The sequence below is a fragment of the Catenulispora sp. GP43 genome (genome assembly GCF_041260665.1).
Lineage (GTDB): Bacteria > Actinomycetota > Actinomycetes > Streptomycetales > Catenulisporaceae > Catenulispora.
On record NZ_JBGCCT010000028.1, the window covers coordinates 113,981 to 158,708 of the forward strand.

Here is a 44,728-nt window from a genome sequence, read left to right on the forward strand (position 1 = left end):
CCCGGCGATGAACAGCAGCGAGTCGCCGGGCAGGACGAATCCGATCATCAGACCGGTTTCAGCGAAGATGATCGCGCAGACGCCGAGCACGGCGAAGTTGCCGAGCGCGTTGATCCAGTCCGTCGCGGAGATCGGATTGAAGGCCAGGAAGTGGGCCATGGAGGAGGTCACAGGACTGAGGCTACCTTGTCATTACTACAGCGTGTGGCAGTTGGCGGGGTCCAAACGGCTCCCGGCCTGGTCAGAGTCTGGTCCGACCGGGAGCTGAGCGACGCTATGAGCCGTGACGACCGGTTTGCGGGGCAGCCTGTAGGCGCCGGTCAGCTCGTCTGGTGCAGCGAGCCCACCATACCGAGCAGGGCCGAGTCGTACTCCGGGTCCGAGGAGACCACGGCGGCCACGCCGAACGTGGTCGGCGCCGTGGCGCCGGGAGCGGCGTTGAGCTTCCACAGCATCGGCTGCACGCCCGGCCCGTTGTCGCAGGTCACCGCCCATTCATGGTATTCGGCGGTGGCCTGTCCCGCGAGTGCGTACTTGGCGGAGGAGCGCAGGACCATCGACGCCTTCACCATGCCGGAGCCCCCCGGCTTCACCGCCGGGCAGGTGATGGCCGAGGCGGAGGCCGCCTGGCCCGGCCACCAGCCGATGTCCTTGGTCGCGGCGCTCAGCGGCCAGGCGGTCGGCGCGGCGTCCGCCTTGATGTACAGGCCGTCCACGCCGCAGGGCAGGGAGTCCGTGCCGGCGGCCGCCGGGTTCGGAGCCGGGCGAGTCTTGGGCGTCACGCAGCCGGCGGTGTCGGAGATCGCGGTGACCTGCCAGCCGTCGGCGAGGGTGAAGCCGAGCGTGCCGATGTTCGACGCGGTGCCCGACGCCGCGCTCAGACCCGGCGTCGGGGCTGAGCCGGTCGGTGCGCCCGAGCCCTGGCCGCTGATGTCGCTGCCCGGGTTGGAGCCCGCGCTGACCGAGCCCTTGCCGGAGTCCGACGGCAGCTGCGCCCCCACGAAAACGCCGCCGGCCAGCGCGGCGGCGACGGTGACGGGCGCCCATATCCGGCGCCACGACCACCAGGCGTCCCGCTTGGCCCGCACCCCCGCCGTGTGCTCGTTCGGCGGGATCCCGGGCCGGAGCGTGGAATGCGTGACGAGTTCACTGCGGGCCTGCAACGCAGCACGCAGCCTCGTCTCGATCTCTAGCTCGTCCCGCTCTTCCACAGCCCGCACCCCAAAGTGTTGACACCTGATTAGGTTCTGGCAGGTAGACGCGCGAACCACCACGCTGGTTGCGTCTGATCCGCGGTCTTCATCGCGAACGCCTCACAGCGCGCGCGACCTCTACTGTCTACACGACCCGATGTGTGTCAGACATTAAGATCCCCCAGCGTATAGACCGTGTAGTACGGCAGTCCCTCTGCGGCGATCGCCTCCGCGGCGCCCGTCGCCCGGTCCACGATGGTAGCCACTGCCACCACCTCGGCACCGGCCTCCCTCAGCGCGCGCACCGCTTCCAGCGGAGAACCGCCGGTCGTGGAGGTGTCCTCGACCGCGAGCACCCGGCGCCCGGCGACCTCCGGCCCCTCGATGCGGCGCTGCATGCCGTGCGCCTTGGCCGCCTTGCGCACCACGAACGCGTCCAGCGTGCGCCCGTCGGCCGCCGCGGCGTGCAGCATCGCGGTGGCGACCGGGTCCGCCCCCATGGTCAGCCCGCCGACCGCGTCGAAGTCCAGCTCCCGCGTCAGCTCCAGCATCGCGGTGCCGACCAGCGGCGCAGCGGTCCCGTCCAGAGTGATCCGCCGCAGGTCCAGGTACCAGTCGGCCTTCAGCCCAGAGGACAGCGTGACCTCCCCGCGCACCACCGCCTTGGCCTGGATCTCCTTCAGGAGGGCATCGCGGGCGGGGCTGGGCTGGGCGACGATCGGCGCGTTGGACATGTCTCCAAGGGTAGCCAACGCGGCACGGCCGCCGACCGCCTTCCTCAGCCTCTCGCCTCGGGCCGAGTACTGCGCTTAGGCTCAACAGGGTGAGTGTCGTGTCCGAGCCGTGTGCTGTCGCCTGTTTTGGGAGCCATCAGTGGCGATGATCTGTGCCGTCAGCTTCACCCGCTACGGCCGTCTCTATTACTACGCCCCCGGGCCCATCAGCCCGCGCGTCGGCGACAAGGTGCTGGTCCCCACCTCCGCGGGCCCAGAGGTGGCGGAGTGCATCTGGGCGCCGCAGTGGGTCGACACCTATGACGACGCGGAGATCGGCGGCCTGGACGAACTCGTGGGCTTCGCCACCCCGGACGATCTGGCCCGCGACGAGCGCAGCCGGGAGCGCCGGGCCCGCGCGCGTGTGGTCGCCAAGCGGCAGATCCGCGAGCAGGGACTGCCGATGAAGGTGGTCGGCGTCGACTTCGTGGAGTCGGAGAAGCAGATCACCGTGTACTTCTCCGCTCCGCAGTACGTGGACTTCCGCGAACTGGTGCGCACGCTCGCCCGGGAGCTGGACGCCCGCATCGAGCTCCGCCAGCTCGGCGCCCGCGACGAGGCGCGGATCCAGGGCGGCATCGGGCCGTGCGGACGGGACACCTGCTGCTCGACGTTCCTCAAGGACTTCGAGCCTGTGTCGGTGCGCATGGCCAAGGACCAGGACCTGCCGGTGAACCCGCTGAAGATCTCCGGGGCCTGCGGGCGGCTTATGTGTTGTCTCAAGTATGAGCACCCGCTCTACGTAGAGACGAAGGCCAAGGCGCCGGCGCGCGGCGAGAAGGTGGTGACGCCGGAGGGGCCGGGCCGGGTCGTCGGTCTGAACGTGCCCTCGGAGACGGTGAAGGTGCGTCTGGACGAGACGGGCAGGACCTGCTCTTGTTCACTCGCATCGGTGTGCGGTTCGCGGCAGGACTACGAGTCCTCCCGTAAGGACGGCTCTATGCGTTGGGACGCGGAGTGATCGCATAACCCTACTTCCCCTACCGGCTGTGACATGGTGTGGAATCGGACGTTTCTGGATAGCTAGTCACAAACGATGCACACCGCTCGCGCCGCGCACTGCGCATCCCGCGCTGTAGGAGGAGACCTGCCCGTGAAACCCAGTCCGACCGCACGGCGGGCCCTCGCGGTCGCCACCGCCGGCCTTCTCCTGACCACTGGGTGCGGCGGGAGTTCGCACGCGTCGCAGAAGCCTTCGGCCCCGGGGGGACTCGGGACCTCGGGAAGCACCTCCGCCAACGCCCCCGCGGCGGCCGCCACCGAAGCCGTCCCCGCGGACCTGCAGCAGTTCTACGACCAGAAGCCGAACTGGACGTCCTGCACGTCGGAGAGCAGCGGTCCCGGCTGGACGTGCGCGAAGATCACGGTGCCGCTGGACTACTCGGACCCGGCCAAGGGCACGACGTACATCATGGCGACCCGCAAGGCCGCCACCGGCCCCGCCGACCAGAGGGTGGGCGCCCTGCTGCTGAACCCCGGCGGCCCGGGCGGCGCCGGCATCGCCTACGCGCAGGACCCGAGCGTCGTCACCAAGAACGTCGCGGCGCACTACGACCTCGTCGGCTTCGACCCCCGCGGCGTCGGCCAGTCGGACCCGATCCGCTGCCTGTCGGACGACACCGCGGCCATGGACGAGTTCGTCTCGGCGGACCCGATGCCCCGCACCGACGCCCAGGTGGCGGAGGTCGTGAAGGAGTCCCAGGCGATCGGCAAGGCGTGCGAGCAGAAGTCGGCCCGCCTCCTGCCCTACGTCGGCACCCCCAACGCGGCCCGCGACATGGACGTCATCCGCGCCGTGGTCGGCGACACCAAACTCCACTACCTCGGCAAGTCCTACGGCACCTACCTGGGCGCGGTCTACGCGGGCCTGTTCCCCCACAACACCGGACGCCTGGTCCTGGACGGCGCCATCGACCCGACCCTGACCGCCAAGCAGATGAACATCGCCCAGGCCCAGGGCTTCGAGAAACTGATCCGCGAATTCGCCGCCGACTGCGTCACCCAGTCCGGCTGCCCCCTCGGCACAGACGGCACCACCGCCGTCGACAAGCTGATGACCTACCTCCAGTCCCTCCAGGACCACCCCGTCCCCACCCACGACGCCAACCGCACGGTGAACTACGCCCTGGGCCTCACAGCGGTCCTGCAGGTGATGTACGTCCCGCAGTACTGGGGCGACCTCCGCGACGCCCTCAGCGCCGCCATGAACGGCGACGGCACCCGCCTCCTCCAGTGGGCGGACCTCTACAACGACCGCACCGACAGCACCTACGACAATCAGACAGACGCCAACATCGCCATCAACTGCCTCGACCGCCCCGACCCCGACGCCGAGAACGCCCAGCAGATCGAGAACAAAGAGGTCCCGGACTACAAGTCCCAAGCCCCCCTCCTCGGCGAAATGCTCGCCTGGGCCGACCTGTCCTGCGCCACCTGGCCCGTGAAACCCCAATCCGCCCCGGCCCCCATCACAGCCGCCGGCAGCGCCCCCATCCTCGTCGTCGGCACCAAGGACGACCCCGCCACCCCCTACCCCTGGGCCCAGGGCCTGGCCAAACAACTCCAGAACGGCCACCTCCTCACCTTCAACGGAAGCGGCCACACGGCGTACACCCGAGGCTCCCAGTGCATCGACAACGCAGTCGACGCCTACCTGCTCCAAGGCACAGTCCCCCCGGCAGGGATCACTTGTGACGTCAGCCCCTAGCGTCGGGTACACTCGTGCCCCGGCCCGCGGTGCATGCTGATGGGTCGGGCCTCCTTAGCTCAGTCGGCCAGAGCGACGCACTCGTAATGCGTAGGTCGTCGGTTCGATTCCGACAGGAGGCTCTGTCAAAAGGCCAGGCCAGACATTGTCTGACCTGGCCTTTTAGCTTGTCGGATACTCATGGCCTGACACTCACCTCCTGATGCTCCACCCCACCGCTGTCATGATTTCTGTCATGACGGGGGTACCCAGAGCTATGTTGACGACATGGCCAAGGGCGGGATCGACAAGCTGAAGACCGGCTGGCGAGCGCGTGTCTACGCCGGCATCAACCCGATCACGAAGAAGCAGGACTACCTCGTGGGCCCGACCCGGGCGACCGAGGAGGAGGCAGTAGAGGACGCTGCCCGCCTGCTGAAGGAAGCGAAGTCCAGGCGGTCGCCCGACCGGTCGGCAACTGTCTCCCACCTGCTCGACAAGTGGATGGAGATCGCGGACCACGAGCTGAGCACCGTCGTCACGAACCGCGGCTACATCGAGCAGAAGCTGAAGCCGGTCATAGGTGAATACACCGTCCGGCAGTTTCAGGACCGTGTGGACATCCTCGATGAGCTGTACAAGCACCTGCGGGTCTGCTCAAAGCTCTGCCAGGGCAAGCCGCTGATTGACCACCGGACCAGCCGGCCTCACGACTGCCAGCCGAGGAACAAGAACGGCACACCGAAGGCGAACATGCGGGATTGCCTGCCGCACGTGTGTAAGCCGATGCCGTCCACCACGGTCATCCGTATCAACGCGATCCTTCAGGCCGCCTACGGCTACGCCATCTCGTGGGGGTGGGCCGACAGGAACCCCGCCGCCCTCGTGCACAAGCCGAAGGTCACCAAGAAGAAGGCTCCGCCGCACACGCCGCAAGAGGTGGCGGCGCTCATCAACGCGGCGTTCGCATACGACGAGGACTTCGGGATTCAGCTCTGGATGTCGGCTATCACCGGCGGCCGGCGCGGCGAGATCATCTCGCTGCGGTGGCGGGACGTTGACCTGGGCGACGGCCTGATCTGCCTGGACGAGAACTACGTCGTCCGCGACGGAAAGAAGGAGTTCAAGGGCACCAAGACCGATGAGGATCGGTGGATGGCGCTGGACAGCTTCAGCGTGACCATGCTGTCGGCGCTTAGGGCGCGCCGTGTGGCCGCACTAGTCCTGGTCGGGCTGAAGCTTGACAACGACGCGCACGTCTTCTCTCCTGAGCCCGACGGCTCAGCCCCGTGGAACCCGGATACCTACACCCACCGCTACGAGCGGCTTGCCGCGAAGGTGGGCGTCACGAAGCCGCTGAAGAACCTCCGGCACTTCAACGCCACTGAGTTGCTGAGGGGCGGCGTGGACGTTGCCACCGTCGCCGACCGGCTTGGGCATGCCGACGGCGGCGTCACCACGCTGCGGTTCTATGCCAGCGGCACCCGGACCGCCGACCAGCGTGCGGCCGAGCAACTGTCGCGGAACCTACAGCTGCACGGCGTCGGCGAGGACAGAGGCGTGGAGCAGCAGGCACCGCCCCCCACGCCCAAGGCCGACCGCCGACACAAGCGCCGAGTGCTCATGACCGGCAAGGCGGCATCACGCCCCCGGTGAGCAGGACGGCGCCGGCCGACTACGCCAAGAGCTGCACGCCATCGTGCGTTCGGATCTGGGGCTGCCCGTCGTAGGAGAGCGCGTCGAGCAGCCGGACAGCCATCGTCGGCGCCATGAGCGTCTCGATCTCGGATGGAAGGATCCAACGAACCTCGGTGGTCTCCTCGGACAGCGTCTCGGCCCCGCCGACCTGGCGACAGCGGAAGAAGAGCGCAACGACTCCGACCTTCATGTTCTTGTACACGCCGGTCAGGGCGACCGGCTCAGCCTCGATGCCGGTTTCCTCGCGGATCTCGCGAGCCAGGCCGGCCTCGACTGTCTCATCGAGTTCGAGCACCCCGCCGGGCGCTTCCCAGGCTCCGTTGTCGTGCCGTCGAATCGCCAGGACCCGCCCGTCCTCGCGGACGACGGCGCCGGCGACGCTGACCGAATGCTTGTCTCCCATGGCAGGTTCTCCTTCAGCTCAGAATCGGCAGAGTGCGGCGGTGGCGTCGTCGTGGACCTTGCCGCGGTACTGGCCGGCGGGGGTGGCGCGCTCTTCAGCGCGAACGTCTTTAACCAGCTGGTTAGGTCCGTGGCTGTCCAGGCGCTTCAGGAGGTCGGCCCAGCTTCGGCCGTACCGCTCGACCAGCCGAGTGATGCCGTCCGTCACGACTGCCGCGCGGTACGCCGCTGACACCGGCACCAACCCGGTCACCGCGTAGTCGGCGGCGTCGGGTCGGTTGCTGGCGATCCAGAAGCCCCATTCGGTGTTCCGGGCCTGGCTGACCGCCTCGACCCCGTAGGCAGGCAGGTAAGAGGTTCGGTCGTCGTGGCCGACGACGAGTTCCCCGTCGCGTTGCTCCACGATGACGGCCGAGTCACCGAGCACTGCGTACTCAACGTCCTCAGCACCCCGGCGCAGGATCGCGACGGTCGTCGAAGGGCTGTCGCGGTTCGTAAGGTCGCACGTGTCGGCATGGCTAGCCATCGTCGCCTCGATCCCCGACCGCAGCACCTCGACCAGGGGCGCGGCCTGTTCCGTACTCAGGGTCCGCGCGAGGTGTGTCCCCAGTTGCGCGACCAGCCACGGCACATCGTGGATGCAGCCAGAGTCCACCCCGGCCGGGGCAGTCGCGCCGTCTAGAACGACGATGTATCGCTCGGTGGCGATCACGAAGTCATCGTTCGGACGGCCGCCGGGCGCAGCCTGACAGGTGTAGGTGACTTCCACAGTTGATCTCGCTTTCGGCCGGCTACTCAGGCGCGTCGAATTCGTAGGTGAAGGTGAACCGGTCCCCCGCCATGACGCTCTCGAACACCTCGACAGGCCCATCCTCGGTGAGAGCGGTCCGGCGCAGTCGTACGACCGGCACCCCGGCGGGCAGTCGAAGGTTCCGAACCTCTTCGGGGGAGGGCATGCGCGCCAGCAGTTCCTCGCGGAAGCGGATGATCTGATGGCCGGCCTCCTCCAACCGCGCGTAGCTTCCGCCGGGGCCGGTCTTCAGTTCCTTGATCGCCGTCCCCTCGACCACTTCGAGCCGGTAGTAGGAATCCGCGAGTTGGTTGGGCTGGTCGCCGACCCATTCACGCCGGCTACGGACGAAGACGGGCGCGCCTTCCGCGATCCCGTACAACTCAGCCACCCAGGCCGGCGCGGGCACCTCGCCGAGGTGGAGGACCTCCTGCCTCCACGACAAGCCCGCCGCCTCAGCCTCCGCCTGCTGAGCGGCGCGGCCGGCGGCCCGCTTGCTGCGGGAGAAGCGGTCCATGCCCACACGCGTTATAAGCGGGGCCTGGCGGACGAAGACACCGCTGCCCTTGCGGCCCTCAACCAGGCCTTCAGCCTTCAGAAGGCCGATCGCCTGCTTCACGGTCTGGGAGGCCGTCCCGTACTTCTCGACCAGCTCACGCTCGGACGGAAGCTTCTCCTTGGGCCCGATGTGTCCGCTGACGATCTCTTCGCGCAGTGCATCGGCGATCTGCCGTGACGACGATCGCGGGTCAGTCGGATCGATACTCATGGGCCCATCCTAGCTACCTCGCTAGCTAAGTCCTTGCGGTGCGTGCAGTTTCCGCGCTAACGTGCAACCAGTGCACCTAGCTAGCTAAGTGGCTAGGAAGGCATTCGGTGCGTTGCGCGTCGAAGCCGCACCCACAACAGCAAAGCCCCGGTCAGAGGTTCGCAGTGCGCCAACACTGCGCTGACCGGGGCGACACCGGACTCTCAGGAGGAGTTTCGATGCTCGACCAGCGTAGCGAGGCAGCGGTCATTCAGATCGTGCGTTCCGCCCTCTCGCAGATCCCCACCGCCCCCGCGAAGGAGGCGCCGAAGGGCCTCATGAGCGTGAACGAGGTCGCGAAGGCCTTCGGCGTCTCCCGCGAGACGGTCCGCCGCCTGTGCGTCACGGGCCGTATGCCCGCGCTCGACTGCGGCTCCGGCGACCAGGCCAACTTCCGCATCCCGCGCGCGTTCGTCGAGCGCGCCATGGGCGAGGTGGAGAACGGCCGCAGCGTCACCATGAGCGACCTGACCACCGAGTGGCAGGCCGGTCTGGCGGTGGCGTCGTGAAGGACGTGATGAAGGCGATCCTCGCCGAGATCCGCGAGGGCATGGAAGACGAGTTCTGCGACCGCACGTACCTGCTGGAGTCGGTCGAGGAGCAGTTGGCCGGCCTGCTGGAGTACATGGGCGGCGCCGGCGTCGAGGCGGTGGCCGAATGATCGTCCTGGCCATCGTGGTCGGCACCGTCGGCCTGGTCGTCTATGAGGTGCGCGCGGACCGCCGGGTGCGGCGCTCCACCGCCGGCGCGACGCCGGTCGTGGTAGTGCGTGGGCTGCGTCCCCGCTGGTGGCGTCTGCTGCTGGCCAAGGCGATCGGATTCGTCGTCTCGGTCGCGTTCTTCGTCGGTGTGGGGCTGGTGGCCGTTCACGTGCTGCGCGGCGCATCCACCACCTCGAACCCCGAGCACTCCTGGCCGATGCCGGGAGCCACCTCCACCCCGGACCTGACCCCGATGCACGGCGCGTCCTCGACTTCCACGACGTCCGGAAAGGGGCGCTGACGATGCCCGACACCTTCGCGATTCAGCACGTGCTGAACGGCTTGCAGGCGGACATCGCCCGCCGCAACACCCTGATCCGTGACCACGTTGCCGCTGCGGCGCGGCTGGAGGCGGACAACGCCACCGACGCCCGTCACGCCGAGGTCGCCGCCGCGCTGATCGAGCAGATCAACGCCGACGTTATGGCCGCCGCGTGGGCGCCGACCAACGAGGTCGCCGCCGCCGCGCTGGTGGCCGACAACGTCCTGATCGGCGGCATCCCGCGCCAGGGCAAGACCGCCTCGCCGCGACTGCTGGCAACGCTCGCCGCCGCCTACGCCTGCCCGGACTGCGGCCACCTCCCCGGCTGCGGCTGCGACTGCTGTCCGTACCCGATGCCGGCCGTCGCCGAGCTGCAGAACGGCGGTGCGTGATGGGCTTCTCCACGGACACGCCGACCACCGCCTACCACTGGATCATTACGGTCCGGTTCGGCAACGACAGCCTCGCTACCGAAAGCGGCGTCACCGACGTCACCGCCCGCTGGCGCCGCGCCGACATCTACGCCGAAGCGCTGAACGCGGTCAAGAAGCGCACCGGCACGCACGCCGTCCACGTCGTGTTCTTCGACGTGGCGCGGAACGAGCTGTTCGGGGGTGCGCGATGAAGATTCGACTGATGGACACCCCCGACCAGGTCGAGGCCTACGCCGCCGTGCTGCGCAGCGCCTTCGACGTGGTCGAGGAGTCCGGCGAGTACGCGAACCGCGGCACCTCGCGGATGGTCCGCAAGTACATGGACTTGCGGCTGCGCGTCGAGGAGTCGGAGTTCGCCTGGCACACGGTGCGCATCTTCACCGGTCGGCACCCGCTCGATGACGTCGAGTGCGTGCAGTACGAGGTGACTCACTCCGAGCAGTGCCATGCGTTGCCACCGGGCGCTCAGTGCTGGTTCAACCTCGGCTCGCGTTCTGACTGGTGGCCTGGCGAGTTGGGCATTTGGCGTATCCGCCCGGTCGAGCAAGTGATCGGCGGGGACGAGGACGGCCCGGAGCTGGCGGAGTTCTTCCAGATCCAGGCTTTCAACCCCGACGCCGGCACCTGGCGGGACTGGGAGCAGGACCAGGTCATCAGCGGTGACGTCGTGCGCTGCGACGAGCGCGGCGGGAAGCCCTACAACTACCGCCACGAGGCGACCGGGCTTCAGGTGCGTATCGCGCCGGTGGACACCCTCGGATTCGACGGGCTGAACAGCGTGCTCAACGCCGGACAGCACCTCGGCGCGGACGCTCAGCGTCAGTTCCTGGCTGGTCTGCTCGCCGACGCCGGGCTGTGCTTGGGCGACGGGGACCGGGGCGCCGTGAACTGGCTGGCCGGTTGGGAATGGCCCACAGTCGCCGCTATCGCGTCGTGGATCTGCCGAGCCCAAGAGGTCGCCTTGACCGGTGTGAAGGAGGCGAACCGATGACCACGACCGACTTCGCCCCGATCGCCGCTGAGGCGGTGTGGCGTGCGGTGATGCAGGCCGCCGGTTTCCAGTGCCAGTGCATCGGCGGCTGCAAGCCGGAGGGCGCGCACAAGACGAACCCGGGCGGGCGCTGCAAGCGCGAGCACAAGCCCTACCAGCACCTGATCGCCGCTGCGGTGGCGCCGACCGGTGACCCGCACAAGGACATGGCCGCCGAGCAGGTGGCGTACTGCGAGCCCTGCTACGACGGCCAGCTGGCCGCGACCCGGCGCACCGCCCGCGCCGCCGCCGCGAAGCACGAAAACGACGTTCCGCTGTTCGACCTGGGAGGAGAGGCCTGATGGACACCAAGACACTGACGCATTGGGTGGCCGCGAACCCCGCGGTCATCGCCGGCGCCGCCGGTGTGATTCTGCTGGCGCTGCTGGTCCTGGCGGTGCGCGTGGTTAAGCGCGCTCGCGCCGCCGGCCGCGAGCGCGGCATTACGACCCTGATCAACGTGGCCGCGCTGCTGGCCACCTCGGTGCAGGCCTCTGGCATGTGGAAGTTCTTCGGCGCCGTGATGGGCCTGCCGGTCGGGTTCCGCATCGTGCTGTTCGGGTTCATGGAAATCGCGCTGCTGGCGTGCGGGCTGCGTGCCCGCGCCAACGTCGAGGACGGCGCGGACGCTGGCGTGGACGGGGTGCTGGTGTGGGTGCTGGCGCTGGCATCCGGCGTCATGTCCAGCACTGACGCCAGCACGGCCCGGGAGGCGCTGATGCGGCTGCTGGTCGCCGTGGTGGTCGCGCTGCTGTGGACCCGCGACCTGATGGCCGCGAAGAAGGCCGCCCGCAACGCCGGCAACAGCAAGAAGCGCTCCGGCCCGGTGCGCTGGCGCGTCACTCCGGAGCGGGTCGCGGTGTGGCTGCGTCTGGCCGATGCCATCGACACCGACGTCGTCACCGTGGACTCCGCGCGACGGGTCGCGAAGTTCCTGCGCGTGACCGACCGGGAGCGCGACGGCTGGCGCTTCCCGCTCACCGCCAAGGCCCGCGCCTACCGCGGTCGGATGAAGCTGATCGGGGACGCGCTGCGGCACGGCGACCCGAGCGAGGTTCACGCCAAGCTGTCCCGCGCCGCCTTCGCCGACGCCCTGACTCGGCTCGGTATCGCCGAGACGGCCGGCGGGTCTGACTCGCCCGAGTCTGAGTCATCGGCTGAGTCAGCGACGGCTGTCGAGGGTGAGTCACCGGCGCTGAAGGTGATTGCCGGGGCGAGTCAGCCCGGCAACATCCTGACCCCCGGGCACCCGGTGTTCACGCAGGTGGTTGCGAGTCTCCCCCCGGTGACTCAGAACGGGTCCAAGCCCCGTCGCGTGGCCGCCGCATCGGCCCCGGCGCGCCGTCAGGCCGCCGTCACCGCGCGGGTCGGCACCGACAACGCCGCCGCCGCACGCATCTACCGCGACTCGCTGACTCAGGGCGCCCCACTCACCTCGCGTGAGCTGGCGGACGCCGCCGGGGTGAGTCAGTCCACCGCTAGCCGCATCATCCGCGAGGTCCGCAAGGAGGTGGCCTGAGATGGCCGAGATTTACCCGAACAGCGCCGAGCAGGACGCCACCGCCGGCGCGACCGTGCTGGCCTTCCCCAACCGCGGTACCGCCGACGCGCCGGGCTACGGTGACGGGCTGGACGTGCCGGAGTGGCTGAACCAGCCGAAGCAGGACACGCCGCCCGCCACCGAGCAGACCGAGAACCCGGACGCGCAGCCCGCTGCGCCCGCCTGGCAGGCCCTCCGCAACGCACGCGCTGTCTCGCGTCAGGCCGTGGCGGTGCTGCGGTGGCTGCTGGCGCACCGCGCGACCAAGTTCGGCGCCCGTCAGGCCGCGTTCATCCTGGCCGGGGTGCGCATCGGGCTGCGCCGGGCGTGGGAGTCCCGCACCACCACAACCCACCAAGCGCAGATGCGCGCCGCGACGGCGGCCGGTGACCACGAATCGGCGCTGGAGTGGGAGGCCCGCGCGTCGAAGTTCCGCACCGAGCGGCACGCGCGGCGTATGGAGCTGCTGACCATGCCGGTGCGCATCGCTGCCGGCATCGCACACGGCATCATCGCCGCGGTGCTGATCCTGTCCGTGATCGGCGTCGCCCTGTGGGCCAAGACCGACCACGTCGGCGCCGTCACGGCGCCGTTTACCGCGACGTTCAACGTGCTGTGCGCCATCGGCGCCATCGCGAACGCCACGTGGCGCCCGACGCTGGAGGCGCTGCCGGTGCTGGCGACCGTCGCGGCGTGGGTGGCTGGCCGCAACGCCCGTGAGCTGCCCGCCTGGCTGTCCGCCGCTAACGTCGACCAGGACGCGCCGGCGTCGGTTCCGGATGAGGGTGCGATCACTGAGGCGCTGCGGAACCTGAACCTGGCACCGCTGAACAAGGCGTTCAAGGCCGGGTGGAAGCCGCGGTGGGTCTCGCCCACGGTGCGCTCCGGCAACGGCTACCACACCCAGCTTCAGCTTCCGCAGGGTGTCACGGTGGAGATGGTCGGCACCGGCAAGACCAAGACGGTGCTGGCGCACAACCTGCTGCGCACCCCGATCGAGGTCTGGCCCACCGAACCCACCGGCAAGCCCGGCGTGCTGGACCTGTGGGTGGCCGACTCCGGCTCGCTCACCGCGAAAGTTCCGCCGTATCCGCTGATCGAGGACACCGGCGCCACGGTGGACTACTTCGACAAGCGCGGCGTGCCGGTCGCCCTATCGCAGCGCGGCGAGATCGTCCGTGCGCCGCTGATGGCCAAGAACTACATGGTCGGCGGCATCATGGGCACCGGCAAGTCCTCGTTCACGCGGAACCTGCTGTGTGGGGCGATGCAAGACCCGCTGGTAGACATCGGCGTGTACGTCATGGCGTTCAACGCCGACTATGACCTGATGCAGCCGCGGCTGTCGGTGCTGGTCAAGGGCGACGAGGACGAACAGATCCTGGCGGCGCTGAACGAACTGCGGTGGCTGAAGGACCAGGTCACACGACGCGGGAAGCTTCTGGAGCAGTACGGCGAGACCGCCGTGACCCGCAAGCTCGCCATGAAGGACAAGCGGCTGCGTCCGCTGGTGCGGGTCTTCGACGAATGCCACGAGCTGTTCGAGCACCCCAAACACGGCAAGGAAGCTGCGGACCTGGCCATCAAGGTGCTGAAGAAGGCGCGCAAGTGCGCGATGACGTTGGTGTTCGTCACCGTGTCGCCGACAGCGACCAGCATCCCGAAGGATGTCACGCGCAACACGTCCAACCGGGTGGCGTTCGCCGTGGGTGACCACGTCGCCAACGACGGGCTGTTGGGCACGGGCAAGCACAAGGCCGGCATCACCGCCACCACGCTCAACCCCGCAACCGACATCGGCACCGCGCTGACGATCGGGTTCTCGACCAACGCGTTCGAGCTGGTGCGGATGTACTTCATCAGCGCCGACGACGGCAACGACCAGGTCACGCCGCTTGTGGCACGGGCGATGAAGGCACTGGACAAGGCGGGGATGTCGCCGGCCGACGTCGCCGACGCCGAGCCGGACGCCGACCAGGCGCGGGACCTGCTGGACGACGTCGCCGCGGTCATGGGCACTGAGGCGCTGGTGAAGTCCTCCGTGGTCATCTCCCGACTCGCCGACGCGCACCCGACCGAGTACGAGGGCTGGTCGCAACAGCGGCTCGGCGAGGAACTGAAGCCGTTCGGGGTGATCCCGCGCAAGACCAAGGACGGCACCATGCACGTCGATCGCCGACAGGTGGACGCCGCCTTGGCCGACCGTGCCGAGAGTGCCGAGCAGGAGCCCGAAGAGGGCTCGGACGACGGCGAAATCTAGCGGAGAGGCCTAGGGACGCAGGGAGAATCCCTGATCTTGTCCCTAGGCCGCCTCCCTCGCCCTGACCAGCGCACATGTGATCTAGGGAGGACAGGGAGCGACCGGAAACAGGACCCTGGCGAACCCCGAAAACCACGGTTTCGCCACCGCCCGCCGGCCCCTCCCTTCCCTCGGCGCTGCCTGAAACAGACTTCGCACACCCCGCCCCGGGAGGGCTGAACCATGACCGAAACCACCACCCCGCAGCCCGCTGCGGACGCCCCGCCGCGGCGCCGCCTGCCGGTGTCCCCGTCCTCGATCGCGCTGGCGCTGGCATCGCCGGCCGTCACGCTCAGCATGCTGGCGCTGGCGCGGCACTGGTCGGACCACGGCGCCCGGCATTCCATCGGCGACATGGTCCCGCTCGGACTCGGCGCCATCATCGGACTCGCGGTCACCGCGTGGGCATCGGCCACCGAGGACGCGGTGTTGGTCGGCACCTGCGGCGCCCTGACTGCCGCTGCGCTCGGCGTCGGGATGATGGCCTACCCCGCCGGGCTCGGCGAACCGCTGATCGTGACCACGGCGGCGACCGTGCTCGGGTGGGTACTGACCCGCCGTGTCCGTCGCGCCGCCGGCATCCGGGGCGAGGGCTACGCCGAGCGCGCCAAAGACCGCGCGCACGAAGCGACCATCGTCGGCATGCAGTGCCAGACCGTCATTGAGGTCACGGCGCTGCGGGAGCAGGGCGCCACCGACCGGGAAAAGCTGGCGCAACTCGGCGCGGCCAAGCGGCTGGAACTGGCGCTGGACGGCGCCGAGTACGAGGCGCTGAAGCTGGAGCGGGACGTGCGTCGCCGCATCGCGCTGACCGTCAGCGACACCGCCCGCGAAGCCCTGGACACCACGCCCCGCCTGGCCATCGATCAGGCATCCGGCGTCCCCGACGCGGTGTTCGGGCCGGTCGGCGCCGACGTGCGCAGGAGCGCGTAATGACGTCGCCCGACGATGCGCTGATGGTGGCCGCGCTGAAGTACGCCGCGCGTGGCTGGCCGGTGCTGTGGCTGTCCCGGGACAAGCGTCCGTTGGCGAACTGCCGGGAGTGCAAGAACCCGACGCCAGAGCACATTCAGGCATGCGGCTGCCTGGTGTGCCACGGACCCTACGCCGCATCCACGGACCCGGAACGGATCGCCGCCATGCGCGCCTGCTCCCCGCGCGGTCTGCTGGCGCTGGCCACCGGCGCCGCCTCAGGGCTGGTGGTGGTGGACATCGACCCCGCCCACGGCGGCCGGCTCATCCCGGACCTGATGCCCCAGACCGCGCACGTGATCACCGGCTCGGACGGGCTGCACCTGTACTACCGGCACCCCGGCGTGCCGATCCCGTCCACACAGGGCCGGGTGGCACCGGGCGTGGACGTGCGCGGCGATCCCGGCTATGCGGTGCTGCCGCCCTGTATCCACCCCCGGACCAAACGGCCCTACCGGTGGGGAACTGGTCACCCCGTTGAGATGCCCCCGGCGTTGGTCGCCGCCAGTCTGCCCGCGCCGGCCGCCGTGCCGACGTTCAAGCCCACCGGCCCGATCCGCTCGGCGAGCGGCATCACCTCGCCCACGGCGCTGCTGGATGCGCTGCTGGGCAAGGTCGCCGCCGCCCCGGAAGGTCGCCGCCGGGCGACGCTGTTCGGCGCGTCCGTCGGGGTCGGGCGGATGGTCGCCGCCGGCGCCTTGTCCGCCCACGACGGATACGAAGCCCTGTACGCCGCCGGGCTCGCCGCCGGCCAGACCCACCGCGAAGCACACGCCGCCATCGTCGGCGGCTTCCGCACCGAAGGCGTCACACCATGACCGACGACAAGCCGTACATCCTGGTCGGCACCAACCCCGAGACCATCCGCACCCTGGTCTGCGAGATCAACGGCAACACCCTGCCGGAGACCTACGTCACCGACGGCGCGCTGGTCCACGTCGAGCGGGTTTCCGGCTCGGCGCGGGCGGCATCCACGGATGCGGACAGCGCCCTGCCGGTCGCCGCCGCCACGCTCACCGCGCCGCGACTGGCCGGGCTGCTTGCGGAACACACCTACACCTACCGAAACCAGCTGGTGAAGAAGGTGTGGACCGAGGAGGAGTACACCCCACCGCCCGGCGTGCTGGCCGCGGTGCTCTCGCGCCGCGAGTGGCCCGGCGTCCGGCCGTTGCGCGGCATCGTCGGCGCGCCGGTGCTGCGGGAAGACGGAACGCTGTTGCAGGCGCCCGGCTACGACCGCAAGACCGGGCTGTACCTGGCGGCGAAGGTACCGATGGAGCTGGTGCCGGACAAGCCCACGGCGGAGCAGGTCGCCGAGTCGCGCGGGTTCATCCTGGACCGGTTCCTGCGTGACTTCCCGTGGGTTGCCGATGCCGACCGGGCGAACGCGCTGGCGCTGATGTTCACGCCGATCCTGCGCCGCTTCGCCCGCGGCCTGACCCCGTTCGGGCTGTTCACCGCCACCATGCCCGGCAGTGGAAAGACGATCCTGACCGCCGCGACCGGGCTGGTCTACGGACAGTCGGTGCTGCCGTGGACCGATTCGGAGGAGGAGCTGCGCAAAGTCATCACCTCGGTGTTCGCCAAGCAGGTCGGCGCCGTGGTGTTCGACAACATCGTGGAAGGGACCGCCATCCGCTCGGCGATCCTGGCGCAGTTGCTCACCGCGCCGACGTGGACCGACCGCCGGCTAGGTTCCAGCGCCACCCTGGAGTTCGCCAACGACCGGGCGTGGATGGCCACCGGCAACAACCTGTCGGTAGGCGGGGACATGCCGTCCCGGACCGTGCTGGTGCGGCTGGACCCCAAAACGCCGAAACCGGAGGAGCGCACCGGGTTTGCCATCCCGGACTTGTCGCTGTGGATTCTGGACCCCGCCAATCAGCGCACGCTGTTGTGGCACCTGCTGGTGCTGGTCATGGACTGGTGCGCCGCCGGCGCCCCGAAAGCCACCGGGCACGTCATGCGCCAGTTCACCCCATGGGCGCAAACCGTCGGCGGGCTGCTGGCCCACCACGGCGTCACCGGGTTCCTGGGCAACGCCGAGGACGTCCACGGCGAGGACGTTGACGACGCCGAGTGGACCGCATTCCTGACCAAGTGGGCCACCATGCCGGACCTGGACGAGTGGGTCACTACCGCTGCGCTGCGCGAATCGGCGAAGCGGGATTTGCCGGTGGACGGGCACCGGCCCCCGGACCCGTGGGACGGCGCGTTCATCCTCAACGAACAGGGCCGGCTGCCCGACATCCGCAACCTCGCCGCACGGCTCCGCGGTCAGGTCGGACGCTGGCACGGCGACTACGTCCTGCGCAAAGCTACCGACTCCCACGACAAGGGCGCCCGCTGGCACGTGGAGCGCAAAGCATGACCGCCGACACTCACCCCCGAAACTTCCCGGGCGACCGAGCCGAAACTGATACCGCAGATACCGCAGACCCCGCAGCGACTCTCTCACCAGCGACAACGCGTGCGGTATCAGCCGAATCCAGATACCGCAGACCCTCCGAGGACGCCGCCAGATACCGCAGGGCTGCGGTATCTGCGGTATCAAGACAGACCGCACCGCACCCCAAATACCGCAGTTTTGATCAGGCCATTTCAGCAGGTCAGAGCTCTGTCTGCGGTATCTGCGGTATCTGCGGTATCACTTCTCGACTCAGCGCCAGGGAACGTCAGCAGGCAACGTGCGGTCCGCCGGTCGCACGCCATGAGATGCCCCCGGCGGACAAGGCGCGGGGGCATCTCACGAGGGTATGGCGACCACGCGGCGGGTAGCACCTAACAGCCAGAAAGCGCTGTGGGGGTACGTGGGGCGGCGAGATCGTAAGACGGCTGGTTTTCGATCGAGGGTGGTGGCACGGAAGCGTGAATCACAACGGACAGGAACCGATACGGCTCAGCAAGGTGAGCCCCAACGCCTACAGTTTCGGCAGCCTTGAAGGCGATCGCCCTCTCATGATCGGGTGCCCCGTGTGCGGGCTATGGCGTCCGCTGAAGCGGCGCGGGCTCTTCCCGCACCGCCGCGGCAATGTCGAGGCCGATGGGCGGTGTCCCGGGAGTAACCAGCGGTACATCGTCGATGTGGACAAGACCGAGTGGAAGCGTCTTCTCGAACGCGAACGTGACCCCGAGGTCCGAAGCGTCCGCGCCATTCCGGCAGGCCTGCCCAGCCTTGGCAAGCGTTACTGAGGCCTACGGCGGGAGCGGTGGGGTCGAGGTCTGACCCTAGTCATCGGTGGTGGCGCTGTCATGAATTCTGTCATGAGGAACCAGTGCAACCGCAGGTCAGAGATGGAACGCGTGGCGCAACGCGAGGCATCGTTGCAGGTGAAGACCTCGCAGCGACGAAACCACGGGCTCGTAATGCGTAGGTCGTCGGTTCGATTCCGACAGGAGGCTCTTCCTAAAGGCCAGGTCAGATATCTTCTGACCTGGCCTTTTAGCTTTCGCCAACGGCTATCTGTGGACCTTTCTGGACCTTGTGCTGAAGCAAGGCCCGGACCCGATCGAGTTCGACTCCGACCCGAGGGGCCTCGATCTCATAAAGGCACTCTCACGGTTTCACAGCTGCGCCCGAGCGGATCTCGGCATTCCAGGTCCGGCATCCTTCGGACGATTGCCGCCGAGCATCGACCCAGCCACTGGCACGTTGCGGTCATCATCTACGTGATGCAGCGTCAGACAATGTCTGGCCTGGGCTTTTTCGGCGCAGCAAGCCGAATTCCCCCTAGGTTGGCACCCATGACCGAGCAAATGGTGCATGTGAACGGGGTCGAGCTCTGTGTCGAGACCTTCGGTGATCCGGCTGATTCCGCGCTGCTTCTGATTCCCGGGGCGGGTGGGTCGATGGAGACGTGGGAGGCGGGTTTCTGTCGGGCCTTGGCTGGGGTCGGGCGGTTCGTGATCCGGTACGACCTTCGGGACACCGGGCGGTCGGTTTCGTATCCGGTGGGGGCGCCGGACTATACGTTCCTCGACTTGGTGGGTGATGCGGTGGCTTTGGTTGAGCGTTTCGGGGGGCGTGCTGGGGTCGCGGGGTTGTCGATGGGGGGTGCGATCGCGCAGTTCATGGCGGTCGATCATGTCGAGAAGGTGGCTTCGTTGGCGCTGATCTCGACGAGTCCGGTGTTCCCCGCTGAGTTGCCGCCGCTGACGCCGCAGCTCCTTGATGCCTATGCGACTATGGCCGATCCGGACTGGGGGGATCGGGGGGCGGTGGTCGAGCACCTCGTGCGGGGGGCGCGGATCCACTGGGGGCCGCTGGGGTTCGATGAGGATGCGGTTCGGGAGGCGGCCGGGCGGATCCACGACCGCAGCCGCGACCTGCGCACTGCGGGGAACCACAACGCCATGAAGGAGGCGGAGCGGCCGGTGCGGGACATGCGGGCGCTGCTCGGGGCGGTCACCGTGCCGACGGTCGTCATCCACGGGGCCGACGACCCAATGCTCCCGCCGGAGCACGGTGCCGCGGTCGCCGAGGTGATTCCGGGGGCCGAGCTGCTGGTGCTGGACGGGGTGGGACATCAGCCGCCGCCGCGGCCGACGTGGCCCGTAGTGGTGCCGGCCATCGCCTTCGCGGCGACCGCTTAGCGTTTCCGCGCTACTCCCCCTCGCCCTCCCCCACCCGCAGCACCAGCGGTGCCGTCTCCGCCTGCAGCATCGGGTCGCCGAGGGGCTGCAGCTCGCCGGCGTCGCGGAGGTAGCGCTGGGCCAGGATGAGGGTGCGGGGGAGGTCGAGTTGGTGGGTCTCGACGAAGACGGCTTCCGTCCGCTCGCCTTCGTACGTGGTGTAGCCGTCGTAGGAGAGCGTGATCGCCGTGGTGCCCGCCTCCGCCGTCTCCAGGTGCGCGCGGGCCGCTTCCAGCGTTTCGGGGACGTCGGCGCCCGGCGGCACCGCGAAGCGGGTGAGGGTGGCGGTGCCGTCCTCGTGCCGTGCGAAGGAGAAGGGGGTGAAGGGCTGGTCGGAGAGTTGGGCGTTCTCCAAGGCGTAGTCCAGGGCTGTAAACATGAGCTCTTTGGTGCTGTCCGCGGTGTCGTCCCAGATGGTCACACGGTCAGCCTCGCAGACCGGTCGGGCCGGCGGGGGACTAATAGCCTGGCGGTATGAGTGGTGACTATCGCGTGAAACGGGCATATGACGCGGCGGCCGAGGCGGATGGGAAGCGGGTTCTCGTCGACCGGTTGTGGCCACGGGGAGTGAGTCGAGACGAAGCGGAGCTCGACTTGTGGGCCAAGGATGCGACGCCCTCCAACGATCTGCGCAAGTGGCTGCACGCGCATCGCGATGAGTACGCCGATTTCGAGGCGCGCTATAGCGCCGAGTTGGACGGTGACGCACAGCAGGCCACGCTTAAGGAGATTCGCGACCTACACGCCGCGCACACCGTCACCCTCATCACCGCCGCCAAGGACGTCGACCACAGCCATGTGCCCGTCCTACTCAAGCGCCTGCGGGATGGCTCTTAGCGCCGGGACGGGTACCCCAGGCGCGAAGGGAGTAAGCGCTCTGCCGTACAAAGGGATGGGAGCGTAGGGAGGGAATCCTGATGAAGTTCCAGACCTTGATCGACATCGACGCCGCCCCGGCCACCGTGTGGCGCACCCTGACCGACGTGGAGTCCTGGCCCAAGTGGTCCGCCTCCATGACCACGGTCGAACGCCTCCAGCAGGGCGAACTGGCCGCGGGCAGCAGCGCGCGGGTCACGCAGCCGAAGCTGAAGGCCGCCGTCTACACCGTCACCGAATGCGAGCCCGGCAAGTCCTTCGTCTGGGAGATGAAGACCACCGGGGTGAAGGTCCGCGCCGTCCACTCCGTGGAGGACCGGGGCGAGGGCAGGGCACGCATGGTGCTCGGCGTCGAGCAGACCGGCGCGCTCAGCGGGCTCGTCTCGATGCTCTACGGCAAGCTGACCCGGCAGTACGTCGTCATGGAAGCCGAGGGCCTGAAGAAGGCCGCCGAGACGCTGGAGTCGGGAACCGATTCCGAGTAGCGCGAGCAGCGCGAGGGGCGCCCCGCCGGCGCGTCACTGCACGACGGCCGTGGTGTCGAGCTGCCAGCTGTTCGAGTCCGTGTCGTAGTCGTAGATCGGACGCCCCTGGGCACCGCTCGTCTGGAACGGCTTGCCGTGGTCGTCGATCTTGACGGTCCCGGTCCGGGAGCCGCTGCTCCAGTCGAGCTCCAGGTACCACGAGACGTTCACGCTATGCGCGTGCGCATATATGGTCAGCACCTCTGGGTCGGACTCGGAGACCTTAAAGGGAAAGTCGACAGCGGGGGTCACCGTGTCGCCTTGTTGCCCCGGCGTGGCATGGGCGAGCGGACGGTCGGCGTCCAGATTGACGTTGAACGCGGCCGGCATGATGCCGTCGCCGCATCCCTGCGCCATGGAGTACGCGGTCCACGGCAGCGGAGCAGCCTTACTGACAGTCCGGATGTGCAGCCCCTGCAGCACCACCGTGTCCGCGGACGTCCCCTGGACCGACAGCTCGATCTTCATCGTCCCGGCAGGCACGGCGCCCAGAGCGCTGGCCCAGCCGCGCGCGTCCTGCTCGACCGGCGGCGGGGGAACCTCGCCGGGCTTCCTGTTGAGCAGGTACCACTGCAAGCACTTGTCCTCCCACTGGTAGGGACGGATGGTCACCGCAATGGGCGGAGCGGAAGAAGTAGAGGGAGCAGAGGAAGGGGACGAAGTCGGGGAGGAGGATGAGGCAGAGGAAGTGGTGGAGCCAGGCAAAGAGGTACTGCTGCCGGATGTTGCCGCGGGGGAACCGCTAGTGGTGGAGGCACTCGGCGAAGTCGGCACGGAACCCGCCGCGGGACCCGCAGTCCGCTGAGGACTGGATCCCGACGATGCGAAAGCGACGCTCGCTACCGCAGCCCCGATCCCTAGGACGGCGACCACAGCCAGTGCGGGAAGAAGGCGACGACGGCGCGGCGGGACCGAAGGCGATTCGGGGTCGAAGTCGGGTTCGGAATCGGAATCGGGAGCGGGAGCGGGAGCGGGAGTGACGGTCTCAGCTACAGGCGGCTCTATAGCGACCGCCACCTCCGGAACCGCCTCAGCACTCGTTGAGGAACGCGCCTCAACCGCCGCCATCCACGACCGGTACAGCGTCGCCATCTCCGTGGCGGAAGCTCCGGTCAACCGCGCGAACTTCTCTATAACGCCGTACTCCGGGGGCACCGTCTCCCCCTGCACATACCGATGCAGCGTCGAGGTCCCCACGTGCAACCGCTTCGCCAAGACCCCGTAACTGAGCCCCGACCGCTCTTTCAAGTCCCCCAGCAGAGCGGCGAAATCCTCCGACCCCGGCACCACGCGGCTCCCTCCCGTCCCGGATCGGCGTCCCATCCCGGCCCCTAATCCGCAGCTCATGCTACGGGAAACCGTCCCGCGCACGCTCCGGAAGCCTCCCACCCCGGGCGGGCCCCGCCCCGGAACGGACAGGCTCCGAAGCATGACGAAGCGCATCACTCACATCGCCAAGCCCCTCCTGCCCGCCACCCTCACCCTCTCCGCTCTGATGAGCATGGCGGCCTGTGGCAGCACCCCCGCCAAGCCCGCCGCGGCGGCCGCGGGGACAAGCGCCGCCACCGCCGTGAGCGCCCCCGGCACGAGCCAGCCGGGCGGCGCGCCGGGCACCTCCCAGCCGGCCGCGGCGACCGCGGGCCAGACGTCCGCTCCCGACCCGGCGCAGGCGCCGACCTCCACCCAGGCGCAGGCGCCCGCCCCGCCGAAGACGACCACCACCGCCGCCAAGCCCGCCTCGAAGCCCTCGAGCACGAGCGCCGACTCCGGCTCGAGCCTGCCGGGCGACTGCTCCGTCGGGCACCTCAAGGGCACCGTGACCAGCCTCACCCGCCCCATCAACCACGTCCTGCTCACCGTGACCAACACCGGCAGCACCACGTGCAACCTGTACTACTACCCGGGCCTGCGCCTGGACGCCGACCAGCAGTCCGTCACCCAGGCCGTGGAGGACAGCAAGCCGCAGGCCGTGGTGACCATCGCCCCCGGCGAGTCGGCCTACGCCGCCATCGGCACCTCCGCGGCCGACGGCTCCGGCAGCACCCCGGTCCTCGAGAAGCAGGTCGAGGTGTTCCTGGAGACGCGGGACCAGTCCGGCTCCCTGCCCGGCTCCATGACGCTCCCCCTGCCCGGCGGCACCTATGTCGACGTCGACAAGGCCTTCGTCACCTACTGGCAGTCGGATCTGCAGAGCGCCATCGCCTGGTGACGCTCCTGCGGGCCGGCGGCGGGCAGGTGGAGGCGCCGGTCGGACATCCGTGGTCCGGCGGTACGGAGAATCACCCGCGCCGCCGAACCACGGCGCCTGACCGGCCCGTTCGAAAACACAGAGCACTACCGTGGTTGCATGGAGTCAACACCGGCCAGGATCCGCGAGGTCCTCGCCATCCCCGACTTCCGCCGGCTGTGGACGGCGCTGTCGCTGTCCAGCCTCGGCGACTGGCTCGGGTTGCTCGCGCAGTCCTCACTGGCGGTGACCCTGGCCGGAGGCGGGTACGCCGGGCGCTCCTATGCCGTCGCCGGCGTCTTCGTGGTCCGGCTGATCCCGGCTGTGCTGTTCGGCCCGATCGCCGGGGTGGTCGCCGACCGGCTGGACCGGCGCTGGACGATGGTGGCCGGCGACAGCACGCGCTGCCTGTTCTTCGTGTCGATCCCTGTGGTCGGCACACTGTGGTGGCTGTTCACGGCGACCTTCATGATCGAGATCGCGGCGATGTTCTGGATCCCGGCCAAGGAGGCCACGGTCCCGAACCTGGTGCCGCCGCGGCTGCTGGAGCCGGCGAACCAGGTGTCGCTGCTGACCGCATACGGGACCGCCCCTATCGCGGCGGGGGTGTTCACCGTACTGTCGCTGATCACTAAGGGACTGGCGAATCAGTGGGCGTTCTTCACCGCCAAGCCGGTCAGTCTGGCGCTCTACTTCGACGCGCTCACCTTCCTGTTCTCCGCCCTTACGATCGCGCGCCTTAAGAGCATCCCCGCGCGGTCCGCTACAGAACGCGCGGCGGAGCGCCGCCACACCACCGACACCCGTTCCCCGCTCCGCACGCTGATCGACGGCTGGCGCTATCTCGGGGACGACAAGAAGATCCGCGGTGTGATCATCGGCACAACCGGGGCCTTCGCGGCCGGCGGCGCCGTGGTCGGGCTGGCCCGAACCTACGTCGGCGACCTGCACGCAGGTCAGGCCGCCTACGGCGTCCTGTTCGGCACGGTCTTCCTCGGCCTGGCCGCCGGGATGTTCATCGGATCGCGGGTGCTGGCCGCGGTGGCCCGGGAGCGGCTGTTCGGGACGGTGATCTTCGCCGCCGGGATCGTGCTGTGCGTGCTGGCGCTGGTGCCGATCCTGCTGTTCAGCGTGTTGTGCGCACTGGTCGTCGGCTTCCTCGGGGGGACCGCGTGGATCATCGGGCAGACGATGCTGGGCCGCGAGGTGGCCGACGAGCTGCGCGGCCGGACGTTCGCCTTCGTGCAGTCGCTGATCAGGGTGACGCTGGTGTTGATCCTGGCCGTGTCCCCGGCGGTCGCCGGGATTGTCGGCACGCACACGCTAAGTGTTCCCGGCCTGTCGATCACCTATGGTGGCGCGGCCATCACCCTTTTCGGCGCGGGACTCCTGGCGGCGGGCGTCGGGTGGGTGGCGTACAGGATGATGGACACCGTGCCAGGGAAATCGTTGCGGACCGAACTGAAGGCGGCGCTTAAGCGCTCCGCCGCTCCGACGCGCGCCGGGGGCGCGGCGGAGCAGGGGATCACCTCCGGACCAGCGGCGACCGGAGCCGGCGGGGACACGCTGCCCGACCGGACTGAGATCGAACGCACCGCACACACCTATACCGGCACCTTCCTGTCGTTCGAAGGTGGCGACGGCAGTGGCAAGTCCACACAGCTGGACCTGCTGGCCGACTGGCTGCGCGCGCAGGGCCACGAGGTGGTGGTCACCCGCGAGCCCGGGGGCACGCCGCTGGGCACCAAGCTGCGCAACATCGTCCTGGACGCGCGTAACGCCGACGTCATCTCCCCGCGCGCCGAGGCGCTGATCTACGCCGCGGACCGGGCCGATCACGTCGAGCGGGTGATCCGGCCGGCGCTGGAGCGCGGCGCGGTGGTCATCACCGACCGCTACGTCGACTCCTCGCTGGCCTACCAGGGCGCCGGCCGTGCGCTGTCGGCCCGCGAGGTCGAGTTGCTCTCGCAGTGGGCCACGCAGGGGCTGATGCCGGACGTCACGATCCTGATGGACCTGGACCCGATCGAGGCCGCGCGGCGCCGCAAGACCCCGGCGGACCGCCTGGAGCTGGAGTCCGTGGACTTCCACCGGCGGGTCCGCAACCGCTACCTGGAGCTGGCCACGGCCGAACCGGAGCGGTTCGTCGTGATCAACGCCCTGGAGCCGATCGAGCAGATTTCCGGGCGCATCCGGGCCCGGTTGGAGGGCCGAATCCACCTGTCGCGCCAGCAGCGGACCGAGGAAGCGGAACGCCGCGAGGCCGAGCGGCGCAAGGCCGCCGCGGAGCGCGCCGTGCAGATGGCGGAGCTCTCCGACGCCGAACGCCGCCGCGCCGAGGCCGAGGCCGAGCAGCGCGACCAGGAACAGCGGGCGCACGAAGCGCGGGAGGTCGCGCGCCAGGAGCATCGACGGCGCCTGGAGGAGGACGCCGCCAGGGCCGAGCGCGCGGCGCGGGAGCGGGCGCAGGGGGCCGGGGATCTGTCTTCGCGGCTCGCCCCGACCGACCGGCCGGCGGCACGGCCGGGGCAGGCGTCTGATTCGGCCGCGACGCCGCGCCCCGCTTCGCCGGGTTCCGCGGCTTCCCCGGCACCGGCACCGGCTTCGACTCCCCCTTCGGACTCCCCTCCCTCTTCGTCTTCTTCTTCCTCTTCGCACGCCGAGGACATCACAGCGCCTTCCGTACGCAGCGAATGGGAAGTGCCGGACTACGTCGCCCAGCCGGAGTTCGACGAGGAACCGGAACAGGACGCCCTGTCGATGGCGGACGAACTGTTCGGAGCCCGGCACCAGTCGCGGCACAGCGGGGACGACGCATGAGCGGCGAGGGCGCGGGGTTCCAGCCCTACGGCGTCTGGACCGACCTGGTCGGCCAGGACCACGTCAGCGCCGAGCTGGCGCAGGCCGCGCTCGACCACGGCATGACGCACGCCTGGCTGCTGACCGGCCCGCCCGGTTCCGGCCGCTCCACGGCGGCGCGCGCGTTCGCGGCGGCTTTGCAGTGCACGACGGAGAGCGAGCCCGGCTGCGGCCACTGCCTGGGCTGCCGCACTGTCCTGGACGGCACCCATCCCGACGTGCTGCAGCTGGCCACCGACCAGCTCTCGATCGGCGTGGCCGACACCCGCGGCCTGGTACGGCGCGCGTCGATGACCCCGGCCTCGGGCCGCTGGCAGGTGCTGATGATCGAGGACGCGGACCGGCTCACGGAGGCGGCCGGCAACGTGCTGCTGAAGGCCGTCGAGGAGCCCTCGCCCCGCACCGTGTGGATCCTGTGCGCCCCGGGCCGCGACGACATGCTGCCCACGATCCGTTCCCGCTGCCGGCACCTGCTGCTGCGCACACCGCCGTCGACGGCGGTCGCGGAGATCCTGGTACGCCGCGACGGAGTGGACCCGATCCGCGCCCGCGAGGCGGCCCGCGCGGCCCAGGGACACATCGGGCGCGCCAAGCGGCTGGCGACGGACGACGAGGCGCGGGCCAAGCGAACCGAGGTGCTGGCTCTGGCCTCCTCCCTGACCGACATGGGCTCGGCCCTGTCGGCGGCGCAGAAGCTGGTCGACGCGACCATCTCCGAGGCCAAGCGCGAGGCCGAGGAGCGCAACACTGTGGAGACCGCGGAGCTGCGACTGGCTCTGGGCTTCCAGGAGGGGTCGCGCAAAGCGGTTCCGGGCGCGGCCGGTGCGCTGAAGGATCTGGAGTCGCGGCAGAAGAAGCGCGCGACCCGGATGCAGCGCGACGCCCTGGACCTGGCGTTGGTGGACCTCGCGGCGTTCTACCGGGACGTGCTGGCGGTACAGCTCGGCGCGCTCGGCGGGGCGGGCGGCGACGTCACCGAGCCGATCCACGACGACCAGTACGCGGCCGTCCGCAAGGTCGCCGCGTCGGGGACGCCTGAGGCGACGCTGCGGCGGATCGAGGCGGTGCTGGCGTGCCGGAAGGCGGTGGAGCGGAACGTGGCACCGCTGCTCGCTGTGGAGGCTATGGCGGTGAGTCTCCGGTAGGGACGACAGTGTGTCCCTGGTAGAGGTTCGCTAAACGGGGCTATGGGCTATGGGCTATACGGCTACGCGCCACGGCCGCACGGCCGCCACAGGAGTCGCCTCGCGGCTGGCCCGTTCCCGGTGTTCCTTAGGGCTGATACCGCGCACTCTCTTGAAGGCTGCGCTCAACGCGAACGCACTGCCATACCCGACTTGTTCGGCCACTGACGCGATCGTCGCCGCGGGGTCACGCAGCAGGTCCGCGGACAGCGCGAGCCGCCAGTTCGCCAAGTAGGCCATCGGTGGCTCGCCCACCTCGGCCGTGAAGCGCCGGGCGAGGGCGGCGCGCGAGACGTGCGCGGCGTCGGCGAGGGCTGCGACGGTCCACGGGTGGGCGGGGTCGTCGTGGATCAGGCGCAGCGCCGTCCCGACCACCGGATCGTCCTGCGCGCGGTACCAGGCGGGGGTCTCCACGTCGGGACGTGCGAGCCAGGTCCGCAGCGCGACCACCGTCAGCAGGTCCAGCAGGCGGTCCAGGACGGCGTCCTGGCCGGGGGTGTCGCGGGCCACCTCGTCGGCCAGCAGCGGGATCAGCGGCGTGTCGCACTCGCCGTCGCGCAGCACCGCCAGCGGCGGGAGCGCGGCCAGCAGCGGCGCGCAGATCTCGCTGAGGACCTGATACGTGCCGGTGACCAGGACGGTGGCGCCGTCGGGGGCGTTGCCCCAACTGCGCGTGCCCAAGGAGCGGAGGTCGCCGAGTTCCTCGCCGTCGGGGGTGGTGCAGCGCTGGCCGGGGTGGATGACGGCCTGCGGCTCGGTGGCAGGGTCGTCGGCGAAGACGTACGGGTCCGGGCCGCGCAGGATCGCCAGGTCGCCCCGGTCCAGGCGGGTCGGCGCGGCGGTGTCCGGGACCACCCAGGCGGCCCCCGCGATCACGGCGACCAGGGTCAGCGGCGCCTGGTCCCGGACCCGCAGCGACCACGGCGGGGTGAGCAGCGACCGCAGCAGGAAGGCACCGTCGGCACGCGGTCCGTTGAGCAAGCCGGCTATGACGTCCATGCTTCGACTGTAGACGATCGCGTATGGATACGTGGAGTCTGGACCATTCTGAATCTCACGCGCGACGGCTGTACTTGAGTCATGAACACGAACGAGAACACGGACAGGAACACGGACAAGGGCCTGGTCCTCGTCCTCGGCGCGTCCGGGAAGACCGGCCGCCGGGTGGCCGACCGCCTGGAGGCCGCCGGCGTGGCGGTGCGGCGCGGCTCCCGCTCGGCGAGCCCGGCCTTCGACTGGGAGGACGCGGCGACGTGGCCCGCGGTGCTGAAGGGCGTCACGAGCGTCTACGTGTCCTTCTTCCCAGACCTGGCCGTGCCGGGGGCGCCCGAAGCGGTGGCGGCGTTCAGCGCGCAGGCCCGGCGGGCCGGGGTGCGGCGGGTCGTGCTGCTGTCGGGGCGCGGCGAGAAGGAGGCACAGCGGGCCGAGGAGGCCGTCGCGGCGTCGGGGTTGGAGTGGACGGTGGTGCGCTCCAGCTGGTTCGCGCAGAACTTCTCCGAGGGCGCTTTCCTGGAGTCGGTGCTGTCGGGCGAGGTCGTGCTGCCGGTCGGGGATGTCCGGGAGCCGTTCATCGACGTCGAGGACATCGCCGATGTCGCAGTCGCCGCACTCACCGGGGACGGGCACCTCGGGCAGGTCTACGAGGTGACCGGACCGCGCCTGCTGACGTTCGCGGAGGCGGTAAACGCTATAGCGGAGTCCTCAGGACGCGAGATCACGTTTACCTCGGTTCCGCTTGACGCGTTCACCGCGTACCTCACGGAGGCAGGCGAGGACCCGGCGGCGATCGAGATATTCACGTACCTCTTCACGGAGGTTCTGGACGGCCGCAACGCTTACGTGGCCGACGGAGTGGGTCGCGCTATTGGGAGACCGCCGCGGGACTTCACGGAGTACACACGCACCGCCGCCGAGAACGGAGTCTGGAAGTGAAGACGCGCATGAGCGGCAGCGGCATCCTGGCCGCCGCGACAGTCGTGACCGGGCTCATCGCCGGGGTCTACTACGCCTTCGCCTGCTCGGTGATGCTGGGGCTCGGTGCCTCCGGCGACCGGACGTTCATCGAGGCGATGCAGAACATCAACAAGAAGATCGAGAACCCGGTGTTCTTCCTGACCTTCTTCGGCGCCCTGGTCCTCCTGGCCTGGGCCCTGCGCACCTTCCGCCACGACCGCAAGCTGCGCCTGTGGATCGCCGCCGGACTCGCGCTCTACACCGTCGGCCTGCTGACCACGATGGCGGTCAACATCCCGCTGAACAACCAACTGGCCGGCGCCGGCGCGGCAGCGACGATCAAGGACCCCGCCGCCGTCCGCGCCCGGTTCGAGGACACGTGGAACGCGTGGAACATCGCGAGGGCGCTGCTCAGCACGGGCGCTGCCGCGTGCCTGGCGCGGGCGCTGCTGATAGCCGGCCGCCGCGACGAGGCGCCGCGGGCCGAGGCTCAGGTCCAGTCACAGATGTGGAGCGCTGTTTGACCGGCTGGAGGAGGTGGGCTGTGGGGACGGTCCTGTGGGATTCGCTAAGGGAATCCCACAGGACCGTTTCGCTATGCGTCAGCCTGTGCCCACGGATTCGGCCCACGCCGCCAAGGCTTCGAAGTCCTCGGTCACCAAACCGATCGCCGGGTCGATGCGACGCAGTAGCGCGGGGCCTTCATGACGGTCGCGAACCCAGTCGTGGTCCGCATCGGTGATGTCGTCGTCGATCCAGGCGAACGGACGGCCTGCCGCCCATGTGACGATCTCAGGTGTCTTCCAGCAGAGACCGCCGGCCGGAAAGACTCGCTCCTCAGGCCAAGTGATGACTGGCAGTTCGGGAAGCCCGAGGACCGGGCCTATGTATTCGTTCGCCTCCTGTTGCCAGGTGGTGGCCCAAACCAAGGTGAACGGCAGGGCTGCCAGTGCCGGGCCGTGGTCCGGATTGAGCCAGACCCGCAGCGGTTTGACCCGCTGGTCGGGGGCTCCCAACAGATCCAGCAAAGCTCTCCGCTCCTCGGCCCAGCTCGGCGGCAGTAGCCGGTGCGTCGTATAGCCCTCGGGACGGCGAGTCCGTTTGGCCGCATACGGATTCAACGGTCCATCCACATCGATCAACAGCATTGGCCGCATGCATCCGAACGCTATAGCGCTCCACGTACCGACGTCGCGCCGAAATTACGCGGCCGCGACGCAGAAGGGATGCCCCTCAGGGTCCGTGAGGACCGTCCAGCTGTCGCCGCCGGGCTGGAAGTCGGGCAGCTTCGCGCCGGCGGCCAGCAGGTCCTGGACGGCTTGGGCCTTGTCGGCGGTCTTGAAGTCCAGGTGGGCGTGCTTGGCGGGGTCGGGCCAGGAGGGGGCCTGGTAGTCGGGGATGTGCTGGAAGGCCAGGGTGACGGGGCCTTCGCCGACGTAGACGAAGGTGTCGTCGGTGTCGGTGATCGGCCAGCCGGTCGCGGTGCTGTAGAAGGCGGCGAGGGCTGCCGGGTCGGCGCTGTCGAACATGATCGTGGTGAGGGTCAGCGGTGCGTTCATGGTGATGAGGATGCGCTGTGGGGGTGGGCGTCGTATTGAAGATTCTTGCGGGGGCGGGGGTGTCGGTACCGGCGCGTAGCGTCGGCCGTGTGCAGACCGCCATGACGCTCGCAGCCCGGCCCGAGTTCTCGGTGCACAGGGTCGACTGCATGGGCGGGGGCGCCGGTTGGTCGGATGCCGAGGAGCACCGGGCGGCCCGGCTGGTGCTGATCCGCAAAGGGCGGTTCCGGCGCTGGACCAACGGAGTCGCGACCGATCTGGACCGCACCACCGCCTACATGACGGCGCCGGGTGAAGAGGAACGCTTCGCGCATCCGGCAGGCGGGGATGTCTGCACATCCGTGGGATTCTCTACAGATCTCTGGGGACGGCTTCCTATAGGAAGCCCCGTATATGTAGACGCCCGTATTGAGTTCACACATAGGCGGCTACTGGCTGCCGCCGCTACAGGAGATGCGGACTACGCGACTGCGGAAGAACTCCTAAAGCTCGTCGCGCTGGCTGCCGGTTACACATCGAAATCCGTGATCGGGGACGGCGTATTGGCGGCGGCCGCTCGTGAGGCCATCCTGGCCGATGTCCCACAGGCCGCGACGCTGTGCGGTCTGGCGGGTCTATTGGGGGTCTCGCCGTACAGGCTCAGCCGCGTCTTCTCCCGGGAGACCGGGGTTTCCTTGACGCGCTATCGCAATCGGGTCCGCGTCGGCCGCGCCATGGACCGCCTCGCCGACGGCGAGACGGCGCTCGCCGACCTCGCATACGACCTCGGGTTCGCCGACCAGGCACACCTGACACGGACGGTGCGCGAGCATGTCGGGCACACGCCGGTGGCCGTGCGGCGACTGCTGGCGAGCTGACAGGGCTCGCAGGCTGGCGGGCTGACAGGGCTGAGGCACTAAAGGCGAGAGGCGCTAAGGGCGCCCACGCAAAAGCCCCGCAGGATCGATCAATCCGGCGGGGCCGTATGCGCGCTCTTCACTTTGATCCCCCGATCAGCAGGAGGGCTTGCCTGCCTACACCCGCGCCGACTGCATCGGCGTCCGCACGCCGTGCCGGTTCAGCGGGACCGTCGCGACCTGGCCCTGGCGCAGCGGCTGCGCGCCGGGGGCGGTGGCGGGGGCCGGGACCGGGGTGCCCGGGGCCGCCGGCGACGAGGACGCGGCCGGGGCCGGGACCGGGAGCGAGCCGGCCGGGGCGCCCGGGCCCGCGGCGACCGTGGCGTGGACCGCCTCGGCCAGGAGCAGGCGGAGCTTCATCGTCTCGGCGAGCTTGGCCGGGTTGTCCTCCTGGCCGCCGTAGGGGACGTCGATGGTCTCGATGACGCACCGCGCCACCTCGTTGCCCGCCGCCTCGGCCAGGGTGCGGGTGAAGGTCGCCGCCGCGTCGTGGAACGGGCCCGGGTCCTCGACCGCCACGCGCATGCGCTCCAGGGACACCGCCAGCAGTTCGCGCTGGGGCGGGTGGATGCGGCGGGCGGCCAGCTCGGCCATCAGCGTGAGCAGGGCCGTGCGGACCTCGCCGAGCTCGGCGACCAGCTCCGGGGAGGATTCGTACTCCAGCTGCACGCTCAGGACCAGCGGGTCGAGCAGGTTCCACTCGGCCTTGGGGCGGACCGTGGTGCCGCGACCGTGGCGGATGCGCAGGACGCGCTTCTCCTCCAGGGCCTTGAGCGCCTCGCGCAGGATGGTGCGGCTGACCGCGAACTCGGCCGCGAGCGCCGCCTCCGGGGGCAGATCCGTGCCCGGTGGGAACTCGCCTTCCAGTATGCGCAGCAGCAGCCGCTCGACGACGGCGTTGGCGAGGCGGGCGGGCCGGATGACCCGGTGGACGTTCCATCCCTCGACATACATGCTGCTGGTGCTCCTCGATCGTGCTGCTGCGTCACTGGCCGCCGCGCTGCTGCCCGGCGTCCAGGCATCCGGTGTGATGTACCGACTTGCGCGCCAATGTACGAGCCGAGGTCTACTCAAGGCAGCTATCTGAGGGCTATTCCATCCTAAATGATGAATCCGCGCCCGGCTTGTCGGCGCGGTGGCGCCGCTTGCGCTTGATCAGCAGGAACAATGTCAGAGCCGCGATCGCCGGGAACCAGCGGTTCTTCTCGTAACGGCCGCTCCAGACCGCCGCCAACGGGTCCTCGGAAAGCGGATCGGCGATCTTCTCCGGCGCGGATTCCGTGCTTTTATTTGCCGGCTCCGCCGCGGGTTCGACCACTTCGGGCGTCTCGACTGCCTCGACGACATCAAGGGCTTCAGCTGATGCCGCCGGCTCGGTTACTTCGGCTACTTCGGTTACTTCGGCCGTCTCGACAACGACGACCGTCTCCACCGCCTGGACCGCAGAACCCTCATGCTCCGCGTCCCGGTAGTCGGCGGCCAGCGCCTCGATCCACTCCGTGCCCAGCGCGGCGACAGCACCGTGCCAGTCCTCCCGCGTGAACTCCAGGGCCCGCCCGGTCAGCTCCAGCTCCGGCACCACGGAGATCAGGGTCCGTTCACCGGCGTCCCCGGCCGGCGCCAGCGTGACCCGCAGATACCCGGCGAGCGCGCCGCTGCCCCGCGCCTGCGCGGCGTCGACGGCGATGTCCAGCGTGCCCTTGTGTGCTTCGGCACCCGCTATGCAGGCGGTGCCCCGGTAGGTGATGGTGGCCCCGGCTCCGCCGGAGCCCACCCGGAGCTTCAAGCGGCCGGCGACGACGTCCCCGGCGACCCCCTCGGGCCCGTCGGCCGGCGGCACCGCGTGGACCGCGTCCACGACCAGCCCGGGCACGGCGCGCGCCATCTTCTCGGGATCGGTGAACGCCAGCCACATAGTCCGGTGCCGCACTGGCACCTCGACCTCGAACGCCATCGCGTACCCACCCCCTCGCCGGGAAGTCACCCGCGCGTCCGCCATCGTGCGGAGCGCGTGCCTGGTGGCACGTTACCAGCGCTTGGACATCCCGCGGCTGACCTTGGTGACCAGATTCCGGGGGACGAGCTTGGCCACGGCGGTGATCGCCTTGTACTGCACGCTCGGCACGCTCACCGGCAGACCCCGCCGCAGGTCGCGCAGCGCGCCCTCGACGATCTCGTCGGCCTCCAGCCACATCCACCCCGGGATGTCGCCGGTGTCCATGCCGCCGCGCTCGTGGAACTCGGTGTGGGTGAACCCCGGGCAGACCGCGACCACCCGCACGCCGGTCCCGTACACCTCGGCGGCGACGGACTCGCTGAAGTTCGTGACCCAGGCCTTGGCCGAGCTGTACGTGCCGCGCGGGACGAAGCCGGCGACCGAGGAGACGTTGATGATCGCGCCCTTGCCGCGCTCGATCATGCCCGGCAGCGCCGCGCGGGTCAGCCGCAGCACGGCGCGCACCAGCACGTCGAGCAGCGCCTCCTCGTCCTCGACGGGATGCGCGAGGAAGGCGCTGGCCAGACCGAAGCCGGCGTTGTTGACCAGGACGTCGACGCCGCGCAGCGGGTCGGCCAGGCGGTCCTCGACCACCGCGCGACCCTCCACCGTGGCCAGGTCCGCGGGGATGATCTCGACCTTGCCTGCCCCCAGCAGACTGAGCTCGGCGGCGGCGTTTTCCAGGCGCTCGACGTTCCGGGCCACGAGCACCAGGTCATAGCGGGCCGCCGCGAAACGGCGGGCGAACGCGGCACCGATGCCGGCCGTCGCCCCGGTAATCAAGGCCGTCGTCATGGCCTCAAGCCTGGCATGCCCCCTCCGGCGCCACCAGAGGGGGGTGCCAGGTACAGGACCGTCCTGGTGGCGACCACGTCACCGCCTCCCCCGGCGTGCGGGTAGGTGTGCCACGTGCGCCACAGCACGCCGTGCAGCCGGGACGGCAGCGGTTCCACGACGACCGCGGTGACGGCGTCGGGGTTCGCGGGGAACACCGCGACGGTGGCGTCGGGCAGGGTGCCGGCGTAGTCGCGCAGGGCGCTGGCCCACGCCGGGAAGTGCCCGGAGTCCACCGTGCGGACCTCACAGCGGACCTCGTAGTGGTAGCCGTCGTCGAGTTCGCGCTCTACGGCTATCGGCAGCGGGCCCGCGGCGTCGCGGCAGGCGACGGTCTCGCGGCAGACGAGGCGGGCGGGCTCGGCGTCGGGGTCCGCGGTGCGCACCAGGATCTGATGCGAGGCGCCGAGGATGCGGACCTCCACGTCGAGGCCGCCGACCGGATGCCGGCGGCTGTGCAGGGCGGGCTGGTCTGGGGCCTCCAGGGACCACGACAGCTCCGAGGCACGGACGTCCCTATAGGGGACCGATAAGGGAGCGATCACGCATGGTGAACGAGCCGGCCGGTGCCCGGGTCACGAAGAAAGCGTATGGTCCGACGATTCGATGAATGGATCCCGACGGGGCGTCCGGCGGTGCGGCCGGATCAGCGGCGGCCTCGGCCCCGGCCGTTGTCCCTGCCGCCGTCGCGACCGCCGTCACGTCCCGCGTCCCGGCCCGCGTCGCGCGCCTTGCCCTTGTGCTCCCGGCCGCCCTCATCGTGCCCGACCTGGCGTCCGCGCTCGGTCTCCCGGTGGATCACCGCCTTGCGGCGGCCGACCATCGGCAGGCCCACCATGCCGAGTCCGGCCCCGGCCAGGCAGGTGTAGAGCCACCAGCCGTGCCCGTCGGAGATCAGGGTTTTACGAAAAGGCAACAAAATGAGGAAAGCAGCAGCCCACAGGCCGATGCCGATCCAGATAACCTTTGCCTCGTTGATCTGCATCGGCTCCAGTTTGGGCCGGCCGGCGCGGCCTTTCGGGGCGGTGCGCCCGGAGGTGTCACGCTCCGGCGTGCCCTCCGGTTCGTCCGCTCTGCGCCTGCGGCCCTGGGTTGTCATGTGGACAGGATATCGGCGGTACAGATCACCGGAGGAGTGGGAGCTTGTCAGTTCAGACGGGAGGCGCAGGCGGTCCCGGCGGGGTGGGCGTCCTGGAACGCGTTTTCAAGGTGCAGGAGCGCGGTTCGTCCTACGTCCGCGAGGTCCGGGGCGGGCTGGCCACGTTCTTCACCATGGCCTACATCCTGGTGCTCAACCCGATCATCCTGGGCGGCGCGAAGGACAAGTACGGCCACGTCCTGAGCCACACCCAGCTGGTCACCTCCACCGCGGTGGTGGCCGGCGTGATGACGGTGATCATGGGCGTCGGCGGGAACCTGCCGCTGGCCATCGCCGCGGGCCTGGGGCTGAACGGCGTCGTGGCCTTCACCCTGGCCCCGACCATGTCCTGGCCGGACGCGATGGGCCTGGTGGTGCTGGAGGGGCTGGGCATCTGCCTGCTGGTGGTCACCGGGCTGCGGCAGAAGATCATGGACGCGATCCCGCTGGCCATGAAAAAGGCGATCGGCGTCGGCATCGGCCTGTTCATCGCCTTCATCGGCCTGGTCGACGCCGGCTTCGTCGGCAAGGGCTCCGGCACCCCGGTGACCCTGGGCGTCGGCGGCACGCTCAAGGGCTGGCCGATGTTCGTGTTCTGCTTCGGCCTGCTGTTGACCCTGAGCCTGCTGGTGCGGCGGGTCCCCGGCGGCCTGCTGATCTCGATCGTCAGCACCACGGTGCTGGCCATCGTGGTGAACGAGATCGCCACGGTCCCGGACGCAGCCTGGGGCACCATCGTCCCGAAGGTCCCGCACGGCGTGGTCGCGCACCCGGACTTCGGGCTGCTCGGCAAGTTCAGCCTCTTCGGCGGCTTCCACGACGCCGGCGTGATGACCGCGATCGTGTTCGTCTTCACGCTGATCCTGGCCGACTTCTTCGACGCGATGGGCACCATCATCGGCATCAGCGGCGAGGCCGGCCTGCTCGACGAGAACGGCCGGCTGCCCAACATCGGCCGGGTGCTGTTCATCGACGGCCTGGCCGCCTCGGCCGGCGGCGCGGGCTCGGCGTCGTCCAACACCTGCTTCGTGGAGTCCGCGGCCGGCGTCGGCGAGGGCGCGCGCACCGGGCTGGCGAACATCATCACCGGCGTGCTGCTGTTCCTGGCCGCGTTCCTGACCCCGGTGCTGACCATCGTGCCGTCGCAGGCCGCGGCGCCGGCGCTGGTCGCGGTCGGGTTCCTGATGATGACGCAGGCCAAGGACATCAACTGGGACGACTGGGAGATCGCGGTCCCGGCGTTCCTGACCATCGCGCTGATGCCGTTCACGTACAGCATCACCAACGGGATCGGGGCCGGATTCATCATGTTCTGCGTGCTGAAGGTGGTGCTCGGCAAGGCCCGGGATGTCAACTGGCTGATGTGGGTGGTGGCGGCGTTCTTCGTGGTGTACTTCGCGCTGGATCCGATCAAGCAGGCGCTGGGGATCGAGTAACGGCCGGGGTGGGGCAGGGGCTCGGTCGAGGCCCTGCCCGCCGGCTCAGTCCTCCTTGAACGTCTCCACGATGTCGGTGAAGTCGATCGTCGCCGCGAAAGGCCGCTCGATGACCAGTCGGTCCCGCTGAGTGCCGACGAGGCGATAGACCTTGTCCGGGCCGAGCTCATGGACGTACACCACGACGTGGCCCTCGTCATCTTCCACACGCCAGAAGCCGGGGACACCCGCAGCCGCATAGAGCTGCGGCTTGCGTTCACGATCGCGGATCTCCGACTCGTGGGACACGACCTCGACCGCCACCAGGACTTCCTCGAACGGCACGTCTGTCTGAAGCCGGCTCCGAACGGCGCTCTTCGTCGTGATCGTCAGATCGGGTTCTGGCCGCTGCCTGCGCCCCAGCGTCGTGGTCATTTCCCGGAACACGAAGAACTCGGGCGGCGCCTGACGCCGCAGCTCGGACGACATCCAGTCGATGACTGTCATGTGAAACAGGTTCTGGGCGCTCACGAATACCAGGCTTCCGTCGATCAGCTCGGTGTGCGGAGGCAGATCGGGGATCCGGTCGAGGTCATCGGCCGTGAAGCCGTCCTCGGGAGGGTCGGCAAGCCACTCAGGCAGCCGCGGTGCGGTCATAAGCACAGGATACCTCCGGTAACAGATGGTTGTTCTGCCAAAACCCAGTGTGCACAAACCATCGAACCGCCACGCCGATAACAGCAGCATTCACTCATTCAGCCCATTGCCATACCGCTGACGAGCACGCGCCCTACCGCCCCCGCGCCTTCACCAGCCCCGTCTCGTAGGACAGCACCACCGCCTGCACCCGGTCGCGCAGCCCGAGCTTCATCAGGATCCGCCCGACGTGGGTCTTGACTGTGGCCTCGGACAGGAACAGCTTCGAGGCGATCTCCGCGTTCGACATCCCCTGCGCGACCAACAGCAGCACCTCGTGCTCGCGGTCGGTCAGGACGTTCAGTTCCGGGGGCGCGGGCTCGCTCTCGGAGGGCAGCATCGGGGCGAACTTGTCGAGCAGGCGGCGGGTGGTCGAGGGGGCGACCACGGCCTCGCCGCTGTGGACCGCGCGGATGGCGGCCAGCAGGTCCGGGGGCGGGACGTCCTTCAGCAGGAAGCCGCTGGCCCCCGCCTTGAGCGCGGTGAAGGCGTACTCGTCGAGGTCGAAGGTGGTGAGCATCAGGACCCGCGGGCGCTCGCCGCGCACCACGATCTCGCGGGTGGCGGCGACGCCGTCCAGGCGGGGCATGCGGACGTCCATCAGGACCACGTCGGCCGGCAGCGTGGCCAGCAGGTCCAGGGCCGCCTGGCCGTCGCCGGCCTCGCCGACCACCGCCATGTCGGGCTGGCTGTTCAGGACCATGCGGAAGCCGGTGCGCAGCAGTTCCTGGTCGTCGACCAGGACGATGCGGACGGGGGCGGCGGATTCGGCGCCGCCGGCCGGTCCGGTCGATCCGGCCGATCCGGTCGGTTCCGGCGTGCTCTGGCTCAACGTCACGACTCCAGGGACTCGGGCTGCAATTCACTCGGGTCGGCGGGCTCCGGGCCGGCGAAGGGCAGGATCGCCTCCACAGCGTAGCCGCCGGAGACGTGCGGGCCGGTGACGAGCGTGCCGCCGAAGACCGAGACCCGCTCGCGCATGCCCACCAGGCCGTGGCCCAGGCCGTCGCCGGGGGCCTCGGCGCCGCGGCCGTTGTCGACGATGCGCAGGACCAGGCAGTCGTCGGTGTACATCAGCGCCACCGAGGCCTTCACCTGCGGGCCGCCGTGCTTGCGGGTGTTGGTCAGCGACTCCTGCACGATCCGGTACACCGCCAGCGCCAGGCCGGTCGGCATCTCCCGCGGCACCCCCTCGACGGTCAGCGACACCGGCAGCCCGGTGGAGCGCACCTGCTCCAGCAGGTCGCCGAGCTGCTCGATGCCGGGCTGCGGAACGTAGGTGCCGGCGTCGTCGGCCGAGCGCAGCACGCCGAGCATGCGGCGCATCTCGGTCAGCGCGGTGCGGCCGGTCTGGGAGATCGCCAGCAGCGCCTTGCGGGCCGCCTCCGGGTCCTGGTCCAGGGCGTAGGTGGCGCCGTCGGCCTGGACCACCATGACCGAGACGTTGTGCGCGACCACGTCGTGCAGCTCGCGGGCGATGCGGGCGCGCTCGGCGGCCGCGGCGATCTGGGCCTGCGCGTCGCGCTCGCGCTCCAGCCGCTGCGCGCGGTCCTCCAGGCGCACGTAGTACTCCCGGCGGTAGCGCATGGAGTCGCCGCCGACCCAGGCCAGGCCGACCAGGCCGGCGATGAAGACCGCCACGAACAGGAAGGTGACCCAGTTGAAGTGCCCGTCGGTGGTGTATCCCGGCTGGCCCTGGTAGCACAGGCGCTGTTCGGCGGGCTTGGTGACGTGGTCGCACTGGGCCTGGTCGTCGAACATGTGCAGCAGCTGGAACTGGATCAGCGCGCCGACGTAGGTCAGCCCCATCGCCGGGATCGACCAGCGGCGCTGGCAGTAGGCGGCGACCGTGTAGAGGTAGATCAGGAAGGCCATGTCGGCGGCGTTGAAGGACGCCGTCCCCAGGAAGAAGCTGAGGAAGCCCGCCACCGCGGCCACCGTGAACGTGCCGCGCGGCCACCGGCGCCGGAAGATGAGCGGGATCGTCGCGGCGATCACCAGCGGCACGACCAGCCACCTCTTCATCCCGCCGGGATGGCTCGAGGCGGCCAGCGAGGCCAGGCCGATCAGCAGCAGGATGACAGCCGGGATGCTGTCGATCAGCTTCGGATGGCGCTGGATCCAGGCGTAGACGCGAGACACGCTTTCAGCGTAGGTGCGCGTTCCGGCTCCGGACATGGCGCCGCGGGATGATCCGCCGGTCATCCTCAGGTCGCACGACCTGGGCGGTAGCGTGGCGGCCGTGACGGAATGGGTGACGTGGCGCACGGCGATGGAGCGGGCCCTGTACGGCCCCGACGGGTTCTACCGCAGGCCGGGCGCCGGACCCGCGGCCCACTTCCGGACCTCGGCGCACAACCCGGTGTTCGCCGAGGCCGTGGCCCGGCTGCTACTGCGGGTGGACGAGCGGCTCGGCAGTCCGGAGCGGCTGGACTTCGTGGACATGGCGGCCGGACGCGGCGAGCTGGCGGCCGGGGTGGTGCGGTGGCTGGCGGCCGAGGCACCGGAGGCCGCCGGACGGCTGCGGACGGTGGCGGTGGACCTCGGGCCGCGCCCGGAGGGGCTGCCGGAGGCGGTGGAGTGGACGACGGAGGCGCCGAGCAACGTGGTCGGGCTGCTGTTCGCGAACGAGTGGCTGGACAACGTGGTGTGCGACGTCGCGGAGGTGGGAGCGGACGGGGACGCGCGGATCGTGGAGGTGGAAGTGGAGGTGGAAGTGGGGGCCGGGTCGGAGGCGGGGATCGGACAGGAGCGGCTGGGAGCGGCGCCGGATGCCGAGCAGCGGGAGTGGCTGGCCCGGTGGTGGCCGATGGACCGGACCCCCGGCACGCGCGCCGAGATCGGCCTGGACCGCGACGCCGCCTGGCGCGCGGCGGTGGCCCGGCTCGAGCGCGGCGTGGCGGTGGCCGTCGACTACTCGCACACCGCCGCCGACCGTCCGCGCTTCGGCACCCTGACCGGCTACCGCGACGGCCACCAGGTGCCGGCGGTGCCGGACGGCTCCTGCGACATCACCGCCCACGTCGCCCTGGACGCGTGCGCGGCGGCGCTGGATCCGGGGGTGCAGACCCTGCTGACCACGCAGCGCGACTTCCTGCGGGACCTGGGTGTCTCCGGCGCGCGCCCCGATCTCGCGCTCGCCTCGTCCGATCCGCTCGGGTACCTGCGCGGGCTGAGCCGGGCCTCGGCCGCCGCCGAGCTCACCGACCCGGCCGGGCTCGGCGCGTTCGGCTGGCTGGTGGCCTTCTCAAGCTGCTGAATCGCTCCTAGGCTGCGGCCACGGGAGGTGACCCGCGTGACGCAGGAGGAACCGGCGAACGTCTGGACCTTGAGCCCGGAAGCCTCGCTGGCCGCCGGGTTCCTGGACCCGCCCGAGCCCGAGCCGCTGCGGCCCCGCGATCCGGAGCGGGTCGGCGGGTACACGCTCGTCGGGCGGCTCGGCGTCGGCGGGATGGGCGTGGCGTATCTGGCGCGCGACGCGGGCGGCCGCGAGGTGGCGCTGAAGGTGGTGCACGCCGGCCTCGCCGAGCACGAGGAGTTCCGCGCCCGCTTCATCCGCGAGGTGGCCGCGGCCCGCCGCGTCCCGGGCCGGCACACCGCGCGCGTGCTCGACGCCGACGTGCTCGCCGATCCGCCGTGGCTGGCGACGGAGTACTTCCGCTGCTGGACCCTGGCGCAGCAGGTGCCCCGCTTCGGGCCGCTCGCCGCCGAGAACGCCGGCACCCTGATCGCCCGGCTCGCCGAGGCGCTGGCCGCGATGCACGCCGCGGGCCTGGTCCACCGCGACCTGAAGCCCTCGAACATCCTGCTGGCCCCGGACGGCCCGCGCGTCATCGACTTCGGCATCGCCCGCGCCGCCGACCTGGCCTCCCTGACCACCACCGGCCGCCTGCCCGGCACCCCCGGCTACATGGCGCCGGAGCAGATCGAGGGAGGCCCGACCGGGCCGCCGGCGGACGTCTTCGCCCTCGGCGCGAACCTGGTCTACGCGACGACCGGCACGAGCCCCTTCTGGGACGGGTCGCCCGCGACGCTGATGTACCGCACGGTGCACGCCGAGCCCGACCTCGGCACGATGCCGGAAGCGCTGCGGGCGGTGACGCTGCGGTGTTTGGCGAAGGAAGCCGGAGAGAGGCCGACGGCGGCGGAGGTGGCAGCGGAGTTCGGGGTGGAGGCAGCCGCGCCCATCGTCATCGGCGGTCCGACCGCGATCGAGGACACCGACGCCGGCACTGGCACTGGCACTGGCACCAGCGACAGCGGCAGCGACAGCGACAGCGGCGGCAGCAGCAGCAGTACCAACACCGGTGCCATCAACCGGGCCGAAACCGAGCGCATCGTCATCTCCGGCGCGACCGCTGTTCCCGGTGGCGATCCGGGCGCTGATTCCGGCCAGAAAGTCGATTTCCCGCCACACCATCGGCGACTTGTCATCGCGACAGCAGCCGGAGGCCTGGTCGCCGCCGTGGCGGTCGCCCTGGCCCTGGCGACCAACGGCGGCTCGACCGCGTCTCCCCCGCCACCCGCCGCCCGCACCTCCCGGTCGCAGGCTTCGATCACCCCGCAGAATCAGCCCTCATCCCGGTCCGCGGCCGCCATCCCCGGCCAGCCCCCGCCGCTTCCGCACGCGCTCGTCGGCTACTCCGGGCGGCTCCTCGGCCAGAACCTCGCCTGGTTCCAGAGCTTGCGCATCCCCGCCTCGTCCGCGCCCTGGACCGGGGGCGGCCTCTGGTCGGCGATCGCAGGGCCCGGATGTCCGAGCGGCGCCGGCCACGCCCTGTCCGCGTCCGCCGGCTGGTCCGCCGATCCGGCCGGCGGTGGTGCCGCCCTCGCGTCCTGCGGCGGAGGCGACCTCGTCGCCTCGACGGTGGCTCCCGGGGAGCCTCCGACCGCCCACGTCACCTGGACCTTCACCCCGGGCTCGGCCGTCTCCGCCTGTGCTCTGTTCGCCTACAACGCGACCGGCCCCGCCAACCTCGCGTTCGGCGACTACGCCCTCGCCGGTCGCGCGGGCCAGTTCCCCATGTCAGGGGCCTCGCACGCCGGGGAATGGGTCGAGCTCGGGATCGCGGCGCCCGCCAACGACGGCACCGTCACCGTCGGCGTGGCCAACGACCAGGCCGTCGACGCGCAGCGTCCGCCGGGCTCGACCGTCACCGCCGCACAGGTCGTCGCGGTCTGTGGCGGGCCGCCCGCGTGAGGCCTGCGCGCCTCGGCACGGCAGGCCACGCCGGCGGGCCGGCCGCCACCGTCGCAGTGTCCGCATAACGCCTCGACAACGATCCGCGCGCCCGGGTTTCGCCACCCGCGTTTGGGATAGAGCGTCCGATTGCGCCCCGACTTTGTCAGACCCGCTCGCTAGAATGTGTGTATGACAGCATTCTTCAGCAAGAAGGATCTGGAGCGGCTGGCCGGGCCGCGCGCCTATCAGCGGGGGGTCGCCTCCGTCCCGGCCGTCGACAGTCTCGGGACCTCGGGGGCGGAGATCACCGCGACCGTCTACGGGTCGGAGCCGTGGCAGGTGCGGCTGGACCGGCGGCCGGCCGGGCTGGACTTCTCCTGCGACTGCCCGCGCGGGATGACGGGGGACTTCTGCCGGCACTGTGTCGCGGTCGGGCTCGTGTACCTGGACGGGCCGGTCACGAAGACCCGCAGCGCGGAGGTCGCCGCCGCGCAGCGGGAGATCGCGGGGCTGCGGCGGCTGCTGGGGATCCTGGACCGCGAGGACCTGATCGGCCTGCTGCTGGACTGCGCGCACGACGACCACGACCTGCGGCGCCACCTCGCCGCCCGGGTCGACGAACTGGTCACCCCGGGGGCCGACGTCAACGACACCGAGCTGCGCCTGGCGGACGTGCGCGCACTGACCGATCCGGCGAGCGCCATCGCCGTCTACAAGAAGCACATCGAGGCGCGGATAGCGGCGCGCAACCGCCGCGACTACGCCGAGGCCGCGCGCTACCTGCAGCACCTGAAGGCGGCGTACCAGCGGCTGCACCGCAAGTCCGAGGCCGTGGCCTACATCGAGGGCCTGCGCTCGGCCCACGCGCGCAAGCACAACCTCATGGAGGAACTGGCCAAGCGCGGCCTGTAGCGAGGGGACACAGGCCGGTAGGGGAACCACAGGCCGGCAGGGAGAAACACAGACGACCGGCGGCTGCCATGGGGCGGTGGCCGCCGGTCCGGGGGGGGGCGGGGGGGGGGGCCCCCCCCCCCCCCCCCCCCCCCCCCCCCCCCGGGCCCCCCCCCAAAGGGGGGCGGGGCCCGGCCCCGCCCCGCCCCCGGGGGGGC

General features: G+C 70.1%; 48 protein-coding genes, 1 tRNA gene and 1 pseudogene (1 of these 50 only partly in view). 30 read left to right on the forward strand and 20 right to left on the reverse strand.

All coding sequences use genetic code 11. The annotated features are described in order from the left end of the window. From ABH926_RS40420 to pyrE, 3 genes are all read right to left on the reverse strand, one after another. A protein-coding gene (locus ABH926_RS40420) for a DedA family protein (RefSeq protein WP_370371495.1) crosses the window boundary here: on the reverse strand, positions 1 to 171 show its start. Its footprint begins 576 nt before the window's first position; only the first 171 of its 747 coding nucleotides appear in the window; the start codon lies at positions 169 to 171; the stop codon falls past the left edge of the window. Between the two features lie 149 nt (positions 172 to 320). After that, positions 321 to 1,211 (reverse strand): hypothetical protein, encoded by an 891-nt coding sequence (locus tag ABH926_RS40425; RefSeq protein WP_370371497.1) that lies wholly within the window; start codon positions 1,209 to 1,211, stop codon positions 321 to 323. Positions 1,212 to 1,357: 146 nt separating this feature from the next. After that, complete coding sequence (gene pyrE, locus ABH926_RS40430; protein ID WP_370371499.1) at positions 1,358 to 1,927, reverse strand: orotate phosphoribosyltransferase; 570 nt, start codon at positions 1,925 to 1,927, stop codon at positions 1,358 to 1,360. A gap of 145 nt (positions 1,928 to 2,072) precedes the next feature. Between pyrE and ABH926_RS40435 the strand changes: the two genes are divergently transcribed. The 4 genes from ABH926_RS40435 (at position 2,073) to ABH926_RS40450 (ending at position 6,308) form a co-directional block, all read left to right on the forward strand. Continuing rightward, positions 2,073 to 2,927 carry a stage 0 sporulation family protein gene (locus ABH926_RS40435; RefSeq protein WP_370371582.1) on the forward strand — a complete coding sequence of 285 codons (855 nt, stop codon included), beginning with the start codon at positions 2,073 to 2,075 and terminating at the stop codon, positions 2,925 to 2,927. Positions 2,928 to 3,059: 132 nt separating this feature from the next. Next, positions 3,060 to 4,673 carry an alpha/beta hydrolase gene (locus ABH926_RS40440; RefSeq protein WP_370371501.1) on the forward strand — a complete coding sequence of 538 codons (1,614 nt, stop codon included), beginning with the start codon at positions 3,060 to 3,062 and terminating at the stop codon, positions 4,671 to 4,673. A gap of 48 nt (positions 4,674 to 4,721) precedes the next feature. Further along, positions 4,722 to 4,795: transfer RNA gene (locus ABH926_RS40445), tRNA-Thr, on the forward strand. Between the two features lie 145 nt (positions 4,796 to 4,940). Further along, positions 4,941 to 6,308, forward strand: coding sequence for a tyrosine-type recombinase/integrase (locus ABH926_RS40450; RefSeq protein ID WP_370371503.1), 1,368 nt, complete (start codon positions 4,941 to 4,943; stop codon positions 6,306 to 6,308). Positions 6,309 to 6,327: 19 nt separating this feature from the next. Here ABH926_RS40450 and ABH926_RS40455 read toward each other — a convergent pair whose 3' ends face one another. The 3 genes from ABH926_RS40455 to ABH926_RS40465 are packed head-to-tail and all read right to left on the reverse strand — an operon-like array spanning position 6,328 to position 8,311. Next, entirely contained in the window at positions 6,328 to 6,753 is a 426-nt protein-coding gene (locus ABH926_RS40455; protein WP_370371505.1) for an NUDIX hydrolase, read from the reverse strand. Between the two features lie 18 nt (positions 6,754 to 6,771). After that, complete coding sequence (locus ABH926_RS40460) at positions 6,772 to 7,521, reverse strand: protein phosphatase 2C domain-containing protein (RefSeq protein WP_370371506.1); 750 nt, start codon at positions 7,519 to 7,521, stop codon at positions 6,772 to 6,774. A 22-nt stretch (positions 7,522 to 7,543) separates the two neighbouring features. Further along, positions 7,544 to 8,311 carry a GntR family transcriptional regulator gene (locus ABH926_RS40465; RefSeq protein ID WP_370371508.1) on the reverse strand — a complete coding sequence of 256 codons (768 nt, stop codon included), beginning with the start codon at positions 8,309 to 8,311 and terminating at the stop codon, positions 7,544 to 7,546. Positions 8,312 to 8,529: 218 nt separating this feature from the next. On the opposite strand from ABH926_RS40465, the gene ABH926_RS40470 reads away from it, so the two are divergent. The 14 genes from ABH926_RS40470 (at position 8,530) to ABH926_RS40535 (ending at position 20,241) form a co-directional block, all read left to right on the forward strand. Continuing rightward, positions 8,530 to 8,859, forward strand: a complete 330-nt coding sequence (locus ABH926_RS40470) for a helix-turn-helix domain-containing protein (RefSeq protein WP_370371509.1) — start codon at positions 8,530 to 8,532, stop codon at positions 8,857 to 8,859. Next, positions 8,856 to 9,011, forward strand: coding sequence for a hypothetical protein (locus tag ABH926_RS40475; RefSeq protein ID WP_370371511.1), 156 nt, complete (start codon positions 8,856 to 8,858; stop codon positions 9,009 to 9,011). Before ABH926_RS40470 ends, ABH926_RS40475 begins: the two co-directional genes overlap by 4 nt. Next, positions 9,008 to 9,352: a hypothetical protein gene (locus ABH926_RS40480; RefSeq protein WP_370371512.1), complete on the forward strand. Its 345-nt coding sequence runs from the start codon at positions 9,008 to 9,010 to the stop codon at positions 9,350 to 9,352. The genes ABH926_RS40475 and ABH926_RS40480 overlap by 4 nt, the downstream gene beginning before the upstream one ends. A 2-nt stretch (positions 9,353 to 9,354) precedes the next feature. Further along, positions 9,355 to 9,765 (forward strand): hypothetical protein, encoded by a 411-nt coding sequence (locus ABH926_RS40485; RefSeq protein WP_370371514.1) that lies wholly within the window; start codon positions 9,355 to 9,357, stop codon positions 9,763 to 9,765. Continuing rightward, positions 9,765 to 9,998 carry a hypothetical protein gene (locus ABH926_RS40490; RefSeq protein ID WP_370371516.1) on the forward strand — a complete coding sequence of 78 codons (234 nt, stop codon included), beginning with the start codon at positions 9,765 to 9,767 and terminating at the stop codon, positions 9,996 to 9,998. The genes ABH926_RS40485 and ABH926_RS40490 overlap by 1 nt, the downstream gene beginning before the upstream one ends. An 11-nt stretch (positions 9,999 to 10,009) precedes the next feature. Beyond that, positions 10,010 to 10,798 carry a hypothetical protein gene (locus ABH926_RS40495; RefSeq protein ID WP_370371518.1) on the forward strand — a complete coding sequence of 263 codons (789 nt, stop codon included), beginning with the start codon at positions 10,010 to 10,012 and terminating at the stop codon, positions 10,796 to 10,798. Next, positions 10,795 to 11,139 (forward strand): hypothetical protein, encoded by a 345-nt coding sequence (locus ABH926_RS40500; RefSeq protein WP_370371520.1) that lies wholly within the window; start codon positions 10,795 to 10,797, stop codon positions 11,137 to 11,139. The genes ABH926_RS40495 and ABH926_RS40500 overlap by 4 nt, the downstream gene beginning before the upstream one ends. Then, on the forward strand, positions 11,139 to 12,356 hold the full coding sequence (locus ABH926_RS40505) for a hypothetical protein (protein WP_370371522.1): 1,218 nt from the start codon (positions 11,139 to 11,141) through the stop codon (positions 12,354 to 12,356). The genes ABH926_RS40500 and ABH926_RS40505 overlap by 1 nt, the downstream gene beginning before the upstream one ends. A gap of 1 nt (position 12,357) precedes the next feature. Beyond that, positions 12,358 to 14,637 carry a cell division protein FtsK gene (locus ABH926_RS40510; protein ID WP_370371523.1) on the forward strand — a complete coding sequence of 760 codons (2,280 nt, stop codon included), beginning with the start codon at positions 12,358 to 12,360 and terminating at the stop codon, positions 14,635 to 14,637. A 222-nt stretch (positions 14,638 to 14,859) separates the two neighbouring features. Next, on the forward strand, positions 14,860 to 15,609 hold the full coding sequence (locus tag ABH926_RS40515) for a hypothetical protein (protein WP_370371525.1): 750 nt from the start codon (positions 14,860 to 14,862) through the stop codon (positions 15,607 to 15,609). Continuing rightward, positions 15,609 to 16,466: a bifunctional DNA primase/polymerase gene (locus ABH926_RS40520; RefSeq protein WP_370371526.1), complete on the forward strand. Its 858-nt coding sequence runs from the start codon at positions 15,609 to 15,611 to the stop codon at positions 16,464 to 16,466. Before ABH926_RS40515 ends, ABH926_RS40520 begins: the two co-directional genes overlap by 1 nt. Further along, positions 16,463 to 18,019, forward strand: coding sequence for a hypothetical protein (locus tag ABH926_RS40525; protein ID WP_370371528.1), 1,557 nt, complete (start codon positions 16,463 to 16,465; stop codon positions 18,017 to 18,019). Before ABH926_RS40520 ends, ABH926_RS40525 begins: the two co-directional genes overlap by 4 nt. Before the next feature lie 497 nt (positions 18,020 to 18,516). Further along, positions 18,517 to 18,840 carry a hypothetical protein gene (locus tag ABH926_RS40530; RefSeq protein WP_370371530.1) on the forward strand — a complete coding sequence of 108 codons (324 nt, stop codon included), beginning with the start codon at positions 18,517 to 18,519 and terminating at the stop codon, positions 18,838 to 18,840. A 552-nt stretch (positions 18,841 to 19,392) separates the two neighbouring features. Next, positions 19,393 to 20,241, forward strand: a complete 849-nt coding sequence (locus ABH926_RS40535; protein WP_370371531.1) for an alpha/beta fold hydrolase — start codon at positions 19,393 to 19,395, stop codon at positions 20,239 to 20,241. A 10-nt stretch (positions 20,242 to 20,251) separates the two neighbouring features. Here ABH926_RS40535 and ABH926_RS40540 read toward each other — a convergent pair whose 3' ends face one another. Beyond that, a complete protein-coding gene (locus ABH926_RS40540) occupies positions 20,252 to 20,701 on the reverse strand; it encodes a hypothetical protein (protein WP_370371533.1) in 450 nt (149 codons plus the stop codon). A 53-nt stretch (positions 20,702 to 20,754) separates the two neighbouring features. Between ABH926_RS40540 and ABH926_RS40545 the strand changes: the two genes are divergently transcribed. After that, positions 20,755 to 21,117: a DUF488 domain-containing protein gene (locus ABH926_RS40545; protein ID WP_370371534.1), complete on the forward strand. Its 363-nt coding sequence runs from the start codon at positions 20,755 to 20,757 to the stop codon at positions 21,115 to 21,117. An 80-nt stretch (positions 21,118 to 21,197) separates the two neighbouring features. Then, positions 21,198 to 21,641 carry an SRPBCC family protein gene (locus tag ABH926_RS40550; protein ID WP_370371536.1) on the forward strand — a complete coding sequence of 148 codons (444 nt, stop codon included), beginning with the start codon at positions 21,198 to 21,200 and terminating at the stop codon, positions 21,639 to 21,641. A gap of 33 nt (positions 21,642 to 21,674) precedes the next feature. Here ABH926_RS40550 and ABH926_RS40555 read toward each other — a convergent pair whose 3' ends face one another. Together ABH926_RS40555 and ABH926_RS40560 are read right to left on the reverse strand one after the other, a co-directional pair. Continuing rightward, the gene (locus tag ABH926_RS40555) at positions 21,675 to 22,292 is read right to left on the reverse strand and encodes a hypothetical protein (protein WP_370371588.1); all 618 of its coding nucleotides are present in this window, start codon (positions 22,290 to 22,292) and stop codon (positions 21,675 to 21,677) included. A 480-nt stretch (positions 22,293 to 22,772) separates the two neighbouring features. Continuing rightward, a pseudogene (locus tag ABH926_RS40560) lies at positions 22,773 to 23,123 on the reverse strand (helix-turn-helix domain-containing protein); the annotation flags it as partial. On the opposite strand from ABH926_RS40560, the gene ABH926_RS40565 reads away from it, so the two are divergent. From ABH926_RS40565 to ABH926_RS40575, 3 genes are all read left to right on the forward strand, one after another. Beyond that, positions 23,110 to 23,889: a DUF4232 domain-containing protein gene (locus tag ABH926_RS40565; protein WP_370371538.1), complete on the forward strand. Its 780-nt coding sequence runs from the start codon at positions 23,110 to 23,112 to the stop codon at positions 23,887 to 23,889. The pseudogene ABH926_RS40560 and the gene ABH926_RS40565 overlap by 14 nt on opposite strands. 138 nt (positions 23,890 to 24,027) lie before the next feature. Then, complete coding sequence (gene tmk / locus ABH926_RS40570) at positions 24,028 to 26,727, forward strand: dTMP kinase (RefSeq protein ID WP_370371539.1); 2,700 nt, start codon at positions 24,028 to 24,030, stop codon at positions 26,725 to 26,727. Then, a complete protein-coding gene (locus ABH926_RS40575; protein WP_370371541.1) occupies positions 26,724 to 27,911 on the forward strand; it encodes a DNA polymerase III subunit delta' in 1,188 nt (395 codons plus the stop codon). The genes tmk and ABH926_RS40575 overlap by 4 nt, the downstream gene beginning before the upstream one ends. A gap of 54 nt (positions 27,912 to 27,965) precedes the next feature. On the opposite strand, the gene ABH926_RS40580 is transcribed toward ABH926_RS40575, so the two are convergent. Beyond that, positions 27,966 to 28,949: an AraC family transcriptional regulator gene (locus tag ABH926_RS40580; RefSeq protein WP_370371543.1), complete on the reverse strand. Its 984-nt coding sequence runs from the start codon at positions 28,947 to 28,949 to the stop codon at positions 27,966 to 27,968. Between the two features lie 81 nt (positions 28,950 to 29,030). Here ABH926_RS40580 and ABH926_RS40585 point away from each other — a divergent pair, with 81 nt between their 5' ends. Both ABH926_RS40585 and ABH926_RS40590 read left to right on the forward strand, forming a co-directional pair. Further along, positions 29,031 to 29,882 carry an NAD(P)H-binding protein gene (locus ABH926_RS40585; protein ID WP_370371544.1) on the forward strand — a complete coding sequence of 284 codons (852 nt, stop codon included), beginning with the start codon at positions 29,031 to 29,033 and terminating at the stop codon, positions 29,880 to 29,882. Then, positions 29,879 to 30,427 (forward strand): DUF1772 domain-containing protein, encoded by a 549-nt coding sequence (locus ABH926_RS40590; RefSeq protein WP_370371545.1) that lies wholly within the window; start codon positions 29,879 to 29,881, stop codon positions 30,425 to 30,427. Before ABH926_RS40585 ends, ABH926_RS40590 begins: the two co-directional genes overlap by 4 nt. Positions 30,428 to 30,505: 78 nt before the next feature. Here the strand turns inward: ABH926_RS40590 and ABH926_RS40595 are convergent, their stop codons facing one another. Both ABH926_RS40595 and ABH926_RS40600 read right to left on the reverse strand, forming a co-directional pair. Continuing rightward, positions 30,506 to 31,060 (reverse strand): hypothetical protein, encoded by a 555-nt coding sequence (locus ABH926_RS40595; RefSeq protein WP_370371547.1) that lies wholly within the window; start codon positions 31,058 to 31,060, stop codon positions 30,506 to 30,508. A 45-nt stretch (positions 31,061 to 31,105) separates the two neighbouring features. Further along, entirely contained in the window at positions 31,106 to 31,462 is a 357-nt protein-coding gene (locus ABH926_RS40600) for a VOC family protein (RefSeq protein ID WP_370371549.1), read from the reverse strand. 101 nt (positions 31,463 to 31,563) lie between these two features. On the opposite strand from ABH926_RS40600, the gene ABH926_RS40605 reads away from it, so the two are divergent. Then, positions 31,564 to 32,319, forward strand: a complete 756-nt coding sequence (locus tag ABH926_RS40605) for a helix-turn-helix domain-containing protein (RefSeq protein ID WP_370371584.1) — start codon at positions 31,564 to 31,566, stop codon at positions 32,317 to 32,319. Positions 32,320 to 32,475: 156 nt separating this feature from the next. On the opposite strand, the gene ABH926_RS40610 is transcribed toward ABH926_RS40605, so the two are convergent. The 5 genes from ABH926_RS40610 to ABH926_RS40630 form a co-directional block, all read right to left on the reverse strand. Continuing rightward, positions 32,476 to 33,312: a FadR/GntR family transcriptional regulator gene (locus tag ABH926_RS40610; RefSeq protein ID WP_370371551.1), complete on the reverse strand. Its 837-nt coding sequence runs from the start codon at positions 33,310 to 33,312 to the stop codon at positions 32,476 to 32,478. Positions 33,313 to 33,448: 136 nt separating this feature from the next. Next, positions 33,449 to 34,312 carry a hypothetical protein gene (locus ABH926_RS40615; protein WP_370371553.1) on the reverse strand — a complete coding sequence of 288 codons (864 nt, stop codon included), beginning with the start codon at positions 34,310 to 34,312 and terminating at the stop codon, positions 33,449 to 33,451. 72 nt (positions 34,313 to 34,384) lie between these two features. After that, positions 34,385 to 35,149 carry an SDR family NAD(P)-dependent oxidoreductase gene (locus ABH926_RS40620; protein ID WP_370371555.1) on the reverse strand — a complete coding sequence of 255 codons (765 nt, stop codon included), beginning with the start codon at positions 35,147 to 35,149 and terminating at the stop codon, positions 34,385 to 34,387. After that, positions 35,146 to 35,733 carry a DUF2617 family protein gene (locus ABH926_RS40625; RefSeq protein ID WP_370371556.1) on the reverse strand — a complete coding sequence of 196 codons (588 nt, stop codon included), beginning with the start codon at positions 35,731 to 35,733 and terminating at the stop codon, positions 35,146 to 35,148. The genes ABH926_RS40620 and ABH926_RS40625 overlap by 4 nt, the downstream gene beginning before the upstream one ends. Positions 35,734 to 35,834: 101 nt before the next feature. Continuing rightward, positions 35,835 to 36,287, reverse strand: coding sequence for a DUF2530 domain-containing protein (locus ABH926_RS40630; RefSeq protein ID WP_370371558.1), 453 nt, complete (start codon positions 36,285 to 36,287; stop codon positions 35,835 to 35,837). Between the two features lie 44 nt (positions 36,288 to 36,331). On the opposite strand from ABH926_RS40630, the gene ABH926_RS40635 reads away from it, so the two are divergent. Continuing rightward, on the forward strand, positions 36,332 to 37,762 hold the full coding sequence (locus tag ABH926_RS40635; protein ID WP_370371560.1) for an NCS2 family permease: 1,431 nt from the start codon (positions 36,332 to 36,334) through the stop codon (positions 37,760 to 37,762). Positions 37,763 to 37,807: 45 nt separating this feature from the next. On the opposite strand, the gene ABH926_RS40640 is transcribed toward ABH926_RS40635, so the two are convergent. The 3 genes from ABH926_RS40640 to ABH926_RS40650 form a co-directional block, all read right to left on the reverse strand. After that, positions 37,808 to 38,398: a Uma2 family endonuclease gene (locus ABH926_RS40640; RefSeq protein ID WP_370371562.1), complete on the reverse strand. Its 591-nt coding sequence runs from the start codon at positions 38,396 to 38,398 to the stop codon at positions 37,808 to 37,810. 133 nt (positions 38,399 to 38,531) lie between these two features. Beyond that, entirely contained in the window at positions 38,532 to 39,140 is a 609-nt protein-coding gene (locus ABH926_RS40645) for a response regulator (protein ID WP_370371586.1), read from the reverse strand. A 131-nt stretch (positions 39,141 to 39,271) separates the two neighbouring features. Beyond that, complete coding sequence (locus tag ABH926_RS40650) at positions 39,272 to 40,579, reverse strand: sensor histidine kinase (protein WP_370371564.1); 1,308 nt, start codon at positions 40,577 to 40,579, stop codon at positions 39,272 to 39,274. A 91-nt stretch (positions 40,580 to 40,670) separates the two neighbouring features. Here ABH926_RS40650 and ABH926_RS40655 point away from each other — a divergent pair, with 91 nt between their 5' ends. From ABH926_RS40655 to ABH926_RS40665, 3 genes are all read left to right on the forward strand, one after another. Continuing rightward, complete coding sequence (locus tag ABH926_RS40655) at positions 40,671 to 41,696, forward strand: SAM-dependent methyltransferase (RefSeq protein ID WP_370371565.1); 1,026 nt, start codon at positions 40,671 to 40,673, stop codon at positions 41,694 to 41,696. Between the two features lie 36 nt (positions 41,697 to 41,732). Continuing rightward, positions 41,733 to 43,637 carry a serine/threonine-protein kinase gene (locus ABH926_RS40660; protein ID WP_370371566.1) on the forward strand — a complete coding sequence of 635 codons (1,905 nt, stop codon included), beginning with the start codon at positions 41,733 to 41,735 and terminating at the stop codon, positions 43,635 to 43,637. Between the two features lie 171 nt (positions 43,638 to 43,808). Continuing rightward, a complete protein-coding gene (locus ABH926_RS40665; RefSeq protein ID WP_370371568.1) occupies positions 43,809 to 44,531 on the forward strand; it encodes an SWIM zinc finger domain-containing protein in 723 nt (240 codons plus the stop codon). Positions 44,532 to 44,728: the final 197 nt, after the last annotated feature.

Excerpts from the sequence above, each read along its gene's own strand:
- pyrE (WP_370371499.1), bottom strand. The coding sequence starts at position 1,927 with ATGTCCAACGCGCCGATCGTCGCCCAGCCCAGCCCCGCCCGCGATGCC.
- ABH926_RS40435 (WP_370371582.1), top strand. The coding sequence starts at position 2,073 with ATGATCTGTGCCGTCAGCTTCACCCGCTACGGCCGTCTCTATTACTAC.
- ABH926_RS40450 (WP_370371503.1), top strand. The coding sequence starts at position 4,941 with ATGGCCAAGGGCGGGATCGACAAGCTGAAGACCGGCTGGCGAGCGCGT.
- ABH926_RS40455 (WP_370371505.1), bottom strand. The coding sequence starts at position 6,753 with ATGGGAGACAAGCATTCGGTCAGCGTCGCCGGCGCCGTCGTCCGCGAG.
- ABH926_RS40465 (WP_370371508.1), bottom strand. The coding sequence starts at position 8,311 with ATGAGTATCGATCCGACTGACCCGCGATCGTCGTCACGGCAGATCGCC.
- ABH926_RS40470 (WP_370371509.1), top strand. The coding sequence starts at position 8,530 with ATGCTCGACCAGCGTAGCGAGGCAGCGGTCATTCAGATCGTGCGTTCC.
- ABH926_RS40480 (WP_370371512.1), top strand. The coding sequence starts at position 9,008 with ATGATCGTCCTGGCCATCGTGGTCGGCACCGTCGGCCTGGTCGTCTAT.
- ABH926_RS40485 (WP_370371514.1), top strand. The coding sequence starts at position 9,355 with ATGCCCGACACCTTCGCGATTCAGCACGTGCTGAACGGCTTGCAGGCG.
- ABH926_RS40490 (WP_370371516.1), top strand. The coding sequence starts at position 9,765 with ATGGGCTTCTCCACGGACACGCCGACCACCGCCTACCACTGGATCATT.
- ABH926_RS40495 (WP_370371518.1), top strand. The coding sequence starts at position 10,010 with ATGGACACCCCCGACCAGGTCGAGGCCTACGCCGCCGTGCTGCGCAGC.
- ABH926_RS40500 (WP_370371520.1), top strand. The coding sequence starts at position 10,795 with ATGACCACGACCGACTTCGCCCCGATCGCCGCTGAGGCGGTGTGGCGT.
- ABH926_RS40505 (WP_370371522.1), top strand. The coding sequence starts at position 11,139 with ATGGACACCAAGACACTGACGCATTGGGTGGCCGCGAACCCCGCGGTC.
- ABH926_RS40510 (WP_370371523.1), top strand. The coding sequence starts at position 12,358 with ATGGCCGAGATTTACCCGAACAGCGCCGAGCAGGACGCCACCGCCGGC.
- ABH926_RS40515 (WP_370371525.1), top strand. The coding sequence starts at position 14,860 with ATGACCGAAACCACCACCCCGCAGCCCGCTGCGGACGCCCCGCCGCGG.
- ABH926_RS40520 (WP_370371526.1), top strand. The coding sequence starts at position 15,609 with ATGACGTCGCCCGACGATGCGCTGATGGTGGCCGCGCTGAAGTACGCC.
- ABH926_RS40525 (WP_370371528.1), top strand. The coding sequence starts at position 16,463 with ATGACCGACGACAAGCCGTACATCCTGGTCGGCACCAACCCCGAGACC.
- ABH926_RS40535 (WP_370371531.1), top strand. The coding sequence starts at position 19,393 with ATGACCGAGCAAATGGTGCATGTGAACGGGGTCGAGCTCTGTGTCGAG.
- ABH926_RS40545 (WP_370371534.1), top strand. The coding sequence starts at position 20,755 with ATGAGTGGTGACTATCGCGTGAAACGGGCATATGACGCGGCGGCCGAG.
- ABH926_RS40550 (WP_370371536.1), top strand. The coding sequence starts at position 21,198 with ATGAAGTTCCAGACCTTGATCGACATCGACGCCGCCCCGGCCACCGTG.
- ABH926_RS40565 (WP_370371538.1), top strand. The coding sequence starts at position 23,110 with ATGACGAAGCGCATCACTCACATCGCCAAGCCCCTCCTGCCCGCCACC.
- tmk (WP_370371539.1), top strand. The coding sequence starts at position 24,028 with ATGGAGTCAACACCGGCCAGGATCCGCGAGGTCCTCGCCATCCCCGAC.
- ABH926_RS40575 (WP_370371541.1), top strand. The coding sequence starts at position 26,724 with ATGAGCGGCGAGGGCGCGGGGTTCCAGCCCTACGGCGTCTGGACCGAC.
- ABH926_RS40580 (WP_370371543.1), bottom strand. The coding sequence starts at position 28,949 with ATGGACGTCATAGCCGGCTTGCTCAACGGACCGCGTGCCGACGGTGCC.
- ABH926_RS40585 (WP_370371544.1), top strand. The coding sequence starts at position 29,031 with ATGAACACGAACGAGAACACGGACAGGAACACGGACAAGGGCCTGGTC.
- ABH926_RS40595 (WP_370371547.1), bottom strand. The coding sequence starts at position 31,060 with ATGCGGCCAATGCTGTTGATCGATGTGGATGGACCGTTGAATCCGTAT.
- ABH926_RS40600 (WP_370371549.1), bottom strand. The coding sequence starts at position 31,462 with ATGAACGCACCGCTGACCCTCACCACGATCATGTTCGACAGCGCCGAC.
- ABH926_RS40605 (WP_370371584.1), top strand. The coding sequence starts at position 31,564 with ATGACGCTCGCAGCCCGGCCCGAGTTCTCGGTGCACAGGGTCGACTGC.
- ABH926_RS40610 (WP_370371551.1), bottom strand. The coding sequence starts at position 33,312 with ATGTATGTCGAGGGATGGAACGTCCACCGGGTCATCCGGCCCGCCCGC.
- ABH926_RS40615 (WP_370371553.1), bottom strand. The coding sequence starts at position 34,312 with ATGGCGTTCGAGGTCGAGGTGCCAGTGCGGCACCGGACTATGTGGCTG.
- ABH926_RS40620 (WP_370371555.1), bottom strand. The coding sequence starts at position 35,149 with ATGACGACGGCCTTGATTACCGGGGCGACGGCCGGCATCGGTGCCGCG.
- ABH926_RS40630 (WP_370371558.1), bottom strand. The coding sequence starts at position 36,287 with ATGACAACCCAGGGCCGCAGGCGCAGAGCGGACGAACCGGAGGGCACG.
- ABH926_RS40640 (WP_370371562.1), bottom strand. The coding sequence starts at position 38,398 with ATGACCGCACCGCGGCTGCCTGAGTGGCTTGCCGACCCTCCCGAGGAC.
- ABH926_RS40645 (WP_370371586.1), bottom strand. The coding sequence starts at position 39,140 with ATGGTCCTGAACAGCCAGCCCGACATGGCGGTGGTCGGCGAGGCCGGC.
- ABH926_RS40665 (WP_370371568.1), top strand. The coding sequence starts at position 43,809 with ATGACAGCATTCTTCAGCAAGAAGGATCTGGAGCGGCTGGCCGGGCCG.